Annotated in this window: 43 protein-coding genes and 1 pseudogene; 22 read left to right on the forward strand and 22 right to left on the reverse strand. The window is 52.6% G+C overall.

What is annotated here, in order from left to right; translation table 11 throughout:
* The coding region (locus VMT62_01430; GenBank protein HVN95065.1) for a hypothetical protein at nucleotides 1-278 on the forward strand (278 nt) is incomplete at its 5' end.
* Nucleotides 279-326: 48 nt separating this feature from the next.
* Here the strand turns inward: VMT62_01430 and VMT62_01435 are convergent.
* Nucleotides 327-1,259, reverse strand: a complete 933-nt coding sequence (locus tag VMT62_01435) for a hypothetical protein (GenBank protein ID HVN95066.1) — start codon at nucleotides 1,257-1,259, stop codon at nucleotides 327-329.
* 396 nt (nucleotides 1,260-1,655) lie between these two features.
* Here VMT62_01435 and VMT62_01440 point away from each other — a divergent pair, with 396 nt between their 5' ends.
* Entirely contained in the window at nucleotides 1,656-1,928 is a 273-nt protein-coding gene (locus tag VMT62_01440; GenBank protein HVN95067.1) for a rhodanese-like domain-containing protein, read from the forward strand.
* A gap of 197 nt (nucleotides 1,929-2,125) precedes the next feature.
* On the opposite strand, the gene VMT62_01445 is transcribed toward VMT62_01440, so the two are convergent.
* On the reverse strand, nucleotides 2,126-2,656 hold the full coding sequence (locus VMT62_01445) for a DoxX family protein (protein ID HVN95068.1): 531 nt from the start codon (nucleotides 2,654-2,656) through the stop codon (nucleotides 2,126-2,128).
* A 282-nt stretch (nucleotides 2,657-2,938) separates the two neighbouring features.
* On the opposite strand from VMT62_01445, the gene VMT62_01450 reads away from it, so the two are divergent.
* From VMT62_01450 to VMT62_01465, 4 genes are all read left to right on the forward strand, one after another.
* Complete coding sequence (locus VMT62_01450) at nucleotides 2,939-4,201, forward strand: glycosyltransferase (GenBank protein HVN95069.1); 1,263 nt, start codon at nucleotides 2,939-2,941, stop codon at nucleotides 4,199-4,201.
* Nucleotides 4,201-8,097, forward strand: a complete 3,897-nt coding sequence (locus VMT62_01455; protein ID HVN95070.1) for a DUF2334 domain-containing protein — start codon at nucleotides 4,201-4,203, stop codon at nucleotides 8,095-8,097. Before VMT62_01450 ends, VMT62_01455 begins: the two co-directional genes overlap by 1 nt.
* Nucleotides 8,098-8,253: 156 nt before the next feature.
* Nucleotides 8,254-9,447, forward strand: a complete 1,194-nt coding sequence (wecB, locus tag VMT62_01460) for a UDP-N-acetylglucosamine 2-epimerase (non-hydrolyzing) (GenBank protein ID HVN95071.1) — start codon at nucleotides 8,254-8,256, stop codon at nucleotides 9,445-9,447.
* Nucleotides 9,444-11,486 carry a hypothetical protein gene (locus VMT62_01465; protein HVN95072.1) on the forward strand — a complete coding sequence of 681 codons (2,043 nt, stop codon included), beginning with the start codon at nucleotides 9,444-9,446 and terminating at the stop codon, nucleotides 11,484-11,486. Before wecB ends, VMT62_01465 begins: the two co-directional genes overlap by 4 nt.
* Before the next feature lie 66 nt (nucleotides 11,487-11,552).
* Here VMT62_01465 and VMT62_01470 read toward each other — a convergent pair whose 3' ends face one another.
* Together VMT62_01470 and VMT62_01475 are read right to left on the reverse strand one after the other, a co-directional pair.
* The gene (locus VMT62_01470; GenBank protein ID HVN95073.1) at nucleotides 11,553-12,611 is read right to left on the reverse strand and encodes a radical SAM protein; all 1,059 of its coding nucleotides are present in this window, start codon (nucleotides 12,609-12,611) and stop codon (nucleotides 11,553-11,555) included.
* Between the two features lie 42 nt (nucleotides 12,612-12,653).
* Nucleotides 12,654-13,427: a SagB/ThcOx family dehydrogenase gene (locus VMT62_01475; protein HVN95074.1), complete on the reverse strand. Its 774-nt coding sequence runs from the start codon at nucleotides 13,425-13,427 to the stop codon at nucleotides 12,654-12,656.
* A gap of 182 nt (nucleotides 13,428-13,609) precedes the next feature.
* On the opposite strand from VMT62_01475, the gene VMT62_01480 reads away from it, so the two are divergent.
* Together VMT62_01480 and VMT62_01485 are read left to right on the forward strand one after the other, a co-directional pair.
* Nucleotides 13,610-13,891 (forward strand): hypothetical protein, encoded by a 282-nt coding sequence (locus tag VMT62_01480; protein ID HVN95075.1) that lies wholly within the window; start codon nucleotides 13,610-13,612, stop codon nucleotides 13,889-13,891.
* 19 nt (nucleotides 13,892-13,910) lie between these two features.
* Nucleotides 13,911-14,267 (forward strand): phage holin family protein, encoded by a 357-nt coding sequence (locus tag VMT62_01485; GenBank protein ID HVN95076.1) that lies wholly within the window; start codon nucleotides 13,911-13,913, stop codon nucleotides 14,265-14,267.
* 125 nt (nucleotides 14,268-14,392) lie between these two features.
* Here the strand turns inward: VMT62_01485 and VMT62_01490 are convergent, their stop codons facing one another.
* Nucleotides 14,393-14,932, reverse strand: a complete 540-nt coding sequence (locus VMT62_01490) for a phospholipase D family protein (GenBank protein HVN95077.1) — start codon at nucleotides 14,930-14,932, stop codon at nucleotides 14,393-14,395.
* A gap of 196 nt (nucleotides 14,933-15,128) precedes the next feature.
* Here VMT62_01490 and VMT62_01495 point away from each other — a divergent pair, with 196 nt between their 5' ends.
* Entirely contained in the window at nucleotides 15,129-15,518 is a 390-nt protein-coding gene (locus VMT62_01495; protein ID HVN95078.1) for a response regulator, read from the forward strand.
* Nucleotides 15,519-15,593: 75 nt separating this feature from the next.
* On the opposite strand, the gene VMT62_01500 is transcribed toward VMT62_01495, so the two are convergent.
* On the reverse strand, nucleotides 15,594-15,944 hold the full coding sequence (locus tag VMT62_01500; protein HVN95079.1) for a cupin domain-containing protein: 351 nt from the start codon (nucleotides 15,942-15,944) through the stop codon (nucleotides 15,594-15,596).
* 222 nt (nucleotides 15,945-16,166) lie between these two features.
* Here VMT62_01500 and VMT62_01505 point away from each other — a divergent pair, with 222 nt between their 5' ends.
* Together VMT62_01505 and VMT62_01510 are read left to right on the forward strand one after the other, a co-directional pair.
* Nucleotides 16,167-16,649: a (2Fe-2S)-binding protein gene (locus tag VMT62_01505; protein HVN95080.1), complete on the forward strand. Its 483-nt coding sequence runs from the start codon at nucleotides 16,167-16,169 to the stop codon at nucleotides 16,647-16,649.
* Nucleotides 16,646-18,808 (forward strand): molybdopterin cofactor-binding domain-containing protein, encoded by a 2,163-nt coding sequence (locus tag VMT62_01510; GenBank protein ID HVN95081.1) that lies wholly within the window; start codon nucleotides 16,646-16,648, stop codon nucleotides 18,806-18,808. Before VMT62_01505 ends, VMT62_01510 begins: the two co-directional genes overlap by 4 nt.
* Nucleotides 18,809-18,871: 63 nt before the next feature.
* Here the strand turns inward: VMT62_01510 and VMT62_01515 are convergent, their stop codons facing one another.
* Nucleotides 18,872-19,669 (reverse strand): 4Fe-4S binding protein, encoded by a 798-nt coding sequence (locus VMT62_01515; GenBank protein ID HVN95082.1) that lies wholly within the window; start codon nucleotides 19,667-19,669, stop codon nucleotides 18,872-18,874.
* 104 nt (nucleotides 19,670-19,773) lie between these two features.
* Nucleotides 19,774-21,402, reverse strand: coding sequence for a hydroxylamine reductase (gene hcp, locus VMT62_01520; GenBank protein ID HVN95083.1), 1,629 nt, complete (start codon nucleotides 21,400-21,402; stop codon nucleotides 19,774-19,776).
* 849 nt (nucleotides 21,403-22,251) lie between these two features.
* On the opposite strand from hcp, the gene VMT62_01525 reads away from it, so the two are divergent.
* A complete protein-coding gene (locus VMT62_01525) occupies nucleotides 22,252-24,111 on the forward strand; it encodes a tannase/feruloyl esterase family alpha/beta hydrolase (protein HVN95084.1) in 1,860 nt (619 codons plus the stop codon).
* A 106-nt stretch (nucleotides 24,112-24,217) separates the two neighbouring features.
* Here the strand turns inward: VMT62_01525 and VMT62_01530 are convergent, their stop codons facing one another.
* The 9 genes from VMT62_01530 to xseB all read right to left on the reverse strand — a co-directional run bounded on the left by VMT62_01530 (nucleotide 24,218) and on the right by xseB (nucleotide 30,902).
* Nucleotides 24,218-24,679 carry a DoxX family protein gene (locus tag VMT62_01530; protein ID HVN95085.1) on the reverse strand — a complete coding sequence of 154 codons (462 nt, stop codon included), beginning with the start codon at nucleotides 24,677-24,679 and terminating at the stop codon, nucleotides 24,218-24,220.
* A gap of 307 nt (nucleotides 24,680-24,986) precedes the next feature.
* Nucleotides 24,987-25,226, reverse strand: a complete 240-nt coding sequence (gene rpoZ, locus VMT62_01535) for a DNA-directed RNA polymerase subunit omega (GenBank protein ID HVN95086.1) — start codon at nucleotides 25,224-25,226, stop codon at nucleotides 24,987-24,989.
* Nucleotides 25,207-25,848, reverse strand: coding sequence for a guanylate kinase (gmk, locus tag VMT62_01540; protein ID HVN95087.1), 642 nt, complete (start codon nucleotides 25,846-25,848; stop codon nucleotides 25,207-25,209). Before gmk ends, rpoZ begins: the two co-directional genes overlap by 20 nt.
* Nucleotides 25,838-26,710, reverse strand: coding sequence for a YicC/YloC family endoribonuclease (locus tag VMT62_01545; protein ID HVN95088.1), 873 nt, complete (start codon nucleotides 26,708-26,710; stop codon nucleotides 25,838-25,840). The genes gmk and VMT62_01545 overlap by 11 nt, the downstream gene beginning before the upstream one ends.
* Nucleotides 26,704-27,228, reverse strand: a complete 525-nt coding sequence (locus VMT62_01550; GenBank protein ID HVN95089.1) for a DUF4416 family protein — start codon at nucleotides 27,226-27,228, stop codon at nucleotides 26,704-26,706. The genes VMT62_01545 and VMT62_01550 overlap by 7 nt, the downstream gene beginning before the upstream one ends.
* Nucleotides 27,198-27,947 (reverse strand): TlyA family RNA methyltransferase, encoded by a 750-nt coding sequence (locus VMT62_01555; GenBank protein ID HVN95090.1) that lies wholly within the window; start codon nucleotides 27,945-27,947, stop codon nucleotides 27,198-27,200. The genes VMT62_01550 and VMT62_01555 overlap by 31 nt, the downstream gene beginning before the upstream one ends.
* Complete coding sequence (dxs, locus tag VMT62_01560) at nucleotides 27,929-29,782, reverse strand: 1-deoxy-D-xylulose-5-phosphate synthase (protein ID HVN95091.1); 1,854 nt, start codon at nucleotides 29,780-29,782, stop codon at nucleotides 27,929-27,931. The genes VMT62_01555 and dxs overlap by 19 nt, the downstream gene beginning before the upstream one ends.
* Nucleotides 29,782-30,666, reverse strand: a complete 885-nt coding sequence (locus VMT62_01565; GenBank protein HVN95092.1) for a farnesyl diphosphate synthase — start codon at nucleotides 30,664-30,666, stop codon at nucleotides 29,782-29,784. Before VMT62_01565 ends, dxs begins: the two co-directional genes overlap by 1 nt.
* Entirely contained in the window at nucleotides 30,666-30,902 is a 237-nt protein-coding gene (gene xseB, locus VMT62_01570; protein ID HVN95093.1) for an exodeoxyribonuclease VII small subunit, read from the reverse strand. The genes VMT62_01565 and xseB overlap by 1 nt, the downstream gene beginning before the upstream one ends.
* Before the next feature lie 170 nt (nucleotides 30,903-31,072).
* On the opposite strand from xseB, the gene VMT62_01575 reads away from it, so the two are divergent.
* From VMT62_01575 to VMT62_01585, 3 genes are all read left to right on the forward strand, one after another.
* Entirely contained in the window at nucleotides 31,073-31,960 is an 888-nt protein-coding gene (locus VMT62_01575) for a PP2C family protein-serine/threonine phosphatase (protein HVN95094.1), read from the forward strand.
* A gap of 316 nt (nucleotides 31,961-32,276) precedes the next feature.
* On the forward strand, nucleotides 32,277-32,543 hold the full coding sequence (locus tag VMT62_01580) for a hypothetical protein (protein HVN95095.1): 267 nt from the start codon (nucleotides 32,277-32,279) through the stop codon (nucleotides 32,541-32,543).
* A gap of 86 nt (nucleotides 32,544-32,629) precedes the next feature.
* Entirely contained in the window at nucleotides 32,630-33,037 is a 408-nt protein-coding gene (locus VMT62_01585) for a bacteriohemerythrin (protein HVN95096.1), read from the forward strand.
* Nucleotides 33,038-33,178: 141 nt separating this feature from the next.
* Here VMT62_01585 and VMT62_01590 read toward each other — a convergent pair whose 3' ends face one another.
* A complete protein-coding gene (locus VMT62_01590; protein HVN95097.1) occupies nucleotides 33,179-33,934 on the reverse strand; it encodes a DUF169 domain-containing protein in 756 nt (251 codons plus the stop codon).
* Between the two features lie 229 nt (nucleotides 33,935-34,163).
* Between VMT62_01590 and VMT62_01595 the strand changes: the two genes are divergently transcribed.
* Nucleotides 34,164-34,889: an MBL fold metallo-hydrolase gene (locus VMT62_01595; protein HVN95098.1), complete on the forward strand. Its 726-nt coding sequence runs from the start codon at nucleotides 34,164-34,166 to the stop codon at nucleotides 34,887-34,889.
* 73 nt (nucleotides 34,890-34,962) lie between these two features.
* Here the strand turns inward: VMT62_01595 and VMT62_01600 are convergent, their stop codons facing one another.
* The 3 genes and pseudogenes from VMT62_01600 to VMT62_01610 form a co-directional block, all read right to left on the reverse strand.
* Nucleotides 34,963-36,600 (reverse strand): FapA family protein, encoded by a 1,638-nt coding sequence (locus tag VMT62_01600; protein ID HVN95099.1) that lies wholly within the window; start codon nucleotides 36,598-36,600, stop codon nucleotides 34,963-34,965.
* 252 nt (nucleotides 36,601-36,852) lie between these two features.
* Nucleotides 36,853-37,368: pseudogene (locus tag VMT62_01605) on the reverse strand (DUF3047 domain-containing protein).
* 24 nt (nucleotides 37,369-37,392) lie between these two features.
* On the reverse strand, nucleotides 37,393-38,043 hold the full coding sequence (locus tag VMT62_01610) for an IS1 family transposase (protein ID HVN95100.1): 651 nt from the start codon (nucleotides 38,041-38,043) through the stop codon (nucleotides 37,393-37,395).
* 164 nt (nucleotides 38,044-38,207) lie between these two features.
* On the opposite strand from VMT62_01610, the gene ilvB reads away from it, so the two are divergent.
* Entirely contained in the window at nucleotides 38,208-39,899 is a 1,692-nt protein-coding gene (ilvB, locus tag VMT62_01615; protein ID HVN95101.1) for a biosynthetic-type acetolactate synthase large subunit, read from the forward strand.
* A gap of 109 nt (nucleotides 39,900-40,008) precedes the next feature.
* Here the strand turns inward: ilvB and VMT62_01620 are convergent, their stop codons facing one another.
* Nucleotides 40,009-40,806 carry a methyltransferase domain-containing protein gene (locus VMT62_01620; GenBank protein ID HVN95102.1) on the reverse strand — a complete coding sequence of 266 codons (798 nt, stop codon included), beginning with the start codon at nucleotides 40,804-40,806 and terminating at the stop codon, nucleotides 40,009-40,011.
* A gap of 60 nt (nucleotides 40,807-40,866) precedes the next feature.
* On the opposite strand from VMT62_01620, the gene VMT62_01625 reads away from it, so the two are divergent.
* From VMT62_01625 to VMT62_01645, 5 genes are all read left to right on the forward strand, one after another.
* Nucleotides 40,867-41,463, forward strand: coding sequence for a DUF4398 domain-containing protein (locus VMT62_01625; protein HVN95103.1), 597 nt, complete (start codon nucleotides 40,867-40,869; stop codon nucleotides 41,461-41,463).
* Between the two features lie 187 nt (nucleotides 41,464-41,650).
* The gene (locus tag VMT62_01630; protein HVN95104.1) at nucleotides 41,651-42,634 is read left to right on the forward strand and encodes an MBL fold metallo-hydrolase; all 984 of its coding nucleotides are present in this window, start codon (nucleotides 41,651-41,653) and stop codon (nucleotides 42,632-42,634) included.
* 220 nt (nucleotides 42,635-42,854) lie between these two features.
* The gene (locus VMT62_01635) at nucleotides 42,855-43,823 is read left to right on the forward strand and encodes a class 1 fructose-bisphosphatase (GenBank protein HVN95105.1); all 969 of its coding nucleotides are present in this window, start codon (nucleotides 42,855-42,857) and stop codon (nucleotides 43,821-43,823) included.
* Between the two features lie 248 nt (nucleotides 43,824-44,071).
* Nucleotides 44,072-45,508, forward strand: a complete 1,437-nt coding sequence (locus VMT62_01640) for a sigma-54 dependent transcriptional regulator (GenBank protein HVN95106.1) — start codon at nucleotides 44,072-44,074, stop codon at nucleotides 45,506-45,508.
* A 365-nt stretch (nucleotides 45,509-45,873) separates the two neighbouring features.
* Nucleotides 45,874-46,290 (forward strand): hypothetical protein, encoded by a 417-nt coding sequence (locus VMT62_01645; GenBank protein ID HVN95107.1) that lies wholly within the window; start codon nucleotides 45,874-45,876, stop codon nucleotides 46,288-46,290.
* Nucleotides 46,291-46,341 lie beyond the last annotated feature (51 nt).

Genomic DNA, 46,341 nt, shown 5'->3' on the forward strand with positions numbered 1-46,341 from the left:
TTAATCCCGGCGCAGGTAATAAGAACTACTGGTACGCAGGGTGGCTCCTGCAAAGGGATATCACACAATGGCTCACGGTGGGAGGTGAAATATTCCACCAGACCCCATCTACGCGAGACGCAGACCATGAGACCGGGTACAACGGGGGCGCCATTATCAACTTCAGCGACAACCACCATTTTATATTCTCGGCCGGCTCCGATATCCACGGCGTAAACCTCTTCTCCTTCTATGCCGCCTATCTATTGACGTGGGGACCTCACGAACAAAAGAAATAGAGACGTCGCCATCAAGCCGTGCCCGCCGCGAGACGAACGGGCCGAAGATTAAAACGTTTTGCCCACCTCTGCTTTTTCCTTGAGTTTCCATTCAAGCCAGATGATGTATACAATCATGAATACTGATGACACCGTGGATGGAGATGCCACCTCTTTACCAAACAGCGCGAGCGCGAGCCCGCCGGCTACGCCATAATTCTTGAGGGTGCCAAGGAGGACTAGACTCGTCACGGTCGCGGGCGGTATTTTGAAAATCCTCCTGCACACTAATTCGATAAGCCATCCAAGCACGAACGTGCTCATGACCACGACGCAGGCTGTGGGTATGAGCACAAGGGGTCTGTGAAGAAACATCTCCCGATTGAGCCCCACAATCGTGTACGTGATCAGCGAAAAACTCCAATTCGTAACGGGGCCCTTCAGAGAATCGAATCTGGCACCTATCCCGGCGAGATGGAGCACGCGCCCCAGGATAAGCGGTAGCAGGATGAGCTCGGCCATGATAACAATGAGCTTAAGCGGGGTGATGAAACTTGTCCCCAAGAAAACGATCGCCATGATGGGCATAATCACAAGGGCGCCGAGGTACCCCCCGAGGGTTCCAAGCAGGGAAAAGGCGTCGTTCCCCTGCAACAGGAACGAAAATGGGATAACTGCGGCCGCAGGGGGGACTGCCGCAACCAGAACAAAACCGGCCCGCAGATTACCATCCGTCACCAAATATCGGCTCGCCAGGAGGATGGTGCCGCTCAGTATCAGATAATTCATAACTACCCCTGCGCAGGCCGGACCGAGAACCTTCTTGACCGAACCTAAGGCATTAAATTCGATGCCCATGGTTGCAATTGTCATAACCAGGGCGAGTACCGGCAGAGTGGCGGGTTCTGTCCACGTGGCGCCCTTACCCGAGATGAGGCCCGCCAGGACCCCCAGGACCAAAATGACATTTCTGCTACGAAGCAAACGGCCTATGGTCATCATGAGTACTCTATTTTCTTTGAAATCAGGGCTTTTTGCAAGCGAAAACGGGGCGGCAATCCTTAGGGTTCAACGCGTTATACCCGTCCTTATTTATTGACGGCCTTAGGGTACGCTCTAGTTCTGATAAGTGTGCCCAATACGTAATCTGCAGGAAGGACGTTTGATCGCGGCGAATGAGTATTCTCAACCGTACCGGCGGGCGTTTTTTCCATGTGCATCACAGGCACCGCGCCACTGGCGAATTGTCATAAATGGTATTATACTCTTGTTGGTGCCAAAAGGATTCGGCTCTCATTCCCGGGCTCGTCGTATCCGGTGAAGTCGGGTTCTTAAGGCAGGATACGAGTGGGAGCAATGCTGTCAGGAGCATACAAGATCACGAAAGGGAGGGTATGTATGGTTAAGAATATTCTATCGGCCGTTCTGCTCGCGCTTCTCTTTATAGCGCATGGTCCGGCATGGGCAGATGATACGCACACGATGACAAAGGAGCAACTCCTTCCCTTGTTGGGAAAGCCGGGTGTTATCATCATTGATGTGCGCACCAAGTATGACTGGGACAATAGTAAGGTAAAGATCCCCGGGGCCGTGAGAGAAGAGGGCATGAAGTTCGGGTCCTGGATGAAGAAGTACCCCAAGGACAAGACGATCGTTCTCTATTGTGCCTGAGTGAACGATTCCACAAGTGTCAGTTTGACACAGGCATACGTAAAGGCGGGCTGGGACAAAGTGTACTCGCTGACAGGAAGTACCCCTAAGGGGGCATGGGAGGACTGGGTACAGGCCAAGTATCCCACGGTGCCCAAATAGCCCGACCCGTTTACCTCCGTGGTTGCGCGGACGGTACGGACGAGAGGGTTATTGTCTCACCATAAAAGATTGAGCTTGCGCATCCATTTCTCCGGCAACCTTTTACCCAATGAAGCCCAGTGGCGGCTCTCCCGGGGTGCAATGAGGACTGCTGCGGAAATTATGAGGATAGCAGGGTCCAGATAAATGCTCCAGGACGCCATGGTTGATCCGATAGCCCCGAAACAGCCACATTCCATGTCGATTCCGCGCGAGAGAACCACGGCCTTTGCGATAAGAAAGGAAATACTGAGCAAGGCGATACCGATGGCGCAGAGGCGGGTGAAAAGCCCGAAAAGCAGCCCGACTCCGCAGAGAAACTCGATAAACGGCAGAGTCCACCCAAAGGCGATGGCGAGCGGTCCCGGCAGTATATCGAAGTTGTAGACCATGGCCACCGAATAGTGTCTGATATCCACGAATTTTCCCAGAGAAGAGACGAGAAAGGTCGCTGCCAGTACCAAACGAAAGATGAATATCACATACCGGCTTGCCGGCAGCCTCTTTTCAATGACGCCGCCTGATCCCGCGGGCTGTTGTTCTTTCAATTCTTCTATGGCGCACCTCCCTTTGTGTAGCCAACAGAGTAGACCTTAGGACACATTACCTTAAGTCGGGCTGTCCGGTAACCTGCCTGTCCGGAAATAATAACTTTACCAAATATAATCCTCTTTCCGCCTGACCGCAACCCGGGCATTCTTTTAGTCATCCGATACTTGGAGTGCTTTTTTCACTTGCTATTTATCCGGCTACGCGATAAATAGATACGACCTATTTTTCTGTGAGGGGAAAGTCCGTATTCTCCCGTATGTGATAGTGTAATCGAGGTTATGTACTCATCTCTCTGGCTTGATACTTTTTTTGTGGCATCTGCAGCAATCCTGTGGTTTATGATCGTCTACCAGTTGCTGCTATTTGTCACGGGATATCTTTACAGCCGACGTGATGCCTGGGTGGTCCCATCTCTTCCCCGGGGATCGGATTGGCCCATGGTATCTATCCTTGTGCCGGCTCGAAACGAAGCCCGCGTCATCGACGGTACGCTCGAGCACCTCTTGGCGCTCGACTACCCGGCGGACCGTATGGAAATCATCATCATCGACGATGGCAGCAATGACGGCACGGGCGATATTGTAGAGACGATTGCAGCCCGCGATGCGCGCGTGCGCTGCCTAAAGGTTCCTCCCCATCTTGGCGGGAGGGGTAAGTCCGCTGCCCTGAAACTTGGTGTCGATGCGGCGCAACATGACCTCATCGCTATCTACGACGCCGACAATCGACCTGAAGCAGGGTCCCTGCGAGCGCTCGTGGCTGCCTTGGTGGCAGATCCCAATCTGGCCGCAACCGTAGGCAAGTTCCGCTGCATAAACCGGAACCGGAATCTTTTGACCCGTTTTATCAATATAGAGTGTCTGGCTTTTCAGTGGATCATGCAGGCGGGACGCTGGTCCCTGCTCGGGGTAACAACTCTGCCGGGCACCAATTTTGTGATCCGGCGGGAAGTCTTGAGTGAAGTGGACGGTTGGGACGAAAAGGCCCTCACCGAGGATGCGGAATTGACGATCCGTATTTACGAAACGGGCCGCCGCATAGGCTTTGTGCCTCGGGCCGTAACCTGGGAGCAGGAACCGGAGAAGATCACTACCTGGTTCAGACAACGCACCCGATGGGCTCGCGGTCATAATTACGTGCTTGCCAAGCATGTCCGCCGCCTCCTTGAATTGCGCCCCCGCGTCATCGCCTTTGAGCTTCTCTACACCCTCATCCTTTATTATGTGGTGTGTGCGGCAATTTTCATCTCCGACCTGCTCTTCATTATGGCCGTCTTCGGGCTCGTGTCCATCCATGCGATCGGGCCTTATTCACGTATCTGGGTGCTCGCGTTCCTGCTGTTTGTGTTGGAGGTCTCAATCACCCTGTCACGTGAAAAGGACGAGGATTCCCTGTACAATCTTGTCCTGGTGGTCTTCGCTTACTTTACCTATTGCCAGCTCTGGGTCCTTGTGGTCGCTCGTGCATTCGTCGATGACGTGATACTGCGCCGCAAGAAGATCTGGGCCAAGACCGAACGTTTTGCCGAGGTCCCCGAGTAATGGCTCGAAGGCTCTTCATCGTGCTGTTTCTGCTCCTGGTGCCTCTCGTCGCATTTGCCGCAGGGGGTAAGCAGGCGTTGATCTTATACGACGGTTCATCACAGAAGGCACACGAAGGTCTCGTGGACGCAACGCACGTCGCCAATCTGCTCGGCCACTTCGACTACCGCCCGAAACTCATCGCTATCGAGGATTACCAGGCGGGTGGCATGGCCCGATACGACGCCGTTTTTGTGGTAGGTGGTTCCGATAAGACCGTGTGGCCCGACGCAGTATTGCAAGATGCGCGCGTGCGCACGAGTACGCTGGCCTGGATAGGGTACGGCATGGACGCATTCCTTGGCGCCCCGGAAGACCATAGGCGCGGACTGAGGGTGGACAGCGTGCTTATCAATAGCCGCTTTAACCGAGTGCGATATCGCGGTGCCATCCTGGGGAAGGGCGGCGGTATGGCGACCCTTATCACCGTCACTGAGCCATCGCGGGTGAAAGTCGAGGCCGAAATGCTCGATGCCGAAGGTCACGCGTCGCCCTATATGTTACACACGGGGAACCTCTGGCTCGTGGCAGATGTACCCTTTGCCTACATCGGCGACAAGGACCGCTATCTTGCCTTCTGCGACCTTATGCACGACATGCTCGGTGTACACCATGGATCGTCTCACCGAGCCCTGATACGCCTTGAAGACGTAACGCCCGATGAAGAGCCTGAAGTGTTAAGGCGCGCTGTTAATACGCTGATCAAGGAGGACATCCCGTTCCAGATATCGCTGGTACCTGTCTTCGTTGATCCCGGGTCTCGTCGTGAAGTCCGACTCTCCGAGAGCCCCCAGATCGTGGACATACTTAAGGACGCAACCGCCAGGGGCGCGACTCTCGTGCTTCACGGCTACACCCATCAGTACCGCGGTGTTACCCCGGATGACTTTGAGTTCTGGGACGGTTTCCGCAATGCGCCGCGGGCGGATGACTCGCCGGAGCTGGTGCGGGAGAAGTTAAATGGGGCCCTTGAGGAATGCTTCCGCAGCGGCCTCTATCCGGTGGCCTGGGAGACGCCTCACTATGCGGCATCACCCGCGGACTATGTCGAATTCGCCCGCGTCTTCTCAACGTTCAATGAAGAAACCATGATCGACCTCCAGGGCTCGCAGCAGTCTTTTCCTTTTGCCACGGTAGATACACGCGGCCTGTACATCATCCCAGAGAATATCGGCTATCTTCCCCAGGAGAACCCCTCCCCTGAGACGCTTATTGAGAATGCACGAGGCATGCTGGTAGTCCGTGACGGCATCGCATCCGCATTCGTACATGATTTTCTCGATCCCCGTCTCCTGCAGGAGACGGTCCGGGGAATCAAGAAGCTGGGATATAAATTTGTCTCACTGAGTGATTTTGATTGTCGTGTGGCCTCAGATGACCGTTTGATTGTGACCGGCAAGGCATCGAGAACCATAACCCTTCACGATTCTTACTTGAGACAGTTCATCATAGGGCGAGACGGCTCACGAAAAGAGGAAACATGGGCTGCCGCGCGACAAACAGGCTCCGTGGTTGTGGGGCTGCAGCCCGGCCCCGGGGAGATACTCGTTGCCATCGGCATGGATGAACGTCCGGTCAAGCCTCCTGGGGTATTCACTCGACTTACACAGAAGCTGACGACTGCGGTTCTCAAGTGGCGACCGCAGAACCCCGTGACGCTTCAGGCGCGCGCAATCAAGGCGGCTATACTCTGGGACAAGGCGGCAGTCGGGGCTGAGAAAAATGATCAGGAGAGCTTCGCCAACACCTTTCGGGCATACGGTGCGCCCGTGAGACTCATCGCGGTTTCCGACCTGCCGAACACCACCTTCGATCCGAGCGAAGTGCTCCTCGCTCCCCACGCGGCAGCGCTCAAGCTCAGTTGGAGCGACGTTCGCCGAATCGTGCAGTTTGTGCGCGCAGGCGGTCAATTAGTGCTCGACGCCCACACGGGACTCTCCGAAGCCGTGGGTATCCGTTACCCCGGTGGCAGCGTGCCTGTGGAGCGCGTGACCGACCAGGCCCAGGTCGACCTTCCTCTGCAATGGCGTCCCGCCGTATCCATGGAGAGGTTCCGCTTGCCGGATCGAGCTATTATTATCAGCAAGGATACGGAAAATCACACCAGTCTGGCGGGGACATTCTCCGTGGGCTCCGGGAAGGTGCTCTACCTAGGCGATATGCTCGATCCGTTCACGGCCGACGGTGTGAGCCACTATCCATTCCTTTTTGAGCATACGCTCACGACCTTCGACAGGATGCAACCGGCGCGGCGGCGCATGATTGAACTCTATTTCGATCCGGGGCTTCGTACGGAGGTGAGTATTGAGGACCTGGCTGTATTATGGCGCCGCATGGGGGTGAGGGCGGTATACGCCTCGGCGTGGGTCTTTACGCCGCAGTACACGTACGACTACGACAGACTGATTCGTGTCTGTCATGCCAATGGGATTCTGGTATACGCCTGGTTCGAGTTTCCACAGGTAAGCCCTCTGTTCTGGGCTGAGCATCCTGAATGGCGTGAAAAGGCAGCGGGAGGCGAAAAGCTGCCCTCGTGGCGTCTCGCTATGAACCTCGCTAACCCCAAATGCCGTGCCGCGGTCATGGAGTTCATGTCTTCTGTGCTCAATAAGTGGGCATGGGATGGCGTCAACCTCGCCGAACTATCGTTCGACGGCAAGGCGGACGGCGATAAACCCTGGGCCATGGTGCCCCTCAATGATGACGTGAGACGCTCCTTTAGCGCCGCATATCACTTCGACCCCGGGGAGCTTTTCGATGCGGCTTCTTCCCATTTCTGGCAGCGAGATAGGGCGGGCTGGGCCACTTTTCTCGCGTACCGGAAGAGAATGGTGACCGAGATGCACCGGGCCTTTCTCACTCAACTGAAACCTTTCGCAGCATCAGGCCGTGAGGTGATCGTTACGATACTGGACAGCCTCGAGCATCCCGAAGTGGTTTCGGATGCAGGCCTCGATTCAACGGCGATTGTCGGGCTTATGCGTGAGTTTGCTTTCACGTTGCAGGTTGAGGACCCTGCGTCATCCTGGAAAAATCCGCCGGCGCGCTATGTGCGCCTGGCTGACCGATATCGGGCTATACTGCCCCATGAGGCACGCTTCATGATCGACATCAACGTGATCCCCAATCGTGCCGTAGAAGAGACGCATCTGCCTGTCTCTCAGGCGACAGGCGTGGAGCTCGCCGCCACCGTTCGCGCGGCCCGGTCGGCCTCGGATCGCGTCGCGCTTTACGGTGACGCCACGGTCAGAACCGCCGACCTCGATCTAATATCGTATGCCGCCACCGAAGACGCGCGGATCGCGACGGGTAAGCTTACCTGGTCAGTGGAGACTCCCTACAGTATAGAGATGGCCGTCTCGTCAGGCATCCGCACCTTTTATCGGGACAATCAGATATGGTCTTTCTGGCGTCCGGGGTTCGTACTCATGCCGCCGGGAAAACATGAGATCAGCGCGGACCGAAACTGGTTCCACTGGTTTGATTCCAGCGAGCTAACGCCGCAGGTGCTTCAGGTGAGCACTCCGCTTTTATCCGTGGATACGGGACATGGTGGATTGACTCTCGAATACGATTCGCCTGGGCCGGTTTATACGTGCCTCTCCAGAAAGCCGGCCGGGGTCGCTATCGACGGTGCTGACGCCACGATCCTTCCCGGGGCTCGTGAGATAGCCGCTGTTCTGGTCCTCCCGGCAGGCCATCATAAAGCGACCATTGCCGCCTCAAAAGGGGTCGGATTGTTTGTCGATTTCGTCAGCCTTATATCATCCTCTCTGATCGTGGCCTTTGGGACAAGCGCCATCGTAATGCTCGGTGCGCTCTACACGGGTATCCGCATACGCCGGTTCTTCCGTTGATGACGAATTGGACCGTTCTTGAGAACAAGGACTCTTCCGGTCTTTGTCATGTTCACCCTTTTTGACGTGGGGAACGGCGGTTGTGGTGACTTAAGTGTTCACCGGATGTACGGCGCATCGTGATCCTAAAACAAATAAGCGCGTGGAGGTGTTTTGTTGTTCAGATTTGTCGTAGTCTTTGGCACCCGCCCCGAAGCAATCAAGCTGGCGCCCATCGTTCTTGACCTTAGGTCCCGTCGAAATTGCGAGACCATAGTCTGCGTCACCGCGCAGCAGCGGGAGATGTTGGACCAGGTGTTGCAATTCTTCGCTATTGTACCTGAGGTGGACTTGAATCTCATGCAGCCCGATCAGAGTCTCGCCGAGTTTGCAGGACGGGCTATTCCACAATTAGAAAGGGTCTTTGCCCAATATGCCCCGGACATGGTAGTTGTGCAAGGTGACACATCCACAGCCCTGTACGCTGCCCTCGCTGCTTTTTACCGGCAAGTCCCGATAGCGCACGTGGAAGCGGGGTTACGCACCGATGACATCTATTCGCCGTTTCCCGAGGAAGCAAACCGGGTGCTCATATCACGGCTTGCGGCGCTCCATTTTGCCCCCACCCGTCGGGCCGCCGATAACCTTCTCAAGGAAGGGATCGCGCCGGACCGTATTTTCGTGACCGGCAACACCGGCATTGACGCTCTCCTCATGACGGCGGAACGCACCGATCAAAGCATGCTCGCCGGTGCATTGGGAAAGATGGCGCTCGATGAGCGTCAACTGGTCCTTATCACCGCGCACCGCAGGGAGAACTTCGGCGAAGCCTTTCTATCGCTCTGCAATGCGATTGCCGATCTGGTAGTGCTTCGTCCCGACCTGTTATTTGTCTACCCGGCTCATCTGAACCCGAACGTACAGGACCCGGTGGACCGCATCCTGCGACCACTTGCAAGCCGTGTCGACAACCTGCTCATACCTTCTCCGTTTCCCTATCACGAGTTTGTCGCCCTTATGAAACGCTCCTCTATTATCCTCACGGACTCGGGCGGTATTCAGGAGGAGGCGCCGGGCCTGGGCAAGCCGGTGCTCGTGATGCGTAAGACCACAGAACGACAGGAGGCCGTGGATGCGGGAACGGCGCGTCTGGTGGGCACGTCCCGGGAAGTGATCGTGCGTGAAACGCTCAGCATCCTCGATAACCGTGAGATTTACCGGGCCATGTCGCAGGCCGCCAATCCTTTCGGCGACGGGCATGCAGCAGCGCATATTGTGAGCCACTGTTTCTCCTATCTCAATATACTACGCGATGCGAATCGAGAAGCCCCGGCTTTGGAGGAACTATCCGAGACCGGGAAAACGTCGTGAAAGCGCTCTCGGGCGCTCTTTGGCGCTCGGTACTGATCGGGCTCGTATGCGTCGGTCTCGCTCTTATGCTTTCTTTCCCTGTCGCCCTGTCTGCGGCAGAAATCCCCGAAGTGCCGGGTTTTTTTCTCGCGGCCGGCTCCGAGACCGCCTGGTCCTCTATCTTGAGGAGCATCGGGCTAAAGGAACGAAGTGCAGAGGACGCCCGCGTCATTGTGCTGCCTCAGGACAGCACTATTCACATTGAGGAAATTCCGGGGAAACTGACAGCCGGCCGGATTCTCGTCCTCGAAGGCGATTCCGAGACTGCGAGGACGCTCGGCATTCGGGCTACCGCACAGCATGTACGGGTGCGCAGGATACATGATGCCCACCAGCCAAATCTGTCCATTGCCTGGGAAGAATCTGTAGATCTGCCTGTTTTCAAGCTTCCCCGCACGGCCAAGATTGTGACGTGGGACCGGGTAAGCGGGGCCCCGCTTACTGCAATTTTGAGATGGGGACACGGTAGCGTGCTCTGGGTTGCCGCATCCATTGGCCTCGAGGGCTATGAACGATTCCCTTTTCTGCTCAACACCTTGTACGATATGGGGGTGCATCCGCTCTTTGAGTCTTCCCGGCTCGCGGCCTTTTTCGATTTTGCGTTTGAGCGTAATCGCGACGAGGGCAAACTTGCACGCGAGTTGCGCCGGATGGGCATCGCTGCCGTACATGTTGGTGCGTGGGAATTCTTTGAACGAAAAAGCATTCTCAACCACCGTCTTAAGAAATTGATTGAGGCCTGTCACCGCGAGGGTATTCTCGTCTATGCCTGGTTGGAACTGCCGCACGTAAGTGTTAAGTTCTGGAAGTCCCATCCTGAGTGGCGAGAGAAGACGGCCCTGCTCAAGGATGCCGTAGGCGACGACGGGTGGCGTCTCGCCATGAATCTTAACAATCCCGATTGCCGGCGTGCAGTTGTCCGGGGCATCAGAAGCACCATAGAGAGGTTCGACTGGGACGGCGTAAATCTTGCGGAACTCTATTTCGAAGGCGCGGACGGTCTTTCCAAGCCGGAGGAATTCACCCCCTTAAGCGCGGATGTGCGGCGGGAAGTTGAGTACGCGTACGGCTTCGATCCTGTCGGGCTTTTCCAAAGCAAAGAGCCCGATCCGGAGAAATTGCGCATCTTCCTTAACTATCGTGTGGACCTGGCGGCCCGTCTTCAAGAATTCTGGATAGATGAACTGGAGAAAATGTGTGCCCTCAAACCTCACCTCGATCTGGTTCTTACCCACGTGGATGACCGGTTCGATACCACCATGCGGGACGCCATCGGCGCCGATGCTGCACGATTGCTCCGGATGCTCGATGACCATGATCTGAGTTTTATCATCGAAGACCCTTACACGGTGTGGCATTTGGGCCCGAAACGTTACGAAGAGATCGCGGCCCGGTACCGCCCGCTCACGTTCAGGCAGGACCGCCTTGGCGTGGACATCAACATAGTTGAACGTGGCGGGCACGTATATCCTACCTCAAAGCAGACCGGTGTAGAACTGACTGAGCTCATCCATACCTCCGCAGAGTCCTTTTCCACGGTCATGTACTATCACACGGGTTCGATTACGGGCCTTGATGCGCCTTTCTTGCCTTACGCGTCGTCCGTGGTCAGGCGTTGCGAGCCCGTAAGTGGTGGACTTCTTGTTGACTCGCCTTTGGGTGTGGGTGTGCGCTGGTCGGGCCCGGTGACGCTCGACGGCAGGGACTGGCCGGTGCGGGACAAGAAAAGGGTCCTCATACCTGTCGGAGAACACGTGCTGCGCCCCGCAGACACAGACATACCGGCGCTGGTAACGGACTTTACCGGCACGCTCGAGAATGCAGCAATGGCACCTGGCGGTGTGGAGATCGCCTACACAAGCCAGTCAAGGGCATTCGCGAGGATGAGCCGTAAACCGAAACATCTCGTTGTAGATGGGGTAGAGATGACGCTTCATACGATAGGCAAATATATGGTATTTTTGCCTCGGGGCAAACATAGCGCCCTGATTTTATTTTGATCGAGCCCCCACCAGAACGCGAGAAGCAACATTTTTGATAGTGTCGAAACGATCGTGATGTGCTGTTTACTCCCAATCCTCATCGGTTTGCGGCTGGGGGATCGTATAGGTCATGAGCGTGGCGATATAGCGGTCAAAACCCTGAGGGTCGCCCGCTTCGAGTTTTTCGATCTCAGGCAGGACTTTTTGCATGACCTCTTTGTCATAGACGATTTCCACTGGATAGTGCGCGAAAGAAGACCGTCTGATGAGCGAGTATACCTTCTTCTGTTCGGGTGTGAGGGCCAGGTACTTGTCGATCTCGGCGAGCATGTAGGCCTTTTTTTCGTCGAGGTAGCCGTCCACCTGCATGAGGAGGTTGGGTCCGTAATCACCGCAGGAGAAATAGCTGTGCATCTCATTGAGAGAGGAAACGAGCAGTCTTATCTCGATGACGATCTCTTCGTCTGTCATAGGTGCGAAGGCGCCTTGTTCAACCATTTTACGCATGGGTGACTGAGGGTGCAGGGCGAAGGTACGGACCCGGATGAAATCGGGCTTGACCATGTTGAGGACGCGGGCGGTCTCGCGTGCGTGCTCCTCGCTCAGTGCGCGCCCGCCGATGCCCGGCATGATATATTCCGAGAGCGATATACCAGACTCAACGACCTTCACCCCTGCCTCAATGATATCTTCAGGGGTGATCCCCTTTTTGATCATCTTGAGCACTTTTTCCGATCCACTTTCCATACCCGCATGAATCCTTGTAAGACCGGCCTCGCGTAACTGCCTGAATTCATCAACGGTCTTGCGCTTCAACGTGGTGGCCCGCGCGTAGGTCGTAATCCGTTCGATTGCGGGAAACTTTTCCTTCATATAACGGATGATTTCGAGGATGTCGGCGGTTTTCAGTACGAGGCTGTCTGCATCCTGAAGGAACGCGGTTTTTATCATGCCGGTGTGGCCCGCGTATTCTTTTGCCATATTGTCGATGTCCGACTTGACTTCTTCCACGGTACGCCGCGAGAACTTGACCCCCTTGTACGCCGGACAGAACACGCACTGGTTCCACGGACAATTTCTCGTGACCCGTACAAGCAGACTCTGCGCCTCGCTCGGTGGCCTGATTACTCCTTGCTCATACATGTTGCAATCTCCCTGTGGACTGAACTCGTTTGTCAGAACTCACTATTTGCTCTCTTCTTGAGCTTTCACGCCTACAGTAGCCATATAGATAACGGTCTCTTCGAGACCATCAAGATCAAAGATCCTGTTCACAGCATCATCATAGAAAGCCCCGACCGCACAAACGCCATACCCGAAGGCCTCTGCCGCAAGATAGAGGTTTTGTGCGATGTGACCGGCATCGAGATAGACGTACCGGTAGGACCTCTGGCGGTATTTCCATCTTCCCCGCGCAATGATCCCCGACCAGACAAAAGTGGCTTGCGCGCCCAGAATCACAGTTTGTTGCAGGCAGGCCTCCATGAGAACCTGTGAGAAATCGCCCTTTTTTAGGAGTTCGAGATCGAAATCACCCGGTCTGAAGTGATAGATACCCTGTTCGAGACCATCTACGGCCCGGACACTGAGATATGTCTCTATGGGGTAGAGCCCGCCGGCGGAGGGGGCAGTCCTGAAAAAGGTGTCTCCGAGTTGTGCCGTCAATCCCTGCGTGGCCCAGAGCAGGGCCGCAAGGTCGTTGAGCTTAAGCGTTTTTTGAGCGACATAGTCTCTGCGGGTCCGTCTTTTCAAAAGGAGTTTCCAGAGATTCGCATCACTCGGAGTTTTTGGTTGTGGAAGTCCTACGACTGAGACGGGATCTTTATACTCTTTGAAAGGTGCGGGCATGGACTGCCAGTCGAGCACATAGCTACCGAGTGTTTCGGGTGTGTATTTGGTCTCCTCTTGAAACTGCTCGCCGATTTGATACATTTTTTTGCCGCTCTTGTTTTCGCTCACCCGTTATGCCTCACTTTGTATATCAGTCTTACCATAAATATGCTCCAAATGCGCGCATAAGTCAATGGAAGGAATTGAAAGAATTGACGATTATCGTGCTTTGTTGCCACAAGAATAAAAAAGAGTTAGATTTATAAACCAGCCTATATGAGCCAGGCCCGAAAAGGAGATACATAAAGGTAATGAGCGCGCATACAACGGTCAACGATCTTTTAGAATCTCTGAATCTCACTGAAGAGGAGCTTGAAATACACAAGGACCTCATCGAAGAGTGTCGGGAAAACGAACGGAAAATAAGTGAATGTTGCAACTCGACAAAACGGAATATCGAAAGGATTTCCACCGTCTTTCAGGGCATATCGCGAACTATGGATGTCCTGGAAGTGGCACTGGAAGGTCTGATTACCGAGGCCGAGCATCTTTCCCTCAAAATGATACCCGCCGAAAAATTCTATCGCGAATAGGATGGTTCTCCCGTAAGCCATGTCGCTCATTCTCAAATGGTTTTTGATGACCATATCAGTTGGCGTTGCCGCCCATCTCATCCCCGGTGTGTCGGTCGCCGGTTTCATGGCCGCCCTATGGGTTGCGCTCTTTTTGGGGATTGTGAACGTGCTTATACGGCCCATATTGATCCTCGTGACCCTTCCGATCAATATTCTGACGCTCGGGCTCTTTACCTTTGTGATCAATGCCTGTCTCGTGCTTCTTGCGTCGGTTGTGATTAAGGGCTTTGAAGTGAAAGGCTTTTCTACGGCGGTGCTCTTTAGCATCGTTCTGTCCGTTATCAATTATCTCTTGAATGCCCTGATTCGGGCGGGTAGCCGGAATGAAAAGTAGAGCCGGCGTCTTGTTAACCGAAGCGTCCGGAAATTGCCTCACGGAGGCGCACTTCCCGTCACGCTCCGGCCTTGCCGCGATGCGGATAAAAGCTACATCGAACTGCGATCAATCGCCTTAATGTGTCAGTACTTTGATGAGTGCTGGCGATGATTAAACCAGTTGTCCGCATAGGGAGCGGCGAGCGCCTTCGACCTCACGATAAGCACATTTTCCGCATTACTTGACTCTGCTGCATTGGTGAAGTTGAATGAACCTGTGATCACCGTCTCCCGGTCTATGATCATGACCTTGTTGTGGGCGTTTGAATGTTTGTCGTCAATATACACAGAGACCCGGGCCTTTGAAAAGATCATGGCGGTTCTATAGCGCTGGTTCCTCTGTTCTATCCTGTCGAGGAGCACCTCCACATTGACACCTCTGCGCTGGGCATTAATCAGGGCATTTCTAATGGGGCTTGAAGTGAAACTATAGGCCTGTACCAGGACTTCGCGGGTGGCGCCATCGATTTCCTTGACGATCCCCCTGGTGCACCCGCCACCAGGGCTGAAATAGACCTTGGCCGGTGCATTACCGAGCATCACATCTGACGCATAGATCTCCGCCTGAGACAATACCCCAAAACACGTCAGAAAAATGATCGCGAAGAAAGCTGGTTTTTTCATAGTCATCCTCCTGGATTGGTGCCATATTGTAAAATGGGCCGTATCTATCGTCAACAGGATTCATGGGCGGTAAACGCTGATACCTGACGACGCGCCTCACCGCGCGCTACCCGCCTCCTGTGCTTAAGTTCTTGCTCAAAGTGCTGATAATATGAGTGAGAACGCCGGCTGACAAGGTGTTGCGGAGGCAGACCTCATGATGCGAAGAAAGATATTGGTTGTTGACGATAATACGCATTTCTGCAATGTGACCAAGCTGGCCCTTGAGACCATGGGAAGGTATCAGGTCATCACCGCCAATACCGGTACGCAGGGTATCACGCTCGCAAAAACACACAAACCGGATGCCATCCTGCTCGATATAAAGATGCCCAGAATGGATGGAGGAGAGGTGGCAGCGCGCCTCATGGAAGACCACGCAACAAACAGGATACCGGTCATATTCCTGACCGGTCTTGTGAGTAGCGACGAGGTTGAACAGGGTGGAGGGTATCTATCGGGTCACCCCTTCATTGCCAAGCCCTTCAAAACCGTAGAGCTCTTGAAAAAGATAGAGACCGTGTTGTTCCCCGAGCAAAGAGCATAAGGCGAGACGTTTCGTCTGCCGCACCATAGTACATTCGAGCAAAAGCTTACCCGCGAAGCGCCCCAGGGTTCTACCTTATTCGTATTCTTTCGGCACGGCGCAAATCATAACGAGCGGCTCCCCTTCTGAGGTGTTCTTGTACTGATGTTTCTCGCCGGGGAGCACGAGTCCAAAGTCCCCCGCATGGATGGGACGCTCGTCGCCGCTTTCCGTAACGCAGGCGCCGGCGCCTCTTATGACGTAGTTTACGTGTTCGAATGCATGGCTGTGATATGGTGTGTGCCCGCCGGGCTCGATAGTAAAAACGCGGAAGGAGACGGTAGGCGTTCCATCGTTTCTTGATATGGGTATTTGTTTGTAGGTATCCTTTGCCCCCTCCATGGTCATCCTGACTTGCTCCACTCGATTAAGACTCGTTATCTTCATGGATCACATCCTCCCGTAATTTTTGCCTGAGCGGTTTCATTATATCATATTTCCTTCAAACAATTCGGGCGGAAAGAGTGTGCACCCGTGTGAGCAGCCGGTATGACGCCTTCATCAGGAGACACTCATGTGAAGCGAGGCCTATTGAAAATGTGATGGCCAAGAACAAGAATATGCATATAATATAGACTACGCAGGGAGTGTCTGATAAAGGAGGCATCGATGATCGAAACCATCAATTTCAAGGTCAACAATAAGCCGGTCAGTTTAAGGGTTGACGCTGACCGTATGCTCCTGTGGGTCTTGCGCACAGACCTGGGGATCACCGGTCCGAAATACGGTTGCGGTGAAGGGATCTGCGGGGCCTGTACGGTCTTGATCGACGGTCAAGCGGCGAGGTCCTGTCAGGTTCCCGTAAGCGACGTGAAGGGACATGAGGTCATAACTATCGAAGGGCTCAAGCGAAACGGTGTGCTCCACCCGCTCCAGAAGGCCTTTGTGGAAAACGACGCCCTCCAATGTGGTTTTTGTACCTCCGGCATGATTCTCACCGCTTACAGCTTCCTCAAGGAAAACCCTAATCCGAGCGAGGCTGACATTATTCGCGGCATGGACGGTAATCTTTGCCGCTGCGGCGCTCATACGCGTATCGTTAAGGCAATCCAGAGCGCGGCGCGAGACATGAAGTCCGGGAGGAAAAAATGAAGAAAGATACAGCCAACCGATCATGGGCTGACAGTGGCGAGAAGGCCGGCGTGGTGAGCCGCCGGGATTTCTTGAAGACAGTGGGCGGTGGGATCGCGATCCTGTTCTTTGCCGGTACTCTTCCGGCCCAGCAGGCTGAGCGTCGCGCCATAGGCCAGCAGTTACCCACGGACTTTAACGCCTTTTTGCGCATCGGGGCGGACGGCCGGGTGAGTTGCTTCACGGGTAAGATTGAAATGGGGCAGGGTGTGGTGACTTCACTTTCCCAGATGCTTGCCGACGAGCTCGATGTGCCTCACTCCCGTGTGGACATGGTCATGGGCGACACAGACCTGTGCCCGTGGGACATGGGTACTTTCGGGTCCATGAGCACCCGTTTCTTTGGACCGCCTTTAAGAGAGGCCGCTGCCGAGGCACGCTCGGTTCTTCTTGCCCTGGCATCAGAGTCGCTCAAAGTTCCTCAAAGCAGGCTTACCGTAAAAGATGGAGTGGTATCGGACAAGATGAATAGCGCAAAGAAGATATCCTACCAGGAGCTGACAAAGGGAAAATACATAGAAAGGCATCTCGGTCGTAAGCCCAAGCTTAAAGAGGTTGCCGAGCTCAAAGTCATGGGTAAGGGAGTGAACCGCAAAGACGGGATGCTCAAAGTAACGGGTGAGGCCCGCTACGCCGCGGACATGCGCCTGCCCGGGATGCTCTACGCAAAGGTCTTAAGGCCTCCTGCACACGGGGCAAAGCTCAAACGCTTCGACGCATCTGCGCTCAAGGACGTGCCCGATGTTCGTATCGTTGAAGACAGGGATTTGGTTGCTGTGCTCCACCCGGAACCTGATGCGGCGGAAAAGTGTTTATCCCTCATCAAAGCTGAGTTTGACATACCCGATAGCACACTCGACAACACGACGATTCATAAGCACCTGCTCGAGGCGGCCCCCAAAGAGGGGGAAGTTGTTTCCTCAGGCGGTGATCTTGAGCGAGGAGAGGGTCTTGCGGTGCAAATCTTCGATGAGACCTATCAGGACTACTATGTAGCCCATGCTACAATCGAAACCCACGCAGCGCTCGCCAGAATCGAGCGAGATAGGATCACGATCTGGGCGTCGACGCAGACCCCTTTCAGAGGCAAAGAGGAGATTGCCCGGGTGCTCGGGGTTCCTCCGGACAGGGTACGCATTATAGCACCATTTGTGGGCGGCGGATTCGGAGGAAAAAGTTTCAATCTCCAGGCGGTGGAGGCGGCACGGCTTGCAAAACTTACCGGAAGACCCGTCCAGGTCATGTGGAGCAGAAAAGAGGCCTTTTTCAATGACACGTTCCGCCCGGCATCGATCATAAAGATCAAATCCGGCCTCGACAGAGACGGCAGGATTATCTTCTGGCGTTACGATGTCTATTATGCCGGACCTCGCGGCGCGGAACAGCTCTACGCCGTACCTCACCACAAGGAGACCTCCTACGTGCATTACACGGGAACCCCCGGCACCCATCCTTTTGCTACCGGTGCGTGGCGGGCCCCGGGTAATAATTCCAATTCCTTTGCCAGGGAATCGCAGATAGATACTATGGCTGCGAACCTCAATATGGACCCGCTCGAATTTCGCATAAAAAACCTGACGGATGCGAGGATGATCAATACCTTGAAGGCTGCCGCAGCTCAATTTGGCTACAAGCCGGCTAAAGCCCCCAGCGGAAGAGGCTATGGGGTTGCCTGTGCAGCCGACGCGGGGGCCTGTGTGGCTGTAATGGCTGAGGTGGACGTGAACCGGGCAACGGGCAAGGTTTCCGTGAAACGAATTGTCTGTGCACAGGACATGGGATTTGTTGTGAACCCGGAAGGCGCCAGGCTGCAGATAGAAGGCGGTCTCACCATGGGACTTGGTTATGCTCTGAGTGAAGAGGTCAATTTCAAGGGCGGACGGATCCTCCATGACAATTTCGATACCTACGACATTCCTCGCTTCTCGTGGCTGCCGCGGATCGAGACGATACTCGTTGACAATCCTACGCACCCCGCTGAGGGTGGAGGCGAACCGCCTATCACCTGCGTGGGGGCGGTGATTGCCAATGCGATATTCGACGCGGCGGGGGCGAGGCTCCATCAAATGCCCATGACGCCCGCCCGTGTAAAGGAGGCCATGGGTTCGATAAAGAAATGAAAGGCCGGCGCTTTTCGGGGGAACCTTCTCTCGATTGAGGGTAAAGCCGAGTCGTTCCTCGATCTATGCGGCGAGCGGCCCTTGTTGTAGGACCATGCCCCTGGGGCTTATAACGACTACCTTTGTCGGAATCTTCTTGCCCGCGAGTTCCATGGCTTTCTGCACGATAAGCGGCATTTTGGAACAACACGGTACTTCCATGATAATAATGGTAATGCTTTTGATATGGGCTATGCCGAAAATATCCACGAACTTTTCAATATATTCCTCGGTATCATCAAATTTCGGGCAACCCATCATCACGACCTTTCCTTTCAGGAAATCGGCGTGAAAGTCGGGATAGGCTAAAGGCGTGCAATCGGAAGCCACGAGCAGGTCCGCATTCTTGAGAAAGGGCGCCGTGGGCGGTATAAGCTTGATCTGAACGGGCCAGTGGGTCAGGCTGGATTGCTGACGCTCCCTCGCCTTGCTACCCGTTTTGCCCTGTGAGATTTCTAAGCTCGGATCTTTTGCGTCTGGCTTTTCAAACATTTTGACCTGCGTTGAAGGACACCCGCAGGGGAGAACAACCTGGCTATTGGAATTAGTGTTCAATATTTCCGGTTCTGTCCGTCTTTTGTTCGCCAGATGGCCTTCCACGGCCTCGAGATCGAAGGCTTGAGCCTCACGTTTCACGATGCTGATGGCGCCCTGTGGACACTCTCCGAGGCAGGCCGCGAGACCGTCGCAGTAGTTCTCCGCAATAAGCCTGGCTTTGCCGTCTGCAAGCTCTATTGCACCCTCGGCGCAGGCCTTCACACACTCTCCGCAACCATTGCACTTCTCTCTATCTATACTGACGATATCTCTTAGAGTCTTCATTGCTTGCTCCCTTACGCGGAAGGTTGAAAAGCCCCTTTGGGCGAGGGAGGTGAGGAAGAATGTACACCTCCACTGCCCGCGGGTGCTATTTCTTACGCCTTACGCTATCCGAGTATGGCCTTCAGGTCCGCATCCGGCGTGGATATCGGTTTGATGTCATAGTTCTTCACGAGCACATCAAGCACGTTGGGCGTGATGAACGCCGGCAAAGTCGGACCAAGACGCATATGTTTGATGCCGAGATAGAGTAGCGTCAGCAGGATAGCTACGGCCTTCTGCTCATACCAGGAAAGAACGAGCGAGAGCGGAAGATCGTTAACGCCCACATTGAACGCCTTGGCGAGCGCGACTGCAATCTGGATGGCCGAGTACGCGTCATTGCACTGGCCCACGTCGAGGAGTCTCGGAATACCCCCGATATCGCCCAGGTCCTGATCGAAGAAGCGAAACTTGCCGCATGCAAGGGTCAGCACAACCGCATCCTTGGGCACTTTTTCCACAAACTCGGTGTAATAGTTTCTCCCTGGCTTGGCGCCGTCACAACCGGCTACGAGGAAGAAATGCTTGATCTGTTTATTCTTTACCGCATCGATCACCTTGTCGGCGACGCCCATGATGGTATTGCGTGCAAAACCCACCATGACTGATTTCCCGTTCGTATCATTTGAAAATCCCGGCAGGGCAAGTGCCTTCTGAATGACCGGGGCAAAGTTGTGGTCCGATATATGGGCCATCCCGGGCCATCCTACAGTGCCGGCCGTAAAGATCCTGTCTTTATAGGATTCAGCCGGTTTCTGCAGACAGTTGGTGGTCATGAGAATCGCTCCGGGGAACTCGGCGAACTCCTTGTGCTGGTTCTGCCATGCCGTGCCATAGTGGCCATAGAAGTGACTGTATTTCTTAAGATCGGGATATCCATGAGCGGGAAGCATCTCGCCGTGTGTATATATGTTGATGCCCGTGCCTTCTGTCTGTTTGAGCAGTTCTTCGAGGTCCTTTAAGTCATGCCCCGATATGAGGATGGCCTTTCCCTTCTTGGCGCCGAGAGGGACCTTGGTGGGCATAGGGTGGCCGTAGGTCATGGTGTGCGCCTCATCGAGCAGTTCCATGGCCCTAAGGTTCACCTCGCCGCATTTCAGCACCAGACCGAGCCAGTAGTTGAGATCGCCTTTGTTCTCCAGAATTGCCTTGAGTGCGTCGTAGAGGAAGGCGTAGACGAGCTCGTCTTCTTTGCCTAAGATCTGCGCATGATACGCATATGCGGCCACGCCCTTGATACCGAAGAGCAGGGTGTGCATGAGAGAGGCTATATCGGCGTTTGAACTGGCGGTTTCTTTAAGCCCCACAGCGTCGCCCTGCTTGATAAGACCTTCAAGGGTGGCCTGTGGTACGAGCAGAGTCTTACCCGAAATATAGGTCGTATTTCCGTCCTGCTTCTTGATTTTGCCGATAAGGGCGTCCCGTGCCGCTATGGTACGTTCAATCATCCCTTTGAGACGGATGGGATCAAAGTCCACATTGGTCAATGTGTGAAAGAGTGCCTCAGTGACCAGCACGTTGGTTGCTTTGTCGACAACCCCCAACCGTCTGCCTTCGGCGGCATAGTACGAGAGTTCTTCCAGGGCATAGACGAGAAGGTCTTGAAGCGATGCTATCTCCGGCTGCTTTCCGCATACGCCTATTTTGGTACAGGCCTGTGTTTGTGCCGTTTGCTCACACTGATAACAGAACATATAATCCTCCTTAATCTGTTTATTTTGATTTCTTTCATAGTATGAATATAAGTCGCCTTATATAGACGTGCCTTGACTTAAGTCAAAAATAAAAAGGATTTGTAGCCGCGTGTTAAAAAAAGCAGGCAAAGAATGTTAAAAGTGCCTTCTAAAAACTGCTTGATACAATCAAATTACATTTGATTTCGACCGGGCGGACCGTTCATCTTCGAACGACTCACAACACTGTCCTTGCTCGACCACCTCATCAAATACAAGTAAATTGCACGAAAAATGATAGAGAAATTGCAAAAAAGCATATTAGAGAATTGCACTTTGATGTTAGAAATTTTGAGATGCTTTTTGACATAAAAGTCCGATTTTTTAGTAAATTGCATGAAGAGTGATAGAGTAATTGTACACTCCCGAGGTCGGGCAAGAATGCACGCATATGTGATAATTATCTTGGTTGTGGTGGCCGTTTTAGTCGAATGGATTCGGGTTATACAATTAATGACAATTGTCACAGTTTTTTGTTGACAAGGGTCACATTCGCTAATAAACTTACCTTGATCCTATCAAAGCATACACATAGCTCAGTTATAGACTCCCCACGCAGGAGCGGCGCAGTGACATCATCCGAGAGAAACCGACAATATAGCGCCCGACCGCATCATACCAATTGGCCGAACACGTATCAAAGATGTCCGGCCATTTCTTTCAAGACGTTGCGGCTTCAAGACAAATCGGCATTCAATAAGATGTTGTGCATTAGCTAATAACTTACGCGATAAGGAGGTGTGAACGTAAAGATTGTTCGCAGGTGAGCAAAGGCTTCATTTGGAAGTGAAATTTGAAGGAGGCGTATCTATGAAAGCAACGAAATTGGCAATAGGTTTTTTTGCGGTCCTGGGGCTATTACTAACGGTAAGCGCGCTCAAGGCGGCGCCAGTGCCGGTCATCAACTGTGCGGATATCACGGGCAAGGCTTTCACGGACCTCGAGGGCAATGGCGTCACCATCACATCAGCCGCTGTCATCACGGCGTCAGGTGTACAAGTCTGCGAGGTCAAGGGCACTATACTTCCGGCGATCAATTTTGATTTGAGGATTCCGACCACTACCTGGAACGAGCGATTCATGATGACGGGATCGGGAGGCACTGCAGGTTCCATTGGCGTAAGCGCGATGGGCACTTATCTTCAGAAGGGTTTTGCAGGTGTGGCCACGGATACCGGCCACGTCACCACGCCACCCGGGGAATCCTGGGCCATGCCGGAAAACGCGCTCACCAATCAGAAGATTATGGATTATGGCTATCGGGCCAATCATGAGGTGGCGAACATCTCCAAGAAGATCATGGCCTCCTATTACGGATACGGGCCAAAATACTCGTATTTCTCAGGCTGCTCTAACGGTGGCCGTGAAGGTCTCGTAGAGGCTCAGCGATACCCCGAAGACTTTGACGGGATCCTTGCCGGAGACGGCCCCAGCATGTTCCCCGGAAGGATGATGGGGTTCATCTGGAACTATAATGTGTGGGGTTCGAAGGTGCCGACGAGCAAGCTCTGCCTTCAGTCCAGTTATGTCTATGCGAAATGCGATGCGCTGGACGGGCTTAAGGACGGCATTATCGAGAACCCCCTTGCCTGTCAGTTCGACCCCATGACCGAGCTTCCCGCCTGCCCGAACGACGTGGATGCTCCCAATTGTTGGACCACGGATCAGAGGACAGCGATCAAGGCCATCTACGACGGTCCGAGGACATCCGACGGAAAGAAAATAGTCCTGGGCGATTATAACTTCGTGCTCCCCGGCATCCCCCTGGGGTCTGAAGTCTGTACGGACCCGAGCAAATCCTCGACCAGCGGGTGGATGATCTATATCGGGTCGAGCGCCGGTATTTACGGCAATGTGCTTGCCTACATGGTCTTCAGGGACACATCATTCAATGCGGCGAACTTCAATTTTGATACTGATCCGGCAGCCGTCATGGCGAGACCGGAGATCGGATGGATGAACGCTTACAACCCTGATCTCTCGGGCATGAAGGCGCGCGGCCATAAGCTCCTCCAGTACGAGTCATTTGGGGCCTATTCACCGGCCTATTTGTACGAGTACTACAAGACTGTTCTCGGTGTCATGCACGGCCACTACGGGATCGACGATTTCTATAGGGCTTACCTGGTTCCCGGCGCGAGCCACTGCGGCGGAGGGGTCGGCTGCAATCCGACTGACTGGTTTACACCCCTTCAGAACTGGGTGGAGAACGGTGTCGCTCCGGACTCGATACCCGGCTCCCGTAACGCATTAGCTTACGGTCCGGCAATGACACGGCCGGTCTGCCTCTATCCTCAGGTTGCCAGATATACGGGCACGGGGGATACAACGAACGCCGCCAATTTCTATTGTTCAGAGGACTTCAAAGTGCGCGTGGAGCCCGAGGTAATCAATATCCGTAGCAGGGGTGACTTTACGGTTCTCGTCACACTCCCTTATGGCTACAGCACAAGGCACTGGCATCTCAAGGACGTGACCTGCCAGGGCGCAGTGGCAGAAAGAATTATGCCCATCGGACACAGAACGTTTATCGCAAAGTTCGACAAACGTGATATCCAGGGAGCCTCTCCCGGAAAAGCAACTCTCACGGTGAAAGGAACGTTCTACAGCAAAGAGCGTGAAAGCCTGTTCGAGGGAACAGATACGGTTAAGATCGTAAGCGTTAAGTAGACTCTGTGACAAAGGGTCTGTAATCTGATTGTTAAAAGGGGCAGGTCTTGCCGGACCTGCCCCTTTTGATTTTAATAATCTAGCGCTTAAGCGCGTACGTGCATCTTCAACGCGAGGTCTTGTTTCGCTCAGATGAACGTGCAATCCTCTTGGAGATCCCCCAATCCACGGAGAACGGACCAGCTCCGGCGATGAGCAATGCGAAGGCGCCGGCGAGCAGCGAGAAAGAATACTCGATGCCTTTGGGGTAAAAGAAAAACCCCCACTGGACTTTGAGTACGGCAACGATCATGACAATACAGATGGAGAACGCACCGAGCCTCGTTCCCAAACCGATGAGCACGAGCAGACCGCCAAAAAATTCCCCGCATCCCGCTAAAGCTGCCCAGAACGCACTGGGATTGATCCCCATGTTAGCAAAGCCCGCAGCGGTTCCCACGAGACCTTTACCTCCGAATGCACCAAAGAGCTTCTGCGCGCCATGTGCGATGAATGTGGCGCCAACAGAGAGTCTCACAGGCAATAGAAACCATGTTGCGCCAGTGGCATAAATGAATTTCCTGAACATAGAACCCCCTTCTTATAAGGATATTTAAGCTTCTCTCATGAATCGACCGTGCTTTAACTCCCTCTCTCTCTATATATACTCTTAACTGATAATATAATACATTCCTGGACATTACGCTTAAGTCGTCCCCCCTTGCGCCACCCGGAGGCGATGGAGTAGTCCTGCGCGTGAGCATAACGCGCTTCCTGTTTTCTTTCCGCAGGAGAGCGATCCGGTTGTCACGAAGACGGAGTCGCTATGATAAGTGATTGTATAACGCGGACGATCTTTTTAGGTCATACCCGGACGAGGGGGTCTTTCGAGCCGGCTAGGGTGTGAATGTGGAGAGTTGATACGGCAGCTCTTTGTCTTCGAGCACCTCTTTCTTTTCAAAATAGACGAGTTTATCGGCAATTTCCCTGAGTGCGGTGACGATCTCTCTATTCGATGATTTGACAAGCGGGGTCGACCCTTTGACGAGTTGTTTTGATCTCCGCGCCGCCAAATGGACAAGCTCAAATCGATTTTCTACTAATTCCATGCAATCTTCAACAGTTATTCTTGCCATTGCCTTTACTCCTTATTATGCGGATGGTATCCTTAAACGTGTCATATGCCCTCTTGAGGTCATCATTCATGATAGTATACTCGAACGAGGCCTTTTGTGCAATTTCTTCTTTTACCCGTTTCATCCGGAGCTCAATATCTTTTTCGCCGCGGAAGGTGAGACGCCTCACCAGATCCTCGGCTGACGGTGGTTCTATGAATATGAGGCACGCGTTTGAGCACTGCTTTTTTACGTTCAACGCCCCCTTGACGTCGATATCCAGGATGATATCCTTGCCTCCATGGAGCGTATTGAGAATCTCTTGCTTGGGTGTGCCGTACATGTTCCCGTGAACGCTCTCCCACTCAAGGAATCTATCACCGCCCACCATCTCGTCGAATTTTTGCCGGTCAACGAAATGGTACTCCCTGCCGTTGACCTCCTGCCTTCTTTTCTGCCTCGTCGTATACGAAACGGAGAAACCGCTTTGTCCGTCTTGTTTGAGGAATTCTTCAATAAGGGTCGATTTGCCGACTCCCGATGGACCGGACACCACAATAAGCCTGCCCTTGCGAACTTCGCCATCCATTTCCCGGTGAGCTACCACTAATCTGTCGCTATCCGACGACTTATCACTCAACATTCTGGACCTGTTCCCTCATCTTTTCAATCTCGACTTTTATCTGTATGACCCGTTCGTTGATATACAGATCGTTTGATTTGCTCCCAATGGTATTGGTTTCCCGGACCATCTCCTGGATGATGAAATCGAGCTTTCTGCCGATGGACTCATGAGAATCAATGGTGTCTTGAAAATTGCCTATATGGCCCTTCATGCGTACAATCTCTTCCGATATATCAAGCCGATCCATGTACATGGCAATCTCCTGCAGGATCCTCACTTCATCGATACCGGAGGTCCCACGGGTTGCCTCCATGACCTTTTCCTTGAGTTTGTCTTCGTGGGCTTTTATGGCTAAAGGCCAGCGTTGTTCTATTTCGGAGAGGCCGGACAGGATCGAGGCGATCCTGGCGAGGAGGTCGTCTTTGATGAGCCGTCCTTCTTTTTCTCGCTCGCTTGCGAGTCCCGTCATGAGCCCTTCGATACAATCGATCAGGAGATCTTCGGCAATGCCATTGTTCTCTTCGAAGACAAAGACGTCCTTCAAGGCGAAGACGTTGTCAACGGTGAGACTGCCCTTGAGCCCAAAGGTCTTCTTGAGGGCCTTGGCTGCCGTGGTATATTGCCTCACCATGCCCTCGTTTATCCTGGGCATATTGGTCTGATCGCCCGATTTTTCCCATTTAATCACAATATCGACCTTACCCCGTTTGACACGTTTTTTTACGAATTCCCGGAGTTTCTGTTCGTAGTAGTAATCGATCTTGGGCAGTTTGATGTTCAACTCAAGGTAACGGCTGTTAAGCGACCTCACCTCACCGCTCAGTTTTCCTTCGAGATGCTCTTTTTCGATCCGCGCAAAGCCTGTCATGCTTTTTAGCATCTTAGCCCCTTCCTGTAACGGTCCCTCCACCCGTTGAACATGGTGATCGTCTCTGTCGCTCTGTAATCGGGATAAGTCCATTCGAGGGCCTTGTAGGTGCCTTCGTGATACCTGAGGGTGAGATCGGCATATATACCTCTTCCGAGATATACCCTGTGACTGTATCCCTTCGTCGTGGCCAGTATAACATGTTCCAGGGCAATGTATCCAGGGTCAATGTTGACGGACCGTCTGCCCTCAAGCGCAAAAGACTGCTCCACTTCGTTTGATTTCAATTTAATCTCAGGGAGAAGTTCCCTATCAACGAGGGTTTCGAAGAGAACGAAGGCCCTCATGAGGTTTTCGCCCATCTCCTTATCATAGTACCTCGTGTAGCAAAAAAGAGTCACCGGCGTCTTCTCTTCGATAGATCCAAAGGCATCTTCCAATTTGCTTAAGGCGCTCTCAAGGTCCTCACGGCTCTTAAAGAGTATGCCCGCAAAAAGTTTTACCGGCTCAGGTTTTTTTGCAATTCCCATAAAATGAAATATTCCCGATTCTTCTTTTCCTTTTCTCGCGGTGATTCCACCATGGCCACCGGCATGAGGCCGAGTGTCTTACCAAACGCCTTGATGCGTTCGATGGCCTCCGTGGTCTTTTCCATGTCTCTTACGATGCCTCCCCGGCCCACTTCTGCCCTGCCGACTTCAAACTGGGGTTTCACGAGCGAAATTATCCGTCCGCCATCTTTGAGGAACTGTATTGCCGCCGGCAGTATCTTGGTAAGGGATATGAAGGAAACGTCGATGGTAATAAGGTCAGTTTTTTCTCCTATGTCCTCAAAGGTGAGATGTCGGGCGTTGCAGTTCTCTCTCAACAGAACCCGCGGATCATTGCGTAACTTTTCGTGGAGTTGATGTGTCCCCGCATCAATAGCGTATACAAAGGATGCGCCGGCCATGAGAAGGCAGTCCGTAAAACCCCCGGTGGAGGACCCGATATCAATGGCTTTCTTCGCTCTTACATCAAGCCCGAAGGCTTCTATGGCTTTCTTAAGCTTTATCCCCCCATAGCTTACGTAGGGAAGGGGGTTATGCCCTATGGTGAGGGGCGCACTCTCTTCGACCTTCATGTCCGGCTTAGTCACGCGCTCGCTTCCCAGGTAGACTTCACCGGCCATGACGAGAATACGCGCTTTTTCCCGAGAGGGCGCGAGACCTCTTCGGGCAAGGACGATATCTACTCTTTCTTTAGCCACTCTGTGACAGCCTTTTCGATGCCTGCCCTGTCGAGACCAAGTGTATGTCGCAGCGCGTTCTGGCTGCCGTGCATGACAAAACCGTCGGGTATACCCATGGATCTTACCGGTATGAGTACGCCATTCTCCGAGAGAAGCTCCATGATGCCGCTTCCGAACCCGCCGATCAAGGTATTCTCTTCCACGGTCAGTATGCGCTTTGTCTTTGAAGCGGTCTCGAAAAGCATGGCGTGGTCCATGGGCTTCACGAATCTGCCATTGATCACACCCACGGAGACACCTTGTTTCTCAAGCTCTTCTGCAGCGGCAAGCGCAGGGTAGACCACGTTGCCGCAGGCGATGATTGTCACATCCTGTCCATGTCTCAAGTGTTCCCAGGTGCCGAGAGGGATCTCTTTGAAGAAGGGCGCAACCGGTGTCCCGGGTGCTTCGCCTCTGGGATATCGGATGGCTACAGGCCGGTTGTAAAGGTAGGCGGAATAGAGCATCTGTTTCAATTCCCCCGCGTCCTTGGGCGCCATGAGGACCATGTTGGGGATGTGTCGGAAATAAGAAAGGTCAAAGGCGCCGTGGTGTGTGGGGCCGTCCTGGCCCACGAGGCCGCTTCGGTCCACAGCAAAGACCACGGGGAGCTCCTGAAGACAGACATCAATAATGATCTGATCGTACGCCCTCTGAAGAAAGGTCGAATAAATGGCTACGAAGGGCCTCAGTCCTCCGAGGGCGAGAGCAGCGGCGAATGTGACTCCGTGCTGTTCGGCTATGCCTATATCATAGAACCGTTCGGGAAACAGGGTAGAAAATCTGTCGAGACCCGTGCCGAGGCCCATAGCTGCCGTAATGGCCACGATTTTGTCATCTTTGTTCGCCAGCTCCACCATAGTATCGCCGAACACATCGGTATACGTCTTGTGGCCGTTGTGTATCGAATTGCCCGTTGTCAATTCGAAGGTTGAGATGCCGTGAAATTTCTCCGGATCGTCCTCCGCGTGAAGGTAACCCTTTCCTTTTCTCGTTATGACATGAACGAGGAGCGGTCCTTGAAGGCGTTTCACGTTACGGAGCGTTTCGACCAGCGGAACCACGTTATGACCCTCCACGGGGCCCACGTATTGAAATCCCAGTTCTTCGAAGAGCATGCCTGGTGTGAAAAATCCCTTGATGGTCTCTTCCAGATGGCGCGCCGTTTTATAAACCGAAGGCATACTTTTTGTGATCTTCTTGATCTCCTCCCGCATAGTACTCACGAATTCGCCGGTCATGATCCGGTTGAGATACGAGGAGAGTGCGCCGATGTTTTTTGAAATGGACATCTCATTGTCATTGAGGATCACTATAATATCGCTTCGCAAATGTCCCGCGTGGTTGAGCGCCTCGAATGCCATGCCCCCCGTTAGTGACCCGTCGCCAATAACCGCGATGATCTTGTCGTTTGTGCGCAGCTTCTTTTTGGCCTCGGCGAGCCCCACGGCAACGGATATGGAGTTGCTCGCGTGTCCCGTATCGAAGATATCGTAAGGACTTTCATTTCTTGACGGAAATCCGCTTAAGCCCCCGTCCTGACGTATGGTGGCAAACTTCTCGTGCCTGCCCGTCAGGATTTTATGCGTGTAAGACTGGTGTCCCACGTCCCAGATAATCTTGTCGAGAGGTGTATCAAAAACGTAGTGGAGGGCTATGGTGAGTTCGACCACACCGAGGTTTGAAGAGAGGTGGCCGCCGGTTTTTGAAATGACCCCGGTTATTAAGCCTCTGATCTCTTCTGCCAGTTCAGTCAATTCTGAGAGGGAGAATGCCTTCAGATCTTCCGGTGAATTGATTTTTTCAAGAAACATCAAGCAACCCTATTGCCGACGAACTCCGCAATTTCTTTGAGGATCAGGGCTTTTTCTCCCAGAAAGGATACCGATTTCACCGCCTCGTCCACAAGCTGTTCCAATTTATACTTGGAAGCAAGGATGCCATAATGCTTGATGTAGGTCTGTTTGTTGTTATCCTTCTTCAGTCTTTTGCCCACGATCTCTTCGTCGCCCTCTGCATCGAGGATATCGTCCATGACCTGAAATGCAAGGCCAATACACTCTCCGTATCTAGTGAGGTTCTTGAACTCCCGGGCTTTTGCTCCGCCCGCAATGGCGCCTATACGTACGGCGGATCGCATGAGCGCGCCGGTTTTATGGAGGTGGATATAATTGAGAATATTTTTGGATCCCTCCTTGCCGTCGTAGAGAATGTCCATTACCTGTCCGCCCACCATGCCCTCTGCGCCCGAAGCCTGGGCAATCTCGAAGATAATCTGTTTGGTTATCTTTGGGCTTACCCGCTCGGTGTAGCGGGCATCGGAGAGTACCCGAAAGGCCTCGGTAAGAAGTGCATCGCCTGCCATGAGGGCGATGGCATCACCGAATGCTTTATGGCAAGTGGGCTTCCCCCGGCGTATATCATCGTTGTCGATGCTCGGCAGGTCATCATGGATGAGCGAATATGTATGGATCATTTCGAGCGCGCAGAAGGCGGGCAGGAAATCATCAGAGCTCTTGCCCTTGGCTTCGCACGCGGCAATGGCAAGAATGGGGCGGATCTTCTTACCGTTGGAAAAAAGCATATACTCCATGGCGTCTCGCAAGACCCCGGGGGTCGAGACGAAGGTCGTGCAGATATCCTTGAGGGTGTTCTCTACGACAATTTTTTTATCATGGAGATACGTCGAGAGATCCACTATGTGTCTTCCTCGGTGAATGGTTTCTTTTCCATGGAGCCGTCTTCTTTTTTTATGAGGATCTCCACCTTCTTTTCTACCTCGTCCAGGCGTTTTGAAAGTTCCTTGGTGAGTACTAGGCCTTCCTTAAAGAGGGTGAGTGCTTCGTCGAGCGGGATTTTTCCTTCATCGAGCGTCTTTACAATATCTTCGAGTTTCTTGAGCCCGTCTTCGAATCTCATGCAAGCTCTTATTATAGACCTTAATTTCTCCGTTTTTCAAGCATTCATTTTGTTTTGAAAATAGTTTGTTTCAAGCTCTCCATCCACCCCTTTTTATCACCCATTTCTTTGTTCTGTCTTGTGGCTGTGCAGGCCAAAATGTGAACAGACTACCTTATTGAATCATAATGCGTTAGAATAAGGAGATGATACACATCACGTGGGGAACGAGCGAGCAGATAGGGTGGCGAAGCCACATGGAAGACGCACACGCGGTTTATCAGGACGCGCACCGTGACTTCTTCGCGGCCGAGGTCTATGATGGGCACGGAGGGAGGCGGGCCGCCGAGGTCGCTTCCAGCATGCTGACCCCTCATTTTATGCACGCCTGGGCGAGCGAACTCGAAAAACCGCTCGCAAAGCGCATGAGGGTGTGCGAGATCCTTCGAGAGGCGTACCTTGCTGTTGACGCGCATCTTGTGGAGGCAAGCGAAGAAAGCGGCACCACGGCTGCTCATTTTTATGTGCTGGGAGACGAGTTTCTCGCTGCCAATGCAGGGGACACAAGGGTGGTCATAGGCACCACCGATGGCGTTCAGGTGCTCACGAAAGACCACAGGCCCGGGTTTCCGGAAGAGAAGGATCGGATAGAAGGGCTGGGAGGACAGGTCATATCCTACGGAATGCCTCGGGTTCAGGGCGTCCTGTCCGTGAGCCGGGCTCTAGGTGACGCGTTCCTCAAGCCATATGTAAGCGGTGAGCCGAGGATCGTCGAGGGATATCTCGGAAAGGAGAATGATTACGCGGTCGTGGCCTGTGATGGGCTGTGGGATGTCATGAGTCCCGAGGAAGTCATAACCGTGGTGAGGTACACGACTGATCCGGTGAGGGCAGCTCAGGATCTCTCTCAAAGGGCGCTTGATCAGGGAAGCACGGATAATATTACCGTCATTGTGCTTGATCTTAGGCGCCATGCCAAGGGGCTTAAAAGGGCATACATGGAAATCGCCGGGATCACGGACTATGGGCTGAACGGGAAACGAGGAGAGATTCAAGGAGAGGACGGCGTCACGGAAACCATGCGTGAAGTGTAATGTCCTTTTTCCCACCTTGGGAAGGGGAGGGGACGGGTATATCCAGTGGAACGATAAGTGCCCGGTCTTAATCGAACAGATCGACGAACGGCAGAAGAGAATTCAGTAGCATAAACAGGACGAGTTTTGCTTTCGGCGTTACCCAACCACCACAATACTGGCCCACATTAGACAATATTAGTTAGTAATATCGAATATATTGGAGTGAACACCATCATAAATAGTACATTATTATATAATGATATTATTATTCAAACGCGATTATTTCTTTTTTCTTTAAAATAGAGTAATATAATGCGACGGAGGTGGTCCTATCATGCCGAAACAAAAAGACGAAACCGTACGAACTACATATTCCGTAAGGTTAAACCCTGATATGCTGAGGTTATTGAGGCACATTGCCGTCGACGAAGAGACTTCGGTTGGAAAACTGTTGGAGGAAGGGATCAGGTCGATCATCAAAAAGAGAAAAGCAGCCGGCTATGCTATAGATGACAGGGCCATAAAATCGAAGAACGAGAGTATTGACATAGACAGCAGGTACGAAATTCCCCGATTCTTGCGAAAGCGATCCGACGAATAAAACAAACGACGGGATCGCGTCGTCTCACTGAATTCCGGATAAAGTAAATCCCTGGGAATCCGATAATACCATGAAGGAGGTGTGTCATGGCACTATTGGAGTGGAACGAAAAGTTACGTGTAGACATCCGGGAAATTGACGAGCAGCACAAAAGATTAGTCGATCTCATCAACAGGTTGCATGACGCTATGAAGACAGGACAGGGGAAAGCCGTTCTGGGCGGAACCCTGACGGAGCTTTTTGACTATACGGATTACCATTTCGGTACCGAAGAAAAGTACTTCCGTCAATACCAGTATCCTTCACTTGTTGTTCATAAGTCGGCCCATGACCTGTTTCGTTCTCGCGTGGCCGAGCTCAAAGCCAAGGCCGTGGAGATCGACTCTATGGTAACCATAGAGACCATGAACTTCTTGAAAGACTGGTTGTACGACCATATCCTCGGATCGGATCAAAAATACGCACCCTTTCTTAAAACAAAGGGTCTGGCTTAAACAAATACGGAGAGAGCCCTCCTGTGCGCCCGAAATGAGTGGTGCTACGAATTTAAGACCGGAGCACCGCTTATGCGGGACTTTATACTATCCCGCATATCCTGAAGGGGCTTGGGGTGGGAAACCAGGACAGAAGGCAACTCATGCCTTTCTCGCTATGCGTTTCCCTACCTTTTTCCAGCTTTCCGTGATAAGAAAACTTTCATCCATATTGTCGATCATACGCAGAAATTTGCTCATGGGTGTTGCGAAGGTGATTACGTCGGCAGGAACACAGGGACGCGCCGACACATCGAACATGCCGAGAATACTCCGGGGACGGGCTGACTTTCTCTCCAGATAGGGATAGAGCACGATGGTTGCGCATCCGGCTCCGAAGGGTGACAACACCCCGTTCTGCTCGTTCTCGTCATAGTTTGAAAGCGTGAACACACCGGATATCACGTCGGGTGTTCCAAAGATGATCACGACTTCCGGATCGTCCGTCTCTTCTATGTTATCCCACCGTTTGAATGCGATATAGCGATGGGGCGCTCTGAACTGGGGCATCGCTTTCATGACCTCATTCACTAGCTCCGGTGTCTTCTTGTAGCGTTCGCCTTCCACTTCTCCAGGTATGCCATAAGAGAGAAAATAGTCGAAATTGGGTCTTAGGCCGTCAAAGAATCCAAGGTATTTCTTTCCACCGAAACAGCCCACCGACTCGTTGTCAAAGAGAAGCGACTTGCCCTTCCTTACCCGCGCTATGTCCGCGACGATGCATCGGTGATCTTTGGGTGGCCTGACCCTCGGTGCTGCATCTTCGTTGTCCGTGTAGAAGAAAACAATGGGGAGCTCGGCGCCCTCGAAGTATTTACGCCAGAGTCCGATAAACCTTTCTTTAATCGCCGTTTCCATTGATACCTCCTTAGGCTTTCGATGAGCACTACGTACAAGATAACTCATTCTCAAAGTTTTTGAAATCTCATTACACGAAGATGCTTGAAAGTGGGCTTAAATCGCCATGCCAAAGCGAGTAAGCAATAATCACTTGACCTCACAGGTGCAACAACATACAATTAGGTTCCGGATTGTTTACTATCACAATGCTGACGCTCCCGGTGGCTCACATAAAAAGGAGTTCTTCATGGCGAAGATTTATAACGGTGTCTATTTTATTCCCGGCCAGGATGAGATGATCCCGGACGCCCATGTTTACGTGATTGGCGATCCGGCCTCACAGGACCTGACCATGGTTGACGCCGGGTTGACGGGGAAGGGCGGATATAAGGTAGAATCTCTCAAGAAGCTGGGAATCGATCCCGCCTTAATCAAAAGAATCATCATGACCCATACGCATCTCGATCATATCGGGTGTCTCGCTGAAATAAGATCCGCAACACCGGACGCGGAACTCTGGGTCCACAGGCTTGAAGCCGAACCCATGGAAGCCGGTGATGACAGAGCGATATACGGCATGGACGCATTCAAAGGCATGTGTCAGATGCAGTATGGAATAGGACCGGGTGCATTCACAATCAAAGTCGATCGGAAACTTGAAGGGGGAGAAACCCTGGAGATTGGAGGGATGATCTGGGACGTAGTTCATATACCGGGTCATTCAATGGGCGGCATTGCCCTTTACAATCCGGTTGATAAGATTCTCATTCCGGGTGACGTGGTCTATGCCGATTATGCGATAGGCCGGTTCGACCTCTACGGTGCCGATCCCGCTCAACTAAAACAGTCGCTTGCGAAGCTTGCCGCGCTCGATGTGGATGTACTGCTGCCGGGGCATAACCAGATTGTTAAGGGCCTGCCGGGCGATTATATCAGAAAGACCGCCAGAATGTGGGACCAATACTTATCCTGAACCTGTAAGAGCCTTGGTTAGCCGTAAGGCAAGGGAGCGCGGCCACATCATATTGCCGCCGTGTCACGCGCTGCTATACGAAGCTCTCGTATACGTTTACTTTGATCTTTTCTTCTTCCTCATAGAAGACAGCCGAGTTATATTCCTCACAGCAATCAAAGACGTACCTTCCGATTCGTATGCGAACATTGGGATGACAGGTCTTCCGGATCTTGATCATCGGTTTTGCCGATTTTACAAGCGTGGTTTCGAGCATGTTGATCTCACCCTCCAACTCCTCCGTGTTATGCCTTAACTCTTCCTCAGTGGCGACAAGCCTCATGTAGTGTATCTCTTTTTCTCTGTCGAGCGGTCCCGTTCTTTTTAATTCCTCGAGCGCCGCTATGTGTTTGCTTATTTCCTCGTACGTGTATTTGACTTTCGATAATACATTCCTCAGATTCTTCAGTTTTGCCACGGTTTTTGGTTCATACCCCACGGTGATCTGGGTTCTATTTGACGCGCCGGAGCCGAGAATGTTCGATGTGATGAGATTTCTTGCGCTCAAGCTTCCCCCGAACACCCTCCCTTTCCCTAAGATAGCATCGATCGCATCACCCGCTGAAATGTTCGAATTGAGCGCGTCGCCCACTATCACATTTCTTCCTGCTTCCACGTAACAATTTTCCACGAAGTACATGTGAATATCGCGGCCCGCCTTGATGGACCCTTTGTTGGCGCCGAGCACGCCCCCCTTGATCGAGATATCCCTGCCGGCCTCCAGAGAGCAGTCTTCAACGATGCCGTCTACTTCAATATTGTCTGTTGCCTTGACGGAGAATCCAGAGATGACGCTGCCCAATACCTTCACACTTCCTTTGAAATTGATATTTCCAACGGAGTAGTCCACGTTTTCCCTGACAACAAAAACGGGTTCCACGAAAACTGCATTGCCTTTGAGTATAGGTTGGCCATCCATTGCAGCGACCGCGGACAAGCCGTCACCTGCGAGCGAGGCGCCTCTTCCGGCCGTGAGCTTTTTGTCATCTCCCGGTTTTGCCTGGATTGTTTTGCCGGTAATCGTACATCCCGGCTCACCTTTTGTGGCCGGAGTCTTCCTAGCGAGCACCTCACCGGTGCTTACCGTGTAAATCATCTGCAATTCTTTGTAATCTACCTTGTCGTGTTCGAGCGCCTTGGGAGATATCTTGAAGTCAAGAGGAAAGGTGTAATCGATCCGCGCGTCCAAGCCATGTACAGGTTCCTTGCCCTTGGCGAAGAGCACGGGTGTGTTGTAGACCTTGTCCGAGAATACGCTTCGAACTGTGCCGTAATTGATGCCGAATACGATGCCGGCATCCTGTATGTGCTTCTGTGCGTCTTCCAGGGTTAAGTCCTCGCCCCCATAAGCGGGCTTGAGCGTAAGGTAAGCCGCCCGCTCATATTCTTCCATCTTTATTTCCATGACGCCGTTTGTGGCGTATGCGGCTGTGAAGGATTTATCGAGAATCCCGGCATCGAGCGCCCGTTGTATCGCCGCCTCGTCTACCCAGTAGGGATTAGCGCGGCGTCTGAGGGCATCTATGACCTCATCGCAGGTTGGGTAGGAATCGGCTTTTTTGATCGTGACATATGCCTTCTTTTCATCCTCCCTTAATTCGACGTCAACAGCCGGATGAATAGAGGCGTTCGTTGCCACAGGTTCTTTTGTGTGTTCTGCGCTATTTTCCACGGCTAACTTCCGGCCCCAATCGACTGATATCTGTGAAGCTTAAGCCATGCCCATGGTGCGGGTATTCCGGGCGACAGAGCACTCGCGCTTCCCGCGCTGGGAAGATGATGTGACCCTGTTGAAAGAATGACGTCTTTTGTTCTTAAGTCCAAATGTACTCTCTCTGTACGATATTATCGGATGAAAAGAGGGGATACTTAAGGAATTTAAGGGGTTATAACGTCTTGTGATGGCAGTCCGCGATATCCGAGACTATTTGCGGACCGTTATGGATCGAGTGCTCGCCACGCGCTCTTCGCGGGTATGGAAGGCCTCTATCTCTGCATAATCGCCCACAGCGTGCGAATGCGTATTGTCCGCGTCGGTCAGAATCGCGATGCCTTTGGACACGGGGTTCTTCTCTGTCTCCCCGAAGAAATGCCGATAGTCTTCGAGCACATTGCGTTCTTCCGTAACCCAGGCGTCTGACGACTCGCGACCGCTTGCGACAACCACTATTTTCGCCCCGCTTGCATGGGGGGAATCGAATGACGATCCTGCCGGTATCGTATCGCTCCAGACATATTTAATTGCCCGAACCGGCCAATAACTGAAGACCACGTATATGCCGAGAACGCTGTCGTTGCCCTTTTTTTCGCGCTCGTTCGTGCCGTCGGGAAAGGTAACGGCTCGCCACTTCCATCGAAGCATGGGATACTCATTGAGCGCGAAAGGTTTCTCGTACATAATCTGCACGCCCTGGTTCGTTGAATCGGCATGCAAGAACTTAGTCCCTTCGGTAGTGTCCTAATTTCAATTGATTAACTCCGAAACGTTCCAGATGTGATCCGTTATGCCAGCCTTCATTGCGGGCGTCATTCTTAATGCACCATGAACCCGCACAAAGTTATAATGTGCGAAGTGCAAAGCAACCGCCGCCTTCAGGTTTTCGAGCTTCTTGCTGAAGGCGTTGGTAAGGCGAGTAAACCGCCTCATCTGCATACGCATGGTAAGATTCTGACGTTCAACATGTGACGTACAGATGTCGCAAACATTGGGGTTGCCCATAATTGCCTTGCGCTCTGCATCTACAACATGTGGAGGACTATATCTTCCTGGGCCGACTGGCTCTGCCTCATAGTATTTGACCACTTGGCCGTAATCGACTTCCATACCAAAGGCCCGCTCTGTCGCTTCAACGTATGCCTTGAGAGCGTCAGAGGATATTTGAACCCTGTTCGCAAGACGGCCCGACAAATCCTTCATAAAGCGAATGGCAGTTGGTAGATCACGCTTGCCAATGAGGTATGAGGGGATCAGCTTAGTGTCGGGGTCAAGAGCAACGAACGTCCATTGATCGCCCACCCTTTGAGGATCATCAAACGTTGTTATGTGCCGTTGCTTCTTTTGAACGTAAGACCGCACATGATAAAGCATAAACCTATCGCAGATTCCATCGCACATATCAGTAATATCCTTATGTCCATTCTCGTAGTACTTGTCCTTGTTAGCGTCCCATACAGGTTTGCGCCGATGGGTCCAGGGTAAATCCTAGCAATTAAGGAACGCGAAGCCCCTGCCGGTGCAAACCGGTGGGGGCTTTTTTTATTCCACGGAAGGAGACGATCATGAAACGTACCGGAGCTGAAATTATCATCGAAGCCTTGGAGAGACAGGGGGTTCAGATTATCGCCGGCATACCGGGTGGGGCCAATCTTCCCATCTACAACGCCCTGTATGAGAGTCCGATCCGGCACATACTGGCGCGTCACGAACAAGGGGCCGGTTTTATAGCCCAGGGTATGGCTCGCTCTACGGGCAAGGCTGCCGTCTGTGTGGCCACGTCAGGGCCGGGCGTAACGAACCTCATTACCGCAATTGCCGATGCCAAGCTCGATTCTATTCCGCTTATCGCAGTGACGGGCCAGGTGTCACGCCAGTTGATCGGTACCGACGCCTTTCAGGAGGTTGACGCCTTCGGCCTCACCATGAACCTCACGAAACAGAATTACCTCGTGCGGGATGCGGGAGAGCTACCATACATTCTGGAAGAAGCCTTCCATATTGCACAGACTGGACGTCCCGGACCCGTCCTCATCGATGTTCCGAGGGACGTACAATTGGCCTCAATCGATATGGACGCGTGGCCTGAGATTGTGCGGGTAAGCGGAGGGCTGGAGATGGATATCGATGCGTTGATGAAGATCGCACGAATGATCAATGAAGCCAAGCGACCACTCATCTACGCCGGCGGCGGAATCATTCATGCGCGGGGCGCCGACTCCCTAAGGAGCCTCGCGCGCAAAAATTCCATCCCCGTGGCGCTCACGCTCATGGGACTCGGCGCGTTCTCTCCCGAGGAGCCCCTTTATCTCGGGATGCTGGGGATGCATGGCGCGCCATGTACAAATTATATCCTCGACGAGATTGATCTGCTTCTCGCTTTTGGCGTGCGGTTTGACGACAGGGCCATCGGCAAAATAAATGAATTCTGCCCCCAGGCATCGATCGTGCATATTGATATCGATCATGCGGAGATTGACAAGATTAAGAAGGCGAACATCTCCCTTGCGGAGGATATCGGGGAGGCGCTTAAACTTCTTGAGCCGCTTACTTACGCGAACGGAAGACAGGAATGGATAAGGCGTGTAGAGCGAATCAAGAATGAACATCCCCTGCCGGCCCCTGAGACAGATGACCCCTATCATCCTTTGAACGTCATAAGGTGCATCAGTAGATTTGCTGACAGCGATGCCATCGTAACGACGGATGTGGGACAGCATCAGATGTGGGTGGCGCAGGCGTATCCTTTCAGAGAGCCGCGCACCCTTCTCACTTCCGGAGGTCTCGGCACCATGGGATTTGGCCTGCCCGCTGCCATCGGCGCGGCGCTCGCCCATCCGGGCAGGCAAATCATCTGTGTGAGCGGGGATGGATCTATCCAGATGAATATTCAGGAGATGGCAACGCTTGCGGAACTTGACTTGAATATCGCCGTTATCGTCATGAACAATCAGCGTCTTGGCCTGGTGAGACAGCAGCAGGAACTCTTCTTCCACGGGAACTACATCGCGTCGAGTTTCCCCTCAAGGCTCGATTTCGCGGCCATTGCGCGCCAGTTCGGTATAAAGGGTGTTAACCTTGGCGAGGGAGGGGATCCTGTTTTGGCCATGGAAGAAATCCTGAAACAGAAAACGCCGCGCGTAATCGACGTACCCATCCGAAGCGGTGAAAACGTCTTTCCCATGGTTCCGCCCGGATCGGCGAACAGGGAGATGATTATACAGAACGCGGCTAATCTTCATGTACCGGTCAGATGACCCGGTAAGAATTGCGATAGTTGGGAAAAGCTCCATGACTGAAACGTGGAATCCGCGGGGCAGGTGTCTCGCGTGTCCATGCTCGCGTAGGATGCCCTGTTCATATCGGTCATCCCCCTTTTAACGCCTCCACTTCGAGTCTCACCATGTGGACGTGAATGAGGCCCAGCTCATCCTGAGGGAATCTTTCTGCGTATGTGTCTACCAGCTCTCCGATGAATCCGTCCTGAAGGTCGGCGGGAAGTCTCTGTATGTAAGGAAGCCAGGTCGTCCTCACCCAGGATGCGAGCCCTTCCCGCCCTTTCTGCGTCATGTCTTTGTCTATGAGCTCTATACGCAAGGGGCGAAGAGCGGCAGCCACGAGCCACGGCTCGTATTCATCGGGCCCGTAGAAGCCGTAGGGAAAAGTGAAGCCACGGTAAAAACGATCCCATCTGTGGCTTTGTATCATTGCTTGCGCGATATCCACGATAGCCTGTGCGTTCCCCTTGCCACCCATTTGCAGGAAGATTCTTCCATCCTTTTTCAAACTTCTTTCAATGCCTTTGAGCAGCCCCTGATGGTTCCGAACCCAGTGGAGTGCGGCATTGGAAAAGACCAGATCGAAATCGTTCTTGAAAGCGAGATGGAGCGCATCAAGCACCTGGAAATCCACGTGGGGATAGTGGTCCTTCGGATATGTATGGCGGGCGTGCTCTATCATCTCTTCGGAATTGTCTATGCCGAGGACGAAACCATGAGGCAATCTCTTTGCTATTTCAAGGCTCACTTTGCCGTCTCCGCAGCCAACGTCGAGTACCCGCTCGCTTCCTCTGAGGCGGAGTTTTTCCATAAGTTCCATGGCCCACGCAAATTGAGCGCAGGAACTGGCGCTGTAATCCTCGGCGTTCCATCTATACTTTTTCATTTTGAGTTTGTGCGCCGGCATGTGGTACAATACAAAAAAAGCATAAGGAGGTCAAGAATTATGAACAGACGGAGCTTATACTTTGTTTTCGCGGCGGTGATCATGCTGTCATTCGCCCTTTTTGCGGGATGCTCAAAACCGCCGACAGAGGAGATGACGAAAGCAGATAAGGCAGTGGAAGATGCACGACAGAAGGAAGCCCCCGCCTATGTGCCTGATCTTTTCGCAAAAGCGGAAGATTCACTCAAGAAGGCTAAGGACTACGTGGCGGCGAAAAAATACAAAGAGGCAAAGCAGGCAGCAATTGAGACCCAAACTTTAGCTCAGCAGGCAGTAGCAGGGATCGAGGAGGCCAAAACGAAAATGAAGGCTGAGGCCGATCAGACCCTGCAGGATGTGCAAAAGGGCATCGACGACCTGAAGGCCATGGTTCCGCAATTTGCCAAGAAGAAGACCCTTGCAGCAGCCCGGGATGAACTGCAGGGCGCGGTAACGAAATGGGAAGGGGATCTCACGAGCATCAAAGAGAAACTCGAGGCTAAGACAAAAGAAGCGATCGATGACTTGAAGGCAATGAAAGAACAGATTGACAAAAAGAAAGAGGAGGCGACGGGGCTTTTGAGCGCGCCGCCTGCGCCGCCGGCAAAAAAGAAATAACCGCATTAACGGTCACGAACGTGAACAAAAAGGGGACGGGTGCATAAGGTATCCGTCCCCTTTTGTTATTCTGTTCTCAAAGGCAGAGTGGGTGGGCGATCAAATAATGACAGGCAGTAAGAATATGCTTGCAATTTCAGGCCAACAAGTTACAATACATGTGTCTTAAGAACGAAATGAGGGTTTGATGCGCGTTTATTTCTGGGGAACACGGGGTTCACTGCCGGCGTCCATAACGGCGGAGACCATCAGTGCGAAGATTAAAAAAGCGATCAGCGAAATCAAGAACAATACCTTTGCAAACGATGAAGAGATTGAGCGGTTCGTGGACCGTGAGCTACCATTTTCCATCCGGGGAAGCTATGGAAACAACACGCCCTGTGTGGAGATCATGGGCGGGCAAGAATATATTATCTGCGATGCCGGCACCGGTTTGAGGGATCTGGGAAATCATCATATGCGGATAGCGGATCAGGGAAAAGAGCACAAAGAGGCCGTGTTCAATATATTTATCTCGCATCTCCATTGGGACCACATCCAGGGATTTCCCTTCTTTACTCCTGCATATATCCCCGGAAACCGAATAAACATATATGGCTTCCATGAACATATGGAAGAGGCCATGGTGCTACAACAGAACAGTCCCTATTTCCCTGTTCCATTAAAGCGTATGAGCGCTGATATACGGTTTATCAGGTTGACGGAAGGTGAAGAATACGAGATCGGTGGATTTAAGGTGAAGGGGATCAAACAGAACCATCCCGGCGATTCGTACGGATACAGGTTTGAGAAAGACGGAAAGGTCATCGTCTATTCCTCCGACGCCGAACATAAGACGAGCTGGGATCAAACCGCTCGCAACGATAACTACCCATTCCTGGAATTTTTCAAACAGGCTGACCTCCTCATTTTTGACGCCCAGTACGAATGGGGCGAAGCGGTACAGTCCAAAGATGACTGGGGGCATTCAAGTTACATCGCTGCCGTTGAACTCTCGGCCAAAGCCAACGTGAGGCACCTCTGTCTGTTCCATAACGAACCCACGTACGATGACGATCGCCTTGACGTTCTTCTTCAGGATACGCGCGAGTACCTCAAAATATATAATGACCGTCAGCCTCATCCCCTCAAGATAGATTTGTCATACGACGGCATGGAACTCGAGGTCTAAGGTAGCGGCTGAGCTTGCCGTCTCTCTTCCCTCAACAATCAAAATCTCGCAACAGTTAAGGCGTATCTGGTATGAACAGCAACCGTCAAGACTACAGACGCCTGTGGTTTCGCCGGCTGTTTGACTTAAGGTAGATAACCTATTATCATAATCGGGACTATGAGAAGCAAAAATCAGTCTTTTCCAATCGGGGTGCGTGATGCAGTTTGAACAGACTTTTATGAATTTCTTGCTTGACCATCAGGAGCGACATAATCGGACCCATCATTTTCTTATCCTCATGGATGCCCTGATGAGCGCGGCCAAGCATATCCAGTACTATTACCTTACAGGAGCACTGAAGGGACATCTCGGATTTACCGACACGATCAACGTTCAGGGCGAGGACGTGATGCAGATGGATGAGATCGCCCACGAGATAGCGATCCACTACCTGAGGACGACGGGCAGGGTGATCCATGCGGTGAGTGAGGAGTCGACTGAGATCGTGCCGATCAACGAGGCGCGAGGCCGCTACTTCGTGTACTTCGATCCACTGGATGGCTCCTCGAATGTCTCCCACGGCCTACCCGTGGGATTTCTATTCGGCATCGCCAAACGAAACCTCGAAGGCCCCGAAGATTATCATCTGAGGGCAGGAAAGAACTATATCGCGGCGGGTATGTTCGTGATTCCCACGGGCACCTTCACCATCGCCTTGAAGAACGCCGGTACGTGGAGATTTCACATGGATGAAACAATGAACTACGTAAAGCCGTCACGCGTGATTCTGCCCGAGGATGGGGGCGGCTGGGCATTGTCGTTCAACTCTGCCAACCGATATACGTACGCGGACAGGGTTCAGGATTGGATCTCGCACAATGAAAAGAAATACGCCTTCAGATACCTGGGCGCCCTGGCAGGCGACTTCCACCGCATTCTGAGCACGGGTGGCATGTTCATGTATCCTGCAATCGTCAATCATCCTGATCCGCAAAAGAACAGGCCTGACGGAAAGCTGAGGCTCATGTATGAGGCCAATGTTGTGGCTTTCATGTGCAAGGAAGCAGGCGGGCATGCGGTGAACGAAAAGGGCACCCCTATCCTCGACATTGAGCCCCGGCACCATCACCAGAGAACCGCCTTGTATGTGGGTTCGAAGCGTCTCGTTGAGGACGTGGCCAAAGTACTTGCGGATTTAGACGAGTGAGCTCCAAGGCCTGTCCTCGCAGGAACGTATCGGCATAGCTGCGACAAGCGTGGTCATGGCCTTTATCAAAGACAGCCCGCTTTTTTACCTTACACATTCATACCGGGGAAGATTGACAAAACAGATGGCCGTGTGTAATATTGTTCAATAGTTAAAACACTATTCTTGTTTGCATGAGAGCGGCCTTTCTTGAGGTCCCGATTGTGTCTATGGTTTGAACGGCCGTACCGTGAGAAGAGGATTGTAGAATGGCGAGTGTCCTTGTTGTAGATGATGACGAGATATTCTCCGAGATGTTGTCGGATATGATAAGCCATTCTGGCCACACATCGACCAAGGCGACCACTATTCGAGACGCACTTAAGCTTGCCCTGTCCGAGCCTTTTGACGTGGTCTTCCTTGACATACACCTGCCGGATGGAAACGGTCTCGATGTCCTGCCAAAAATCAGGGAGGCGCCGTCTTCCCCGGAAATTATTATCGTTACGGGATACGGCGATTCTAATGGGGCTGAACTGGCTATAAAAAACGGGGCCTGGGACTATATCGAAAAACCCACATCGGTCAAGGAAATGACCCTTACCCTGGTTCGGTCAATCCAATATCGGGAAGAAAAGAGGCAGAAAACGCCGGCTGTAGCACTAAGGCAGGAAGGCATCGTGGGGAGCAGTCCTCAGATAAAGGCATGTCTCAACCTTGTAGCACAGGCTGCGCAAAGCGACGCGGGTGTACTTATTACCGGTGAAACCGGTACGGGTAAAGAACTTTTCGCCCTGGCTATTCATAACAATAGCAGGAGGGCCGAAAAGAACTTCGTTGTGGTAGACTGCGCGTCGTTGCCGGAAACGCTCGTGGAGAGCATCCTCTTCGGGCATGAGAAGGGCGCTTTTACGGGTGCGGAGAAGGCGAGAGAGGGTCTGGTAAAACAAGCGAACGGGGGCACGCTCTTTCTGGACGAAATAGGTGAGCTGCCACCGTCTCTTCAAAAGAGTTTCTTGAGAGTCCTCCAGGGTCATCGTTTTCGCCCCCTGGGTGCCGAAAAGGAGATAGAAAGCGATTTCAGACTTATATCGGCTACAAACAGAAATATAACCTCCATGATTAAGGAAGGGCGGTTCCGGGAAGACCTCCTGTTCCGTGTGCGAACCTTAAGCGTTGATCTGCCCCCTTTACGAGGCCGTCCGGGGGATATCAAGGAGTTGCTGATCCATTATATGACGAAACTCTGTGAACGGTACGGGATCGGAACAAAAGGTTTTGCGCCCGAATTTCTCGATGCGCTTCTTAACTACGATTGGCCCGGAAACGTCCGGGAGCTTATCGGGACACTCGAAAAGGCCTTATCAGAGGCGTTCAATGAACCGACCCTATACCCCAAACACCTTCCCATTGATCTGCGTGTCAGACTGAAGAAGACCGAACTGGTGCGGGACACAGCCCCGAACGGCGGTGAGCGACCGGCCCCGCATAGCGCCGAGTCGGCACGCCCGCCGGCGTCGGAGCCGCTCCCTACCATAAAAGCCTTTCGAGAGGAGGCAATTTCTCAAGCGGAAAGAAGATATCTTGAAGACCTTCTCAAGGCTGCCGGAGGAAATATTAAGGAAGCCTGCCGCGTCGCGGGTATGTCGAGGCCCCGTCTATATGCCCTTCTCAAGAAATTCAACATGACAAAGCATGTCCGCTAAGGATTTTATCGGCTCCCTTATGGTTTAGACGCCCGCTTAGCACCGCTACCGGAGCGCCTTACACGTAAGATGCGCCCCGCCCGTCTTGCCGCCACGATTTTGAAACTGCAAGCTGGCGTGCCGGTTTTGTCCATGGCCATCTTCGTCCCGTGCAATCTTACAACTCGATATAAATGTCTTAGCAGGTGAGATTTTGTCCTGTTGTGCAAGACAAAAGCGGGAAAATCGATTTCGCTAAAATTGCCAGAAATGATCGGTAACATGCTAATACTAAAATCAAATTGGTATTTGTGCGACTTGTGGCACGCATTTTGATTGATGAACTTGCGAGAGGAAAAGATCATGAAGAACCTCGCTGGGGCAAGATGAAAGTAAAAAGATTTATCGTCTATGCAAAAGACAGGTATGCATCGGGAAAGGTCTTGAAGGATATGGTTGCGAAGTTCGGACCCAAAGGAAAAGTGGATGCCTATGATTCCGTATCGGGTCTCACTGAGAGACTTCGCACGCCCCAGCGTGAGCCCACGTTAGCGGTTCTTCATGTGAGCGATCAGGACGATTTCAAAAGCATACTCACCATTCAGTCTCTCTTTGGCGATATTCCCATCATACTCATTCTTCCCGATAGAGAACCCGATACCATCACCAAGGGCCATAGCATGCATCCCCGGTACTTAGGTTTCAAAGACAATGGATTCACCGACGTTCAGGCCGTATTGGCAAGGATGATGAAGACGAGAACGGTGAGGGGCCAGGCGAGGCTCAAGCCCGGCTGGATATGAATACCTTAAGTCCTCGCCAGTGACGGGCGCGGGAGAGCACTCTGGGGCTAC

The sequence above is a fragment of the Syntrophorhabdaceae bacterium genome (genome assembly GCA_035541755.1).
Taxonomy (GTDB): domain Bacteria; phylum Desulfobacterota; class Syntrophorhabdia; order Syntrophorhabdales; family Syntrophorhabdaceae; genus PNOF01.

Excerpts from the sequence above, each read along its gene's own strand:
- VMT62_01435 (HVN95066.1), bottom strand. The coding sequence starts at position 1,259 with ATGATGACCATAGGCCGTTTGCTTCGTAGCAGAAATGTCATTTTGGTC.
- VMT62_01440 (HVN95067.1), top strand. The coding sequence starts at position 1,656 with ATGGTTAAGAATATTCTATCGGCCGTTCTGCTCGCGCTTCTCTTTATA.
- VMT62_01450 (HVN95069.1), top strand. The coding sequence starts at position 2,939 with ATGTACTCATCTCTCTGGCTTGATACTTTTTTTGTGGCATCTGCAGCA.
- VMT62_01455 (HVN95070.1), top strand. The coding sequence starts at position 4,201 with ATGGCTCGAAGGCTCTTCATCGTGCTGTTTCTGCTCCTGGTGCCTCTC.
- VMT62_01470 (HVN95073.1), bottom strand. The coding sequence starts at position 12,611 with ATGTATGAGCAAGGAGTAATCAGGCCACCGAGCGAGGCGCAGAGTCTG.
- VMT62_01480 (HVN95075.1), top strand. The coding sequence starts at position 13,610 with ATGAGCGCGCATACAACGGTCAACGATCTTTTAGAATCTCTGAATCTC.
- VMT62_01485 (HVN95076.1), top strand. The coding sequence starts at position 13,911 with ATGTCGCTCATTCTCAAATGGTTTTTGATGACCATATCAGTTGGCGTT.
- VMT62_01490 (HVN95077.1), bottom strand. The coding sequence starts at position 14,932 with ATGAAAAAACCAGCTTTCTTCGCGATCATTTTTCTGACGTGTTTTGGG.
- VMT62_01495 (HVN95078.1), top strand. The coding sequence starts at position 15,129 with ATGATGCGAAGAAAGATATTGGTTGTTGACGATAATACGCATTTCTGC.
- VMT62_01500 (HVN95079.1), bottom strand. The coding sequence starts at position 15,944 with ATGAAGATAACGAGTCTTAATCGAGTGGAGCAAGTCAGGATGACCATG.
- VMT62_01505 (HVN95080.1), top strand. The coding sequence starts at position 16,167 with ATGATCGAAACCATCAATTTCAAGGTCAACAATAAGCCGGTCAGTTTA.
- VMT62_01510 (HVN95081.1), top strand. The coding sequence starts at position 16,646 with ATGAAGAAAGATACAGCCAACCGATCATGGGCTGACAGTGGCGAGAAG.
- VMT62_01515 (HVN95082.1), bottom strand. The coding sequence starts at position 19,669 with ATGAAGACTCTAAGAGATATCGTCAGTATAGATAGAGAGAAGTGCAAT.
- hcp (HVN95083.1), bottom strand. The coding sequence starts at position 21,402 with ATGTTCTGTTATCAGTGTGAGCAAACGGCACAAACACAGGCCTGTACC.
- VMT62_01525 (HVN95084.1), top strand. The coding sequence starts at position 22,252 with ATGAAAGCAACGAAATTGGCAATAGGTTTTTTTGCGGTCCTGGGGCTA.
- VMT62_01530 (HVN95085.1), bottom strand. The coding sequence starts at position 24,679 with ATGTTCAGGAAATTCATTTATGCCACTGGCGCAACATGGTTTCTATTG.
- rpoZ (HVN95086.1), bottom strand. The coding sequence starts at position 25,226 with ATGGCAAGAATAACTGTTGAAGATTGCATGGAATTAGTAGAAAATCGA.
- gmk (HVN95087.1), bottom strand. The coding sequence starts at position 25,848 with ATGTTGAGTGATAAGTCGTCGGATAGCGACAGATTAGTGGTAGCTCAC.
- VMT62_01545 (HVN95088.1), bottom strand. The coding sequence starts at position 26,710 with ATGCTAAAAAGCATGACAGGCTTTGCGCGGATCGAAAAAGAGCATCTC.
- VMT62_01550 (HVN95089.1), bottom strand. The coding sequence starts at position 27,228 with ATGGGAATTGCAAAAAAACCTGAGCCGGTAAAACTTTTTGCGGGCATA.
- dxs (HVN95091.1), bottom strand. The coding sequence starts at position 29,782 with ATGTTTCTTGAAAAAATCAATTCACCGGAAGATCTGAAGGCATTCTCC.
- VMT62_01575 (HVN95094.1), top strand. The coding sequence starts at position 31,073 with ATGATACACATCACGTGGGGAACGAGCGAGCAGATAGGGTGGCGAAGC.
- VMT62_01580 (HVN95095.1), top strand. The coding sequence starts at position 32,277 with ATGCCGAAACAAAAAGACGAAACCGTACGAACTACATATTCCGTAAGG.
- VMT62_01585 (HVN95096.1), top strand. The coding sequence starts at position 32,630 with ATGGCACTATTGGAGTGGAACGAAAAGTTACGTGTAGACATCCGGGAA.
- VMT62_01590 (HVN95097.1), bottom strand. The coding sequence starts at position 33,934 with ATGGAAACGGCGATTAAAGAAAGGTTTATCGGACTCTGGCGTAAATAC.
- VMT62_01595 (HVN95098.1), top strand. The coding sequence starts at position 34,164 with ATGGCGAAGATTTATAACGGTGTCTATTTTATTCCCGGCCAGGATGAG.
- VMT62_01610 (HVN95100.1), bottom strand. The coding sequence starts at position 38,043 with ATGTGCGATGGAATCTGCGATAGGTTTATGCTTTATCATGTGCGGTCT.
- ilvB (HVN95101.1), top strand. The coding sequence starts at position 38,208 with ATGAAACGTACCGGAGCTGAAATTATCATCGAAGCCTTGGAGAGACAG.
- VMT62_01620 (HVN95102.1), bottom strand. The coding sequence starts at position 40,806 with ATGAAAAAGTATAGATGGAACGCCGAGGATTACAGCGCCAGTTCCTGC.
- VMT62_01625 (HVN95103.1), top strand. The coding sequence starts at position 40,867 with ATGAACAGACGGAGCTTATACTTTGTTTTCGCGGCGGTGATCATGCTG.
- VMT62_01630 (HVN95104.1), top strand. The coding sequence starts at position 41,651 with ATGCGCGTTTATTTCTGGGGAACACGGGGTTCACTGCCGGCGTCCATA.
- VMT62_01635 (HVN95105.1), top strand. The coding sequence starts at position 42,855 with ATGAATTTCTTGCTTGACCATCAGGAGCGACATAATCGGACCCATCAT.
- VMT62_01640 (HVN95106.1), top strand. The coding sequence starts at position 44,072 with ATGGCGAGTGTCCTTGTTGTAGATGATGACGAGATATTCTCCGAGATG.
- VMT62_01645 (HVN95107.1), top strand. The coding sequence starts at position 45,874 with ATGAAAGTAAAAAGATTTATCGTCTATGCAAAAGACAGGTATGCATCG.